At 61.0% G+C, this 56309-nt stretch carries 52 protein-coding genes (2 of these 52 cut by a window edge); 25 read left to right on the top strand and 27 right to left on the bottom strand.

The genetic code is table 11. From position 1 onward, the window contains the following. Positions 1 to 590: the 5' portion of a helix-turn-helix domain-containing protein gene (locus tag HU725_RS12155; protein ID WP_186477839.1), read on the bottom strand. It extends 193 nt beyond the left edge of the window; 590 of the gene's 783 nt are visible here — the first part of the coding sequence; its start codon is at positions 588 to 590; its stop codon lies off the left edge, out of view. Between the two features lie 77 nt (positions 591 to 667). Between HU725_RS12155 and HU725_RS12150 the strand changes: the two genes are divergently transcribed. Beyond that, complete coding sequence (locus HU725_RS12150) at positions 668 to 1381, top strand: aspartate/glutamate racemase family protein (RefSeq protein WP_186477838.1); 714 nt, start codon at positions 668 to 670, stop codon at positions 1379 to 1381. 196 nt (positions 1382 to 1577) lie between these two features. On the opposite strand, the gene HU725_RS12145 is transcribed toward HU725_RS12150, so the two are convergent. Continuing rightward, a complete protein-coding gene (locus tag HU725_RS12145) occupies positions 1578 to 2492 on the bottom strand; it encodes a LysR family transcriptional regulator (protein ID WP_060477094.1) in 915 nt (304 codons plus the stop codon). A gap of 206 nt (positions 2493 to 2698) precedes the next feature. Between HU725_RS12145 and HU725_RS12140 the strand changes: the two genes are divergently transcribed. The 6 genes from HU725_RS12140 to pgm all read left to right on the top strand — a co-directional run bounded on the left by HU725_RS12140 (position 2699) and on the right by pgm (position 12574). Continuing rightward, positions 2699 to 3721 (top strand): zinc-dependent alcohol dehydrogenase family protein, encoded by a 1023-nt coding sequence (locus HU725_RS12140; protein ID WP_060477095.1) that lies wholly within the window; start codon positions 2699 to 2701, stop codon positions 3719 to 3721. 459 nt (positions 3722 to 4180) lie between these two features. After that, complete coding sequence (locus tag HU725_RS12135; RefSeq protein WP_186477837.1) at positions 4181 to 5554, top strand: hypothetical protein; 1374 nt, start codon at positions 4181 to 4183, stop codon at positions 5552 to 5554. Next, complete coding sequence (locus HU725_RS12130; protein WP_186477836.1) at positions 5544 to 6857, top strand: aminotransferase class I/II-fold pyridoxal phosphate-dependent enzyme; 1314 nt, start codon at positions 5544 to 5546, stop codon at positions 6855 to 6857. The genes HU725_RS12135 and HU725_RS12130 overlap by 11 nt, the downstream gene beginning before the upstream one ends. Positions 6858 to 6943: 86 nt before the next feature. Further along, complete coding sequence (locus tag HU725_RS12125) at positions 6944 to 8593, top strand: VRR-NUC domain-containing protein (protein WP_186477835.1); 1650 nt, start codon at positions 6944 to 6946, stop codon at positions 8591 to 8593. Beyond that, entirely contained in the window at positions 8590 to 10851 is a 2262-nt protein-coding gene (locus HU725_RS12120; RefSeq protein WP_186477834.1) for an ATP-dependent DNA helicase, read from the top strand. The genes HU725_RS12125 and HU725_RS12120 overlap by 4 nt, the downstream gene beginning before the upstream one ends. Before the next feature lie 85 nt (positions 10852 to 10936). Further along, on the top strand, positions 10937 to 12574 hold the full coding sequence (gene pgm, locus HU725_RS12115; protein WP_186477833.1) for a phosphoglucomutase (alpha-D-glucose-1,6-bisphosphate-dependent): 1638 nt from the start codon (positions 10937 to 10939) through the stop codon (positions 12572 to 12574). Between the two features lie 36 nt (positions 12575 to 12610). Here pgm and HU725_RS12110 read toward each other — a convergent pair whose 3' ends face one another. Beyond that, the gene (locus HU725_RS12110) at positions 12611 to 13309 is read right to left on the bottom strand and encodes a pirin family protein (RefSeq protein WP_186477832.1); all 699 of its coding nucleotides are present in this window, start codon (positions 13307 to 13309) and stop codon (positions 12611 to 12613) included. A gap of 174 nt (positions 13310 to 13483) precedes the next feature. Between HU725_RS12110 and HU725_RS12105 the strand changes: the two genes are divergently transcribed. The 4 genes from HU725_RS12105 to HU725_RS12090 all read left to right on the top strand — a co-directional run bounded on the left by HU725_RS12105 (position 13484) and on the right by HU725_RS12090 (position 19353). After that, the gene (locus tag HU725_RS12105; protein WP_186477831.1) at positions 13484 to 15940 is read left to right on the top strand and encodes a UvrD-helicase domain-containing protein; all 2457 of its coding nucleotides are present in this window, start codon (positions 13484 to 13486) and stop codon (positions 15938 to 15940) included. 127 nt (positions 15941 to 16067) lie between these two features. Then, the gene (locus HU725_RS12100) at positions 16068 to 16994 is read left to right on the top strand and encodes an alpha/beta fold hydrolase (protein ID WP_186477830.1); all 927 of its coding nucleotides are present in this window, start codon (positions 16068 to 16070) and stop codon (positions 16992 to 16994) included. 75 nt (positions 16995 to 17069) lie between these two features. Next, positions 17070 to 17492 carry a VOC family protein gene (locus HU725_RS12095; protein WP_186477829.1) on the top strand — a complete coding sequence of 141 codons (423 nt, stop codon included), beginning with the start codon at positions 17070 to 17072 and terminating at the stop codon, positions 17490 to 17492. A gap of 187 nt (positions 17493 to 17679) precedes the next feature. After that, positions 17680 to 19353 (top strand): MFS transporter, encoded by a 1674-nt coding sequence (locus HU725_RS12090; protein WP_060477105.1) that lies wholly within the window; start codon positions 17680 to 17682, stop codon positions 19351 to 19353. A gap of 55 nt (positions 19354 to 19408) precedes the next feature. On the opposite strand, the gene HU725_RS12085 is transcribed toward HU725_RS12090, so the two are convergent. Next, the gene (locus HU725_RS12085) at positions 19409 to 19978 is read right to left on the bottom strand and encodes a hypothetical protein (RefSeq protein WP_186477828.1); all 570 of its coding nucleotides are present in this window, start codon (positions 19976 to 19978) and stop codon (positions 19409 to 19411) included. A 76-nt stretch (positions 19979 to 20054) separates the two neighbouring features. Next, positions 20055 to 20441: a VOC family protein gene (locus tag HU725_RS12080; RefSeq protein ID WP_186477827.1), complete on the bottom strand. Its 387-nt coding sequence runs from the start codon at positions 20439 to 20441 to the stop codon at positions 20055 to 20057. Between the two features lie 222 nt (positions 20442 to 20663). Between HU725_RS12080 and HU725_RS12075 the strand changes: the two genes are divergently transcribed. After that, positions 20664 to 21569, top strand: coding sequence for a LysR family transcriptional regulator (locus tag HU725_RS12075; RefSeq protein ID WP_186477826.1), 906 nt, complete (start codon positions 20664 to 20666; stop codon positions 21567 to 21569). 60 nt (positions 21570 to 21629) lie between these two features. On the opposite strand, the gene HU725_RS12070 is transcribed toward HU725_RS12075, so the two are convergent. Both HU725_RS12070 and HU725_RS12065 read right to left on the bottom strand, forming a co-directional pair. Continuing rightward, positions 21630 to 22046 (bottom strand): RidA family protein, encoded by a 417-nt coding sequence (locus HU725_RS12070; protein WP_060477109.1) that lies wholly within the window; start codon positions 22044 to 22046, stop codon positions 21630 to 21632. Then, entirely contained in the window at positions 22046 to 23362 is a 1317-nt protein-coding gene (locus tag HU725_RS12065) for a flavin-containing monooxygenase (RefSeq protein ID WP_186477825.1), read from the bottom strand. Before HU725_RS12065 ends, HU725_RS12070 begins: the two co-directional genes overlap by 1 nt. Before the next feature lie 290 nt (positions 23363 to 23652). Here HU725_RS12065 and HU725_RS12060 point away from each other — a divergent pair, with 290 nt between their 5' ends. Beyond that, positions 23653 to 24330, top strand: coding sequence for a DUF1028 domain-containing protein (locus HU725_RS12060; RefSeq protein WP_186477824.1), 678 nt, complete (start codon positions 23653 to 23655; stop codon positions 24328 to 24330). Further along, positions 24323 to 25483, top strand: a complete 1161-nt coding sequence (gene argE, locus HU725_RS12055) for an acetylornithine deacetylase (protein ID WP_186477823.1) — start codon at positions 24323 to 24325, stop codon at positions 25481 to 25483. Before HU725_RS12060 ends, argE begins: the two co-directional genes overlap by 8 nt. A 33-nt stretch (positions 25484 to 25516) precedes the next feature. Here the strand turns inward: argE and HU725_RS12050 are convergent, their stop codons facing one another. The 3 genes from HU725_RS12050 to HU725_RS12040 all read right to left on the bottom strand — a co-directional run bounded on the left by HU725_RS12050 (position 25517) and on the right by HU725_RS12040 (position 29899). Further along, positions 25517 to 26788 (bottom strand): carbohydrate porin, encoded by a 1272-nt coding sequence (locus HU725_RS12050; protein WP_186477822.1) that lies wholly within the window; start codon positions 26786 to 26788, stop codon positions 25517 to 25519. 127 nt (positions 26789 to 26915) lie between these two features. After that, a complete protein-coding gene (locus HU725_RS12045) occupies positions 26916 to 29333 on the bottom strand; it encodes a glucose/quinate/shikimate family membrane-bound PQQ-dependent dehydrogenase (RefSeq protein WP_186477821.1) in 2418 nt (805 codons plus the stop codon). A gap of 212 nt (positions 29334 to 29545) precedes the next feature. Next, on the bottom strand, positions 29546 to 29899 hold the full coding sequence (locus HU725_RS12040; RefSeq protein WP_186477820.1) for a cupin domain-containing protein: 354 nt from the start codon (positions 29897 to 29899) through the stop codon (positions 29546 to 29548). Between the two features lie 118 nt (positions 29900 to 30017). On the opposite strand from HU725_RS12040, the gene HU725_RS12035 reads away from it, so the two are divergent. Together HU725_RS12035 and HU725_RS12030 are read left to right on the top strand one after the other, a co-directional pair. After that, on the top strand, positions 30018 to 30917 hold the full coding sequence (locus HU725_RS12035; RefSeq protein WP_060477116.1) for a LysR family transcriptional regulator: 900 nt from the start codon (positions 30018 to 30020) through the stop codon (positions 30915 to 30917). 111 nt (positions 30918 to 31028) lie between these two features. Beyond that, positions 31029 to 32228 (top strand): MFS transporter, encoded by a 1200-nt coding sequence (locus HU725_RS12030; RefSeq protein ID WP_186477819.1) that lies wholly within the window; start codon positions 31029 to 31031, stop codon positions 32226 to 32228. 6 nt (positions 32229 to 32234) lie between these two features. Here the strand turns inward: HU725_RS12030 and HU725_RS12025 are convergent, their stop codons facing one another. Further along, positions 32235 to 32846: a LysE family translocator gene (locus tag HU725_RS12025; protein WP_186477818.1), complete on the bottom strand. Its 612-nt coding sequence runs from the start codon at positions 32844 to 32846 to the stop codon at positions 32235 to 32237. A 99-nt stretch (positions 32847 to 32945) separates the two neighbouring features. On the opposite strand from HU725_RS12025, the gene HU725_RS12020 reads away from it, so the two are divergent. Continuing rightward, positions 32946 to 33950 (top strand): GlxA family transcriptional regulator, encoded by a 1005-nt coding sequence (locus HU725_RS12020; RefSeq protein WP_186477817.1) that lies wholly within the window; start codon positions 32946 to 32948, stop codon positions 33948 to 33950. On the opposite strand, the gene HU725_RS12015 is transcribed toward HU725_RS12020, so the two are convergent. The 3 genes from HU725_RS12015 to HU725_RS12005 form a co-directional block, all read right to left on the bottom strand. After that, positions 33917 to 34768, bottom strand: a complete 852-nt coding sequence (locus HU725_RS12015; RefSeq protein WP_186477816.1) for a CAP domain-containing protein — start codon at positions 34766 to 34768, stop codon at positions 33917 to 33919. The two genes, HU725_RS12020 and HU725_RS12015, sit on opposite strands and share 34 nt — an antisense overlap. 165 nt (positions 34769 to 34933) lie before the next feature. Next, positions 34934 to 35545 carry a cell wall hydrolase gene (locus tag HU725_RS12010; protein WP_186477815.1) on the bottom strand — a complete coding sequence of 204 codons (612 nt, stop codon included), beginning with the start codon at positions 35543 to 35545 and terminating at the stop codon, positions 34934 to 34936. Between the two features lie 47 nt (positions 35546 to 35592). Further along, positions 35593 to 36510, bottom strand: coding sequence for an AEC family transporter (locus tag HU725_RS12005; RefSeq protein ID WP_060477122.1), 918 nt, complete (start codon positions 36508 to 36510; stop codon positions 35593 to 35595). 122 nt (positions 36511 to 36632) lie between these two features. Between HU725_RS12005 and sodC the strand changes: the two genes are divergently transcribed. Then, positions 36633 to 37148, top strand: coding sequence for a superoxide dismutase family protein (gene sodC / locus HU725_RS12000; RefSeq protein ID WP_186477814.1), 516 nt, complete (start codon positions 36633 to 36635; stop codon positions 37146 to 37148). Between the two features lie 245 nt (positions 37149 to 37393). On the opposite strand, the gene HU725_RS11995 is transcribed toward sodC, so the two are convergent. From HU725_RS11995 to HU725_RS11985, 3 genes are all read right to left on the bottom strand, one after another. Further along, positions 37394 to 38230 (bottom strand): bifunctional allantoicase/(S)-ureidoglycine aminohydrolase, encoded by an 837-nt coding sequence (locus HU725_RS11995; protein ID WP_060477124.1) that lies wholly within the window; start codon positions 38228 to 38230, stop codon positions 37394 to 37396. A gap of 132 nt (positions 38231 to 38362) precedes the next feature. Next, positions 38363 to 39727: an LLM class flavin-dependent oxidoreductase gene (locus HU725_RS11990; protein ID WP_186477813.1), complete on the bottom strand. Its 1365-nt coding sequence runs from the start codon at positions 39725 to 39727 to the stop codon at positions 38363 to 38365. 16 nt (positions 39728 to 39743) lie between these two features. Continuing rightward, complete coding sequence (locus HU725_RS11985; RefSeq protein ID WP_186477812.1) at positions 39744 to 40715, bottom strand: aliphatic sulfonate ABC transporter substrate-binding protein; 972 nt, start codon at positions 40713 to 40715, stop codon at positions 39744 to 39746. A gap of 189 nt (positions 40716 to 40904) precedes the next feature. On the opposite strand from HU725_RS11985, the gene HU725_RS11980 reads away from it, so the two are divergent. Beyond that, positions 40905 to 41783, top strand: a complete 879-nt coding sequence (locus tag HU725_RS11980) for an NHL repeat-containing protein (protein ID WP_186477811.1) — start codon at positions 40905 to 40907, stop codon at positions 41781 to 41783. Positions 41784 to 41854: 71 nt separating this feature from the next. Here HU725_RS11980 and HU725_RS11975 read toward each other — a convergent pair whose 3' ends face one another. Genes HU725_RS11975 through pmrG form a run of 3 tightly spaced genes read right to left on the bottom strand, consistent with a single transcriptional unit; the run spans position 41855 to position 44032 of the window. Beyond that, positions 41855 to 42517 (bottom strand): class I SAM-dependent methyltransferase, encoded by a 663-nt coding sequence (locus HU725_RS11975; RefSeq protein ID WP_186477810.1) that lies wholly within the window; start codon positions 42515 to 42517, stop codon positions 41855 to 41857. After that, positions 42498 to 43355, bottom strand: a complete 858-nt coding sequence (locus HU725_RS11970) for a phosphatase PAP2 family protein (RefSeq protein WP_186477809.1) — start codon at positions 43353 to 43355, stop codon at positions 42498 to 42500. The genes HU725_RS11975 and HU725_RS11970 overlap by 20 nt, the downstream gene beginning before the upstream one ends. Positions 43356 to 43357: 2 nt before the next feature. Next, the gene (gene pmrG / locus HU725_RS11965) at positions 43358 to 44032 is read right to left on the bottom strand and encodes a lipopolysaccharide core heptose(II)-phosphate phosphatase PmrG (RefSeq protein ID WP_186477808.1); all 675 of its coding nucleotides are present in this window, start codon (positions 44030 to 44032) and stop codon (positions 43358 to 43360) included. A gap of 220 nt (positions 44033 to 44252) precedes the next feature. On the opposite strand from pmrG, the gene HU725_RS11960 reads away from it, so the two are divergent. Next, positions 44253 to 46442: a methyl-accepting chemotaxis protein gene (locus HU725_RS11960; RefSeq protein ID WP_437180291.1), complete on the top strand. Its 2190-nt coding sequence runs from the start codon at positions 44253 to 44255 to the stop codon at positions 46440 to 46442. 64 nt (positions 46443 to 46506) lie between these two features. Next, positions 46507 to 46707, top strand: coding sequence for a DUF1289 domain-containing protein (locus tag HU725_RS11955; RefSeq protein WP_060477130.1), 201 nt, complete (start codon positions 46507 to 46509; stop codon positions 46705 to 46707). Between the two features lie 82 nt (positions 46708 to 46789). Here HU725_RS11955 and HU725_RS11950 read toward each other — a convergent pair whose 3' ends face one another. Continuing rightward, the gene (locus tag HU725_RS11950) at positions 46790 to 46963 is read right to left on the bottom strand and encodes a DUF2986 domain-containing protein (protein WP_186477806.1); all 174 of its coding nucleotides are present in this window, start codon (positions 46961 to 46963) and stop codon (positions 46790 to 46792) included. A 168-nt stretch (positions 46964 to 47131) separates the two neighbouring features. Between HU725_RS11950 and HU725_RS11945 the strand changes: the two genes are divergently transcribed. Then, a complete protein-coding gene (locus HU725_RS11945; RefSeq protein ID WP_186477805.1) occupies positions 47132 to 48025 on the top strand; it encodes a LysR substrate-binding domain-containing protein in 894 nt (297 codons plus the stop codon). Positions 48026 to 48043: 18 nt separating this feature from the next. Here the strand turns inward: HU725_RS11945 and mtlD are convergent, their stop codons facing one another. Continuing rightward, entirely contained in the window at positions 48044 to 50209 is a 2166-nt protein-coding gene (gene mtlD / locus HU725_RS11940) for a bifunctional mannitol-1-phosphate dehydrogenase/phosphatase (protein WP_186477804.1), read from the bottom strand. Positions 50210 to 50717: 508 nt separating this feature from the next. On the opposite strand from mtlD, the gene HU725_RS11935 reads away from it, so the two are divergent. Beyond that, on the top strand, positions 50718 to 52343 hold the full coding sequence (locus tag HU725_RS11935; protein WP_186477803.1) for a methyl-accepting chemotaxis protein: 1626 nt from the start codon (positions 50718 to 50720) through the stop codon (positions 52341 to 52343). Between the two features lie 3 nt (positions 52344 to 52346). Here the strand turns inward: HU725_RS11935 and HU725_RS11930 are convergent, their stop codons facing one another. After that, entirely contained in the window at positions 52347 to 52643 is a 297-nt protein-coding gene (locus tag HU725_RS11930; RefSeq protein ID WP_060477134.1) for a DUF3144 domain-containing protein, read from the bottom strand. An 84-nt stretch (positions 52644 to 52727) separates the two neighbouring features. Then, entirely contained in the window at positions 52728 to 53576 is an 849-nt protein-coding gene (locus tag HU725_RS11925) for a GGDEF domain-containing protein (RefSeq protein WP_186477997.1), read from the bottom strand. Between the two features lie 118 nt (positions 53577 to 53694). On the opposite strand from HU725_RS11925, the gene HU725_RS11920 reads away from it, so the two are divergent. After that, positions 53695 to 54183 (top strand): isochorismatase family protein, encoded by a 489-nt coding sequence (locus HU725_RS11920; protein WP_186477802.1) that lies wholly within the window; start codon positions 53695 to 53697, stop codon positions 54181 to 54183. Positions 54184 to 54262: 79 nt separating this feature from the next. Beyond that, on the top strand, positions 54263 to 55027 hold the full coding sequence (locus tag HU725_RS11915; protein WP_186477801.1) for a hypothetical protein: 765 nt from the start codon (positions 54263 to 54265) through the stop codon (positions 55025 to 55027). A gap of 191 nt (positions 55028 to 55218) precedes the next feature. On the opposite strand, the gene HU725_RS11910 is transcribed toward HU725_RS11915, so the two are convergent. The 3 genes from HU725_RS11910 to bamA all read right to left on the bottom strand — a co-directional run. Next, positions 55219 to 55629 (bottom strand): hypothetical protein, encoded by a 411-nt coding sequence (locus HU725_RS11910; protein WP_186477800.1) that lies wholly within the window; start codon positions 55627 to 55629, stop codon positions 55219 to 55221. Positions 55630 to 55702: 73 nt separating this feature from the next. Next, a complete protein-coding gene (locus HU725_RS11905) occupies positions 55703 to 56056 on the bottom strand; it encodes a hypothetical protein (protein WP_186477799.1) in 354 nt (117 codons plus the stop codon). A gap of 101 nt (positions 56057 to 56157) precedes the next feature. Further along, on the bottom strand, positions 56158 to 56309 hold the final stretch of the coding sequence (gene bamA, locus HU725_RS11900; protein WP_217872344.1) for an outer membrane protein assembly factor BamA. It continues 2212 nt past the right edge of the window; 152 of the gene's 2364 nt are visible here — the last part of the coding sequence; its start codon lies off the right edge, out of view — the gene reads right to left on this strand; its stop codon occupies positions 56158 to 56160.

Raw genomic sequence — 56309 nt, 5'->3', positions numbered from 1 at the left:
GTGGTGCCCACCGCGCGGGTGAAATCACGCAGCAAACGTAGCGCGTTGCAGCCATAGGTCCCGGCCATTTGCTCAAGTGTCAGAGGCTGCTGATATAGCTCGGTAATTTGATCCAGCACCGGTTTGAGGGCATTGGATTTGAGGCGTTGCGCACGATCTTGAGCAGGTTTGGCCAGCTCTACCAGTGACAGCACTCTCTGCTCCAGGGCCAGATGATCGACTTGCGGCGCAAGTAGCGCACGGCGTATCTGTTGCGCTACGCGAAGAGCCCCGGCATGGCCTGCCGACTCAATGCGCTGGTCCAGCGCCGGCAGGTGTTGATCGGCAAAGTAACGGTCCATACGCAGGACCAGGTATTCGCCCCCGCCCATGGACTCGGAAAACACGTCGACCCCGATGGGGGTTTGCGCCAGCACGCCGGGCAGGGTGTCGAAATCGACCCGGCGATCCGAATTGATGGCATGTATGCCTTTCTGCCGCTCCAGCGAGACACCCAAGGTATGCCACTGTGCAGGGTCATGGGCGCTGTAAGCTGCACGTGGCAAGAGCTGGACGCAGACCGCACCGCCTAATATGTCCCGGCTCAGCATATGAAATTTCCTGATAGATACGTCGCTTGTTCGATGGGAAGCTTTTTCGCACTCATTCATCATTTTTGGAGCATCGCATGCGCACTATTGGCCTTATCGGTGGCATGAGCTGGGAATCCAGTATCGAATACTACCGGCTTATCAACCAGCAAGTCAGAACCCAGTTAGGCCCGCTGCGCTCCGCGCAATTGCTGATGTACAGTGTCGATTTCGGCCCCATTGAGCAAGCGCAGCATCTGGGGCGTTGGTCGGATGCCGGCGCGATTTTAGCGGATGCGGCGCGAAGGCTCGAATCTGGCGGCGCGGATTGTGTGGTTCTGTGTACCAACACGATGCACAAGGTCGCCGAGCAGATTCAACACGCCATCAATATTCCCTTTCTGCACATCGCCGATCCCACAGCGGAGGCTGCGTTGGCGGCCGGCGTGACGACGGTAGGTTTGTTAGGTACGTCGTTCACAATGGAACAAGACTTTCTCAAAGACCGATTGAAAGCGATGGGCTTGAAGGTCCTGGTGCCAGATGCCGACGCCCGCGCAGTCGTTCACCGCATCATCTACGACGAATTGTGCATTGGCGTTATAAACGACACGTCGCGTTTGTTGTATCAGCAGGTCATCGATTCGCTGGCAGCCCGCGGTGCGCGAGCCATTATTCTGGGATGTACTGAAATAGGGCTGCTGATCAAACCTGAGCACAGCGCACTGCCCTTGTTAGATACCACTCAACTGCATGCCCAGGCAGCGGTGACCTTTGCCTTGGCCAGTGATTTGCAAGGCGACCAAAGTTGATATCGCTGAGGTGACCATGAGTTCAAATCTTTATCCTTGCGGCGTCTGGGCGGGGTATAAGGAACGAGGGGCGATTCAAACCTTCGAAATCATGCCCTCAGATGTGCCCCCAATGTAACAATTCACTGGAAGTGAGTGAGGTACATGGATTGTGGAAAGGCAGAAATGATCGACTAAACAGCCTGGCCGACGAAACCTAAAGACTGTCAGGGTCGCCGAAGAACATCTGTATCCGCGAGCGCAACCAGCGCTCGGCCGGGTCATTGTCCTGCGCGCCTCGCCAGGCCATGTGCAGCTCGAACGAGCGTACGTCGATCGGAAGATCCTCCGCGCGCAGCCCACCTGCCGCGGTCAGGGCATCGGCGGTGTAATCTGGCACCGTAGCGAGGATATCGGTGCCTGCTAGCAAACTGCCCAAGCCGTTGAATTGAGGTACTGCCAGGACCACATGGCGTTTGCGATCGATTTCATCCAATGCCTCGTCAATGAAGCCTGACAGGTCACCGGCAAACGACACCAATGCATGGGGGCGGGCGCAGAAGTCGTCCAGCGTAATGCTGCCTGGCACGCTGTCGGCACGCAGCAGCTTGGGCTTGCTGCGGCGCAAGACCTTGCGCTTGGCATTGGCGGGCAGTTCACTGGTGTAACTCACACCCACGGAGATTTCGCCCGAGGCCAGCAAGGTCGGCATCAGTAGGTAGTTGACCCGGCGCACCACCAGCACGATACCCGGGGCCTCGGCGCGCACGCGCTTTAGTAACTGGGGCAGCAATGCGAACTCGGCGTCGTCCGATAGGCCAATGCGAAACACCGCGTTGCTGGTGGCCGGGTCGAACTCGGCGGCGCGGCTGACGGCGGTGGAGATCGAGTCCAGTGCTGGCGACAGCAGGGCGAATATTTCATTGGCCCGTGCCGACGGTTCCATGCTGCGACCGGTACGCACGAACAGCGGGTCATCGAACAGGTTGCGCAGACGCGACAAGGCTGCGCTGATCGCCGGTTGGCCGAGAAACAACTTTTCGGCTGCACGGGTCACGCTACGCTCGTGCATCAGGGTTTCGAACACGATCAGCAGGTTGAGGTCTACGCGACGCAGGTCGTTTCGATTCATCGGTGCGCTTCGCTTGCAGTGGGGCAGGGGTGAATATTAAGGCCAAAGGCTGTTACTCTGCACCGATTTCCGGGGGCCAATGTGTAGGAAAGTCAGGTGCCCAATCGATGACAGGCATGTCGACTATTAATAGCCACTGATGGCCTAACGGCAAAAGCCCGGATAAAGTCCGTGGTAATACGAGATTCACACAGGCGAGGTATGCGATGTCCCGCATGGTCCGTTTCCACAAGTTCGGCGCTGCCGATGTGCTGCGCTGCGAAGAGCAGGCCGAACCTTCACCTGCTTTTGGCGAGGTGCAGATCCGTGTCGAGGCGATCGGGGTAAGCTGGTATGACGTGCTCTGGCGGCAGAACCTGGCGCCATCCCAAGCGCGCCTGCCGGCTGGCATCGGCCACGAGATGGCTGGTGTTGTCACAGCGGTGGGTGAGGGCGTCGACGATATCGCCTTGGGCGACCGGGTAGCCAGCTTCCCGGCCACCAGCGCCAACGAGCACCCGGTGTATGGGGACGTTATCGTTCTGCCCCGTACGGCCATCACTCGCTACCCGGATATCCTCACGCCGATCGAGGCCAGCGTGCATTACACGCCGCTGCTGATCGCTTATTTCGCCTACGTTGACCTGGCCCGAGCCAAGGCGGGCCAAACCGCCCTGGTCACTGACGCCAGCCACTGTGCTGGGCCGGCTTTCGTGCAACTGGGTAAGGCGCTGGGCCTGAAGGTGTTCGCCGCCACCAAGGACCCCGAGCAGCGTGAGTACTTGCTGGGTCTGGGTGCTGAGAAGGTGATCGTCACGGAAGAGCAGGACTTGTTGATGCAAATCGGCAAGTATACCGATGGTCGTGGCGTGGACATGGTGCTCGATGGTATGGGCGGGCCGCAGATGTCGCTGCTCGGTGATGTGTTGGCGCCGCGTGGCAGTCTGGTACTTTACGGCCTGCAGGGCGGCAACCAGACGCCGTTCCCGGCGTGCGCAGCCTTCCAGAAAAACATCCAGTTCTATGTGCACTGTATCGGTAACTTCACCGGCAAGCCGGAGTTGGGCATCAGCCAGGATCAAGTGGCGTTGCAACGGGCGCTGCGCGACATCAACCAGTTCACCGCTGACCAATTGCTGACGCCGCAGATCATCAAGGTCTATCCTTTTGCCGAGGTGGTGGAGGCTCACCGCTACATGGACCAGTGCCCTTGCGGCGGAAGAGTGGTGCTTGATTTAGCGCCTCACTGAAGGCTTTTCGCTATTGATACGAACCGGGTGAATGCCCGGTTTTTTTGCATCTGGCCTTGTTAAAACTAGCTGCGCGTCAGTCTTATATTTGTAAGGCAATGTTGCCGCACATTTTAGTTTAGCTGGGCAGCCCTGGCCTATTGTGCGTAATAAGGGTTAACGGATTTCTGAATGGTTTTTTCACTAAGATCTGTATCTTTTAATCCTTAAGCAACGTTCGATAATGGCGTATTGATAGTTGGCGCAAGGAGCGTGTTGTGATCAAGGGCAGGCGCCGAAATGCGCGGTTCGAAGCGGTGATCAGCCTCAGGGTGCACTCGTTTTTTTCGATGGTGTGGCGACAGCGAATTGCAACTTCCAAGTTTCTTATTCATTTGTAGGAAGTTTCGTAAGATTAGTTCGTCGCGCCGCTGCTCGGAAGGTGCGTTGTATCGTTGATCGAAGTTGTGGGGTAACGCTGTGAGCATCGTTCACGACCAAGCTATGCATTACATCTACCAACAAGTGCTTGAGCGCTTGTTGGCTCATATGTCCCAGGGGCAGCGAGCATCGCTGCAGTTGTTGATCCAGCGCTTGCTGGTCATTGCTGGCGGCCCTGAGTACATCGGTACGTTCCGGCTATTGGTGGTGCATGGGGCAGACCGTCAGAGCGCAAGGTTGTTGGCGGTACTGCGCGCCGCGCAGTTGAGCATCGCCCTGCGCGCACCGGTGACCTTCAAGTTACGGGTACTGGTCACCTGTTTGCCTCAGAACAGCAGCGCGCTGTTGCAGCAGCATGAGCGGACCTTCAACGCGTTGTTCATGCATGATGATCCGCGGGTGCAATTGCAGATGGTCGAGGGTGCGACCGTAGGGCCATTCTGTTGCCAAACTGAGCTGACGGTGCGGCATTTGCCCTTGTCCCGTGAAGCCTTGTTGCTGTTCGGCCACCTCGTCGATGCTCGGCCCGAAGCACTGCTGGGCAGCCGCACGCATCTGGAGTTGGCCGACGCAGTGCGCTTGGCACTGACTGCGTATCCGGGCGCCGATGCGCTGGTAACGGCCATGCCCGCCAGCCAGCGCCGACGGTTTGCCGCCTGGGCTCGGCGCAGCCTGCGCCGGGCAGGGCTGGACAGCCCCAATTCACTGCACCAGTGCCTGGACAGCCTGGCCAGGTGGTTAGGTCAGCTGCATGCAGTGGCTGGAACACCGGGCGGGGTAATCGACCCCCCGGCCAGTCCCCCTGATCGAAGCCTGCCGCTGCATGTGCTCATGATTGACGATCTGCTGGCGCAGTTGCTCGGTGACGGCGACCTCGACCGAGTGCTGGGCTGGCATTTCCAGGCAGAACGCGAAGGCCAGCCGCTGGCGGCCTATGTCGACCCATTGGCAATGGCGCAGCTGTTGGAGATGCAGGGGCGCTGCAACGCGCCTGGCGCAACTGGGCACCACTTGCGCCTGGTCGAGGCAGATACGACCAGCGAGCCTCAGGTGTCCCAGCCGGTGCGCTTGGCCAGCGCCTATGGGCTTGAACAGACCCAGCTCGCCTGCATGTTGTACCGGCCGTTTACCAATCAAGGCGTGGGGCTGGAGCGGTTTCTGCAATGTTGCCATGCCGACATGCTGGTGGCCTTGCCCTACCTGCACCGAGCCTTGCAAGGTAAACCTTGCCCTGATGCCGTGAAAGACTGGATCGTCAATACCAGCGGCCTACCCTTGGCGAAGTTGCGCATGGTTTACAAAGGCAGGCTGGGGCAGGGATTCCGCCAGTTGCTGACCAACCTCGCCCGCCGTGATGTGCAACTACGCTTTGTCGGCACCGCTCAGCGCAAGGCGCAGCCAGATGGAGCGTGAGTTCGCCTATCAGGCAGTGTATCGCTACCTGGTCGGTTTGATCGAAGAGGCCGAGCGCGGCGGGCAACAACGCTTGCCCTCGCTCAGGGCGTTGTCCCAGCGCATGCGGGTGTCGTTGGCCACCGTGCAGGCGGCCTATAGCCTGCTCGAGCATGAAGGGCGTGTGCAATCGAGGGCCAGGTCCGGCTACTTCGCCCAAGTGGGTTGGCTGAACGGCCGAGCCGATGTAAGCCAAACGCTGCCTGCGCAACCTTTGCTGGAGCGTGCGCTGTTCGCCCATGAGCGGCGTCTGGGGCGCCAGCGGGGGCGGCCGGTGCGCTTACTAGGGGCGCCACGCTTGCGTGAGGCTCTGGCCCAGCGTTACACCCAGTCCTCTCTTCAGTACTGGCGTGGCGAAGATGTGCACTTGGGCCCGGATGTACAAGGGGTCATGGAAATTCTTCTTCAGGCCTTGGCCTTGCGTGGCAGCACCGTGGTGGTGGCCTCACCGTGCTGCTGGCGCATCCTGCGCGCGTTACACAACTGCCAGGTGCGGGTGCTCGAGGTACCCCTGGACAGTAGTGGCAGTATCGATCTCCAAAGCCTGGCCAGGCTGCTCCGATGCGAGCCGGTGCGCATGGTGCTCATGCCTTCGTGCCTGAGTTTGCCGACGGGGCGCTTGATGCCCCTGCACGCTCAGCAGCAGATCGCAGATCTGCTGGCAGATCACCCCGTCTGGTTGCTGGAGAACGATGTGGACAGCGAGCTGTGCTTCAGCCAGCCACCGTGCTCACGGTTACGAGACTTGGTGGACCCGCAGTGGCTGTTGGTGCTGGGATCGCTAGAGGCCGCCGTTGGCGCTGAAGCACCTTACGCCTACCTGCTTGGGCGCCACGACGCTGTGGCAGAGGCATTCAGCCAGCGAGCGTTCCAGTTGGCTCCGATGCGCCAGCAAGCGGTGGCGCAGATGATTTACTCCGGCGAAATCGACGAACATCTGGCCAGAACGCGGGTAGCGCTGCAAGGGCAGATGGAGCAACTGTGCCAGCACCTTCGGGTGGTGATGGGCACCTCGGTGGATTTCGACATGCCCCAGGGCGGATACGCCCTCTGGGTACGTATCCCATCGGCCAAGATGTGCCCATCCAGCGCGGCGGCGAGCGCTGACTCGGCCCTGCAGGTGGTGGCTGGTGAGCAATTCAGCCTGCGGGGTGGCTATCGGCAGTTTCGAATGCTCAGGTGGCTGGGCGGCCAACCTGATGGGCTGGTGGCGGCCTTGCAGAGCCTGATCCGCGCCACGACGGACGACACCGTTCGTCGGTAGGCCGGCACAAAGCCCCCGGGTGCTTGCTTAGCGCAGTGATCTGTATGTATAAACAGTGCTCACTCTAGCTGCCCGACCCCCGTCTTGTGATTGCCCATTCTGTAGATGACCCGCTTTATTACCTGCATAACTTTCGCCAGGTGCTGCTGTGGGTCGAGTCACGCTATGCCGACCTGCTGGATGAGCAGGAGCTCGCGTTCATCCAGTCCTTTGCCACCTTGGCGCAGCCAGCCCAGGCCCTAATGGTGCGCATGGTCATGCGCAAGGGCGAGCTGTTTCGCTGCGACCGGTTGGACTATGCCGAAATCGGTGACACCGCCTGCGCCTTGCAGCCGCTTCTGGCGCTGGGCTGGTTGCGTGAGCCAGAAGCCTTGAGCCTCGAGCAGCTGTTCGCGTTGCTGCGCAAGGACGAGCTGGCCGTTGGTTTCGCCGGTCTGCTAGCTCGACCGCGGGCAGCCAAAAACGACCTGTTCGCACAGTTGCTGCCCATGGGGCTGACACCGCGACCGTTGCAGGAGTGGTTCAGCCAGGCGCCGGTTGGAATCGTGCAATGGTGCCTGCAGCCACTGTGCGACCGAATACGTTTGTTGTTTTTCGGCAATCTCTATCAAGACTGGTCGGAATTCGTGCTGGCCGACCTTGGGCTTGTGCGTTTCGAGCAAGTGGCTTTCACTCCCGATTCCCGGGCTTTGCATCGGCGCAGTGAAGTTGACCAGGCCATGGTGTTGCATCAGTGTGGCGAGCGCCTGGAACTGGGTGAGGCGCCCGCTTCGGTGCTGGCGGCCCTGGCTGATCAGGCCTTTGACAACCCGTGGCTGGCGCGGCGCTACAGCCGGCTGCTGTACGCCGTTGGCCAGCAGTGCGAGCGCCTGGGTGACTGGGATCAGGCATTGGCGGTGTATGCCCGCAGCAGCCATACGCAAGCGCGTATCCGCCAGGTTCGTGTATGCGAGCGCAGCGAACGCTGGGAGCAGGCTTACAGCCTGGCTCAGCAAATGGCCGCCGCGCCGGCCAACCCACTGGAGGTGCAGGCACTGCAGCGCATGCTGCCGCGGCTGGCTCGCAAACTTGGCGGCCCGCCGCAGCCACGCCGCCAGCGGCGCCGGCTCGAGCTGATCGAGCTTGAACTGCCTCGCGAGCAGGCAGCGCTGGGGGTGGAGGAGGCCGTGCGCCAGCACCTGGAACAAGCCGGGGGGCACGTGCACTATGTTGAAAACACCCTATTCAATAGCTTATTCGGGCTGTTGTGCTGGGAGGCTATATTCGCCCCAGTGCCTGGGGCCTTCTTCAATCCGTTTCAGGCGGCCCCCCAGGATCTACATGACAGTGATTTCCAGCAGCGGCGCGCAGCACAGTTGGCAGCCTGCCTGGGGCGCCTGGACGATAAATCCCACCGGCTTGCCATCCTCGATTGCTTTGCCTCCAAGCACGGCTTGCAGTCACCGTTCGTATTCTGGTCCATGCTCAGCAGCCAGTTGCTCGATCAGGCCTTGGCCTGTGTGCCGCCCTCGCACTTGAAACACTGTTTCCTGCGCCTGCTGCAGGATATTCGTAACAATCGCACCGGTATGCCGGACCTGATTCAGTTCTGGCCTGAGCAGCAGCGCTACCTGATGGTGGAGGTCAAGGGCCCCGGTGACCGCCTGCAGGACAACCAGCTGCGCTGGCTGGAGTTTTGCGCTGAACATGCTCTGCCGGTAGCGGTCTGCCATGTGCGCTGGAGCGAGTCCGCGTGAGTTATCGCGTGGCGGTGCGGGCGTTATGTGAGTTCAGCGCCAAGGTGGGCGATCTTGACCTGCGCTTCACCCCTTCACCCACTGCTCAAGAAGGTATGGAGGGGCATCGCCGGGTAGTGGCCACGCGAACTGCGGGGTATGAGTCTGAGATCACATTGGCAGGTGAGTATCAGGGTTTGCAGGTTCGCGGGCGTGCCGATGGCTACGACCCGGTCGCCAATCGCCTTGAGGAGATCAAGACCTACCGCGGTGATCTGGCACGCCAGCCGGCCAATCACCGCCAACTGCATTGGGCCCAGGCCAAGGTCTATGCCTGGCTGCTGTGTCAGGCGCGACAATTGGCAAGCGTCGAGGTGGCGTTGGTGTACCTGGATGTCGACAACGCCAGCCAGACGTTGATCAGCGAGCACTACCCTGCAGATGCGTTGCAGCGCTTCTTCGAAACCCAGTGCCAACGCTTTCTGGCATGGGCGCAGGCCCAGCAGCAACGCCTGGCCCAGCGCAACCTGGGCTTGCAGGCTTTGAGCTTTCCTTACCCGCAGTTTCGGCAAGGGCAGCGTCAACTGGCTGAAACGTTATACAAAGCAGTCAGCACCGGGCGTTGCCTGATGGCCCAGGCCAGTACCGGCATCGGCAAGACACTGGGCACCTTGTTTCCACTGCTCAAGGCCGTGGTTCCCCAGCAATTGGACAAAGTGTTTTTTCTAACCGCCAAGACCCCAGGCCGGGCGCTGGCGCTCGATGCACTGAGCCAGATCAGTGCGGCTAACCCGCAACCGGCTTTGCGTACCCTGGAGCTGGTAGCACGCGATAAGGCCTGCGAACACCCGGACAAGGCCTGCCATGGCGACTCCTGTCCGCTGGCTCAAGGCTTTTATGACCGTTTGCCCGCTGCGCGCCAGGCGGCGGCATCGCGGCCCATGCTTGACCGTGCCGGGCTGCGCGACGTGGCATTGGCGCACCAGGTTTGTCCATATTACCTGGGCCAGGAAATGGCCCGCTGGGTGGACGTGGTGGTCGCCGACTACAACTATTACTTCGATGCCCATGCCTTGTTGTTCGGCCTGACTCAGCTCAACCAGTGGCGTGTGGCCGTGTTGGTGGACGAAGCGCACAACCTAGTCGAGCGCGGGCGCGGCATGTACAGCGCCACCCTTGATCAAGGCCAGTTGCTTGCGTTGCGCCAAGCCAAACCTGCCGGCCTGGGGAGCGCCCTGGACCGGCTGAACCGTCAGTGGAACGCGCTGTTCAAAACCCAGCAGGCCCCCTATCAGGCCAGTGAGCAGTTGCCCGAGCAGTTTCTGCGTGCACTGCAGCAATGCATCGGGCTGATTCAGGAGCGCCTCAACGAAAAGCCCGCCGAAGTGGATGTGCAGGTGTTGCAGTTCTTTTACCAGGCGCTGCAGTTCAGCCGGGTGGCCGAGTTATTCGATGAGCATTTCCTGTTCGACGTCAGCCTGCGTGAAGGCCCACGCAGGCGTCGCTTGGCCAGTGTGTGCTTACGCAATGTAACGCCAGCGCGGCTGCTTGCCCCGCGCATGCAAGCAGCGCGCAGTGTCACGCTGTTTTCGGCGACTTTGAGCCCGCGGCGTTTCTACACCGACTTGCTCGGCATGCCGGTGGATACCGCCTGGCTGGAGGTTGCGGCACCGTTTCGCGCCGAACAACTTCAAGTGCACATTGCCAGCCACGTGTCGACCCGGTACCGCGAGCGCCAGGCCTCACTGGCGCCAATCACTCAACTGATTGCCGAGCAGTATCAACGTCAGCCAGGCAATTACCTGGCGTTCTTCAGCAGTTTCGAGTACCTGCAGCAGGTGGCAAGCCTACTTGCCCAGCAACATCCCGGCATCCCTTCCTGGGCTCAGGCCCCCGGCATGGGCGAAGCTGCGCGCCAGGCGTTCCTCGATCGCTTCGTGGCAGACGGGCAGGGGGTTGGCTTTGCGGTGCTGGGTGGGGCATTCGGCGAGGGCATCGACTTGCCCGGTACGCGACTGATTGGGGCATTCGTCGCGACCCTCGGCCTGCCCCAGGTAAACCCGATCAATGAGCAGTTCAAGCAGCGTCTGGGCCGGCAGTTCGGTGCTGGTTTCGACTACGCCTATTTGTATCCCGGAGTGCGCAAGGTGATCCAGGCCGCCGGGCGGGTCATTCGCGGGGATGACGACCGTGGCGTGCTGGTGTTGATCGACGAGCGCTTTGCCGAGCCTTTGGTACAACAGATGTTTCCTGGATGGTGGCAAGTGGCCGGAAACTAATGCTCAGCGCACCGTCGCATGGCAGTGCAACTCCCAGTACACTGCGTGTTCCAACACCAACATTCGTTGATCTCGAGGTTTTTGCATGACGCTCAGTCCTTTGGCAGGCAAGCCGGCTCCGGCCAGCGTGCTGGTCGATATCCCCCGCCTGCTCACCGCTTACTACACCGGGCGCCCGGACGCCAGCGTGGCGGCCCAGCGCGTGGCCTTCGGCACCTCGGGGCACCGGGGTAGCTCGTTCGACCTGAGCTTCAACGAGCACCATGTGCTGGCCATCACCCAGGCCATTTGCCTGTATCGCCAGGAAAAATCCATCGACGGGCCGCTGTTCATCGGTGCCGACACCCATGCGCTGTCGGCACCTGCCGCTGCCAGCGCGCTGGAAGTGCTGGCGGCCAATGGCGTGCAGGTAATGTTGTCCAAGGATGACGAATACACCCCGACGCCTGCGGTGTCTCACGCCATCCTGTGCTACAACCGTGGCCGCAGCCAAGGCCTGGCCGACGGTATCGTCATTACCCCGTCGCACAACCCACCGCAAAGCGGCGGCTTTAAATACAACCCGCCCAATGGTGGCCCGGCCGACAGCGATGTCACCAAGTGGATCGAGGCCAAGGCCAACGAACTGCTGGCCGCAGGGCTGGTTGGGGTCAAGCGCATGGCCCATGCCCAGGCGCTGCAAGCCGCTACCACCCAGCGCCATGACTACGTGGCCAATTATGTGGCTGATCTGGAAAATGTCATCGATTTCGACGTGATTCGTGGCGCCAACCTGCGCCTGGGCGTTGATCCGCTGGGCGGGGCAGGGGTGCGCTACTGGTCGGCGATCGCCGAGCGTTATCAGTTGAACCTTGAGGTGGTAAACACCGAGGTCGACCCGACTTTCCGCTTCATGTGTGTGGACTGGGACGGCCAAATCCGCATGGACCCATCCTCCCCGTACGCCATGCAGGGCCTGATCGGCCTGCGCGAGCGTTTCGACGTAGCCTTCGCCTGCGACCCGGACCACGATCGTCACGGTATCGTCACGGCTGACGGGCTGCTGCAACCGAATAACTATCTGGCGGTGGCCATCGATTACCTGTACCGCCACCGCCCCCAGTGGCGCAGTGATGCTGGTGTGGGTAAAACCGTGGTTTCCAGCGGCATGATCGACCGCGTTGCTGAACGTTTGGGCCGTGAGCTTTACGAAGTACCGGTTGGCTTCAAGTTCTTTGCCCAAGGCTTGTTCGAGGGCACGTTGGGCTTCGGCGGTGAAGAGAGCGCAGGCGCATCGTTCCTGCGCAAAGACGGCACTGTCTGGGCCACTGACAAGGATGGCCTGATTCCCGCATTACTGGCGGCCGAAATGACTGCCCGCACAGGGCGCACCCCAAGCCAGGCCTACGATGACCTTACCGCTACACTGGGTAAACCGTTCGCTACCCGCGTAGAAGCCAAGGCCGATGCACGGCAAAAGGCTGCTTTGAGCAAGTTGGCACCAGAGCAGGTGAAATCGACTGAGCTGGCGGGTGAACCTATCGTGCAGATTCTCAGCCACGCGCCAGGCAATGGCCAAGCCATCGGTGGCTTGAAGGTGATGACTGCCAATGGCTGGTTTGCCGCGCGGCCGTCTGGTACGGAAGAAATCTACAAGATCTACGCCGAAAGCTTCATCGACGAGGCCCACCTCAAGCGCCTGGTGCAAGAAGCGCAGGTGCTGGTGGACGCGGCCATCGCCTGATTGAGCGGAACGGGGCCGCAGGGCGGCCCCTATCCCTCAGGCAACATCGACCAGGACGATTTCGCTGTCCTCGATGGCCGTCACGCGCAGCACATCCTCATTTTCGATTGCCACGCCGTCGCGGCCATTGGCCCGCAGCCCATTGACATCGACCAGCCCCTTGGCCGGTACCAGGTAACCCCGGCGCCCCGCATCGAAGCGGTACTCGGCGGTTTCCCCTGCCTGCAAAGTGGCGGCCACCAGCCGTGCGTCCGTGCGGATCTGCAAGCTGTCCTCATCACCGGCACGGCCACTGGCCAGCGTCACGAAGCCTTCCCCACGTTCGCCTTTGGGGAACGGGCGGGTGCCCCAGGACGGCGCATCACCTACTTTTTCTGGCACGATCCAGATCTGGAAGATGCGCGTGTCGATGGCCTCCAGGTTGTATTCGCTGTGCACAATGCCGCTACCAGCACTCATCACCTGCACGTCACCGGCTTCGGTGCGCCCTTTATTGCCCAGGCTGTCCTGGTGGGTAATGGCACCTTCACGCACATAGGTGATGATTTCCATATCGCGGTGCGGGTGGGGCGGAAAGCCACTGCCGGCGGCGATCAGGTCGTCATTCCACACGCGCAGGTTGCCCCAGTGCATGCGTGCCGGGTCGTAGTATTCGGCGAACGAGAAATGGTGATGGGCGTCGAGCCAGCCGTGGTTGGCATGGCCAAGGCCTTCGAAGGGTCGCAGTTGCAGCATGGTCGAGCTCCTTGAATGGGTGAAATGAAGCCATGATGCGGTAAAAATAGATCGAAAATAAGCGTAATAATCGGTTAAATATGATCGTATAAATCGATATAAATATAAATGTAGTTTGTGCGATTCATCGCCTAATCCACTGATGCGCAAGCATTCGCTGGCGATTTCTAGCGGATGCGGCCAACATGGAGCGCTGATTGGATATACAACGGAGTGACCGTGGCCCACGAGCAACCCCAGCCGCTTGCCGAACTGACCCCAACCGCCCAGTTGCCCTGGTTTCGCCGCCTGGCGGCACGCGTGCTGGGCCGCGGCCTGACCCGCTTGAAGGCGCAGCATGGTGAGTCCTGGCACCTTGGCCATGCCCAAGGCTATGAAGCCGGCCGCCAGGTGCTGGTGATACGCGATTGGAGGCCTGATGAAGCAGGCGTGCCGGGCCAGGACGACAACCTGTTCGACGACTGGCGCCTGCCCCTGAGCGCAGAGCTCAAGAAACGTTTCAAAGCTGATGTGGCCCAACGCCTGCCTGCCGAGGCGCAACCTAGCCCGGCGCAGTGGAAGCTGATCTTCAGCGACACGCCCTCCACCTGCGTGGTGGCCGGCGCCGGGGCGGGCAAGTCGACCTCACTGGTGTTGCGTATCCTGCTACTGCGCCAGTATCTGGGCTACGAGTTGGATGCGATGACCGTGGTCACCTTCACCCGCGAGTCCCGCAAGGACTTCATCAAGCGCCTGGTGCAGGTTTTTGCGCTCTGGCAGCTCGAACTGCAACCGGCAGTGGCGCGCGACCTAGTGCGTACCTTTCATTCCCGAATTCTTCCGCTGGTACGCAGCCTGCCAGGCTTCAGCCAAGTATGTGCCTTCGAAGCCCTGGGCAACCAAATGCCAGCAGGACGGGAGGCAGAGACCGATAGCAATCCGTTCGATCTGCGCCTGAACGATGCCCAGCGGCTACAGCTCAACCAGTGCTACAGCCAACTACTGGCGCAAAGCCCGCGGTTCGCCGAGATCATCGCCAACTTGCGTCATGAAGCTTTGCAGCTCAAACCGCTGGACCCAGACCACCCGGATGTGCAGAAGCGGGTGCAGGTCACCCAACTGGCTGCCCAGCGCGACGAAGAATTATGCGACGTCATCGAAGACCTGTGGTTCGCCGCCGGCGCATGGCCGATCAAAGGCATCGAGCCGTGCCGGGAAACGATTCAGATCCGTGGTAGTCGGTTCCATGTCCACGGTCGCCTGGAAGGTACCGACACCTGGGTGGTGCTGGGCTTCGACCCGGCAGAGAGCGCCCAGTATCAACGCCCCGGCGCCAAACTGGCGGTGCGTGCCGAATGGGCGGTCAAGCGCACCTTGTTGCAGGCATTTTGTGACAAACCGCTGATCTGGCTCGACAACTACGCCATGGCCCAACGCCTGGCCGCATCGCTGGCTGGCGAAGCCGTGGCAGGCCCTGGTTTTGAGTACAAAGTAAAAGGCGAGCTGGCTGCGGCGCCGTTACTTGATGCATTCGTGGGTGCGGCCAGCTTCATCGAAAACCTAGGTTTGGAAGTCAACCCGGCCGTGGCCGCCATGAGTTTCCCCACTGGCGACCCCGATGCACTGTTCTTCGAGGCATTGGCACTGTACTGGAGGGCCTTGGAAGCGCATCTGCTTGACCAGTCGCCACCGGTCATGACCTACAACCGAATGTTCGCTTTGTTCGGCGAGAACAACCCGGAAAACCTGCAACTGCTGCCCGATGCGCTGCTGCGTCCACTGGCGCACTTGATGATCGACGAGTTCCAGGACGTGTCGCCGCAGATAGTCAGTTGGCTGCGCGCAAGCCTGCGCGAAATACGCCGCCGTGGCCCAATGATGCATACCGGGCGGCAGGCTCAGCATGCTTCGTTGATGTGCGTGGGTGATGACTGGCAGTCGATCTATGGTTGGCGCGGCAGTTCACCCAAATACTTCATGGAATTCACCAAGACGTTCCCGTCGCCGGCCAATACTCGAGTGATGCTGGTGGACAATTATCGCTGCCAGCAACAGGTGATCGATGCCGCCGAACACTTGGTCAAGGGTACGCCGGCTATCGCCGGCAAAAAGGCGCGCGCCAGCGGCCCCGCGGCCGACTTGCCTGGCGCCCCTGTGCGGGTTTTCGAACGCGATGAGCCGGCACTGGCCCAAACGCTGATCGAACACTACCAGCGCGGCGAATCGGTGATGATGCTTTACCGTAAGGGCAGTGACAAACGCCTGATGGACGCACACCTGCAACCTGTGCTGCAGGCCGAAACGCAGCTCCCCGCCGAACAGCGGCGCTTGCGCCAGCTGACCTACCACAGTGCCAAAGGTCTGCAGGCCGATGCGGTGTTCATGCTGGGCGATTGCCAGTACCTGACCAGCTCTCCCTTCAAAAACCAGGTCTATCGCCAGGCAGGCCTGGGCAAGGCGGGCGATACCCAGCCCTTCGACACAGCGCAGAAGGACGAAATACAGCGCCTGGCCTACGTCGCGGTGACCCGTGCCATACGGCATTGCTACTGGTACGTGGAGCCAGCGAACGGCGAGGCCGCGCCGACGTCACGGGCCTCGTGCCAGGTCGACGGCCGGCAGCCGTTCTTTGAAGATCTGCGCGGGCATTGAGGCCTTGGGTGGCCTGCGGCTGCGTCGGTCTCGTACATGTCAGGGTCGGAGAGGGGCCAGCGTGGACGAGGTATCTGCGAGAGGGTGAAGTACGCCGTGGCAAAGGCATCCGCCAAGGAGAACTTCGATGCGCTCGCTGTGCAGTCCCAAGGATCACCTGCTTGACCTCGACGGTATTGAAATAGCGGTACGCACCTGGGGGCCGGAAGAAGGCATTCCGGTGCTGGCGTTACATGGCTGGCTCGACAACGCTGCATCGTTCGAGCGGCTTGGCCCGCTACTCGATGGCTGCTTCATCGTGGCCCCCGACCTTATCGGCCATGGCCGTTCCGACCACCGCCGCCATGACAGCGGCTATTACCTCTGGGAACATGCCCAGGACATGCTGGCAGTCACTGACAGCCTGGGCCTGTCCCAGTTTCATGTGCTTGCCCATGGTATGGGCACCGGTATCGCCTCGTTGCTGGCGGCCATGACCAGTGGCATTGCCAGCATGATCTTCCTCGATGGTATCGGTGCACCGTTTACCGTAGCCGAACATGACCGCGTGCAGCATCTGGCGCGGGCCTATCGGCTCAAACGGATGGTTCAGCGCAGCCAGTTGCAGGGCTTTGCCGAGCCTGAAGCCAGCCGCTTCGACAACCTTGAATCGGCGTTGCTGCAAAGCCGCAAGCGCCTCGATGGGGAGCTAAGCGCAGAGGCCGCCCGGGTACTGGTGTTGCGCGACTTGCTGCAACTGCCCGACGGTTACTGTTGGCGTCACGACCCGCGTTTGGTGTTGCCTGAACCCATGCCGCTGACCGAGCGTGAAGCGTGCGACCTGCTGCGGGAGATCCGCTGCCCGTTGTACTTGATGCTTGCCAGGCAAGGCGCATTCAAAGGTACCGGCATCGAGCATCGCCAGGCGGCGCTGCCGGCACATGCCAAGGTGTCCTGGCACCCAGGCGGGCATCACTTTCATTTGGAGGCGCCTGATCGGGCATTGGTCGACCAGATCCTGCGTATCCTCGCCCGCCATGAAGGGGGCCTACTGCAGCGGCTGGTCAATGAATAGCGCCACGGTGGCCAACCCAGATAGTCCTGGGCTAAGGTGGCCAACGCCCGTGGGAACGTTAAAAGGAGGCATCGCATGCGACCGTTCACCATCAAGCACATCGATCACCTGGTGCTGCGGGTTGCCGACCTGCAGCGCAGCTTAGGCTTCTATCGAGATTTGCTGGGTTGCTCGGTCAGCCGTGAGCGCCCGGACCTGGGCATGGTTCATTTGGCCACCGGCACGGCGATGATCGACTTGGTCACCCTCGATGGCCCGCTGGGCCGGCCGGGCGGCCCGGCACCGGGCGAGCAAGGGCGCAACCTGCATCACTTCTGCCTGCGTATCGAACCTTTCGACGAACCGGCGCTGACGGCTTACCTGCAAGCGGCAGGCGTAAGGGTTGAACCGGCCGAAAACCGCTATGGCGCGGAAGGCGAAGGGCCATCGATGTACTGCTTCGATCCTGACGGCAACCAGGTCGAGCTCAAGGGGCCTGTATCAAGTAGTGCGGGGTAATGCTGCTGTCGATACTGGCAAGTGGACATAGCGGCAAAGCCGATTATGCTTTAGAAACCTGCTGCGATCCGAGGCGGCTGTCCTCGTCGTGCTTCGCGCAACCAATGCTAGCCCTAGGGCCTGGGTGCGACGGTGTAATGGGTGTGAGGTACTCCGGCCTTCGATAACCAAACGACGGAGGCAACCCATGGCGGTTCTCGACAGCGCATCTTCGGGCAGTAGCGCGCCCCAACGGGGTATCACCAGGGAGGAGCGTAAAGTTATCTTCGCGTCCTCGCTGGGTACTGTATTTGAATGGTACGACTTCTACCTATACGGCTCGCTGGCTGCGATCATCGCCAAGCACTTCTTCGCTGGCGTCAATGAAACCACATCGTTCATCTTCGCCTTGCTTGCATTTGCCGCAGGTTTCGCCGTGCGGCCGTTCGGCGCAATCGTGTTTGGCCGGCTGGGCGACATGATCGGGCGCAAATACACGTTTCTGATCACCATCGTCATCATGGGCCTTTCGACCGCAGTGGTGGGGCTGCTGCCCAGCTACGCGACGATTGGCGTAGCAGCGCCGGTCATTCTGATTACCCTGCGCCTCTTGCAGGGCCTGGCGTTGGGCGGCGAGTACGGCGGCGCCGCCACCTACGTGGCTGAGCACGCGCCCAAGGGCCGGCGGGGTTTCTTTACCGCGTGGATTCAGACTACCGCCACGCTGGGCTTGTTCCTGTCGCTGCTGGTAATCCTTGCTTGCCGCACCTTGATGGGTACCGAGGTGTTCGAAGCCTGGGGGTGGCGTGTACCGTTCCTGCTTTCGATCTTGCTGTTGGCAATTTCGGTGTACATCCGCATGCAGCTCAATGAGTCGCCGGTATTCATGAAGATGAAAGCCGAAGGCAAGGCGTCCAAAGCGCCGCTGACCGAGTCGTTCGCCCGTTGGGACAACCTCAAAGTGGTGATCATGTCGCTGCTCGGCGGTACGGCCGGGCAGGCTGTGGTGTGGTACACCGGGCAGTTCTATGCGCTGTTCTTCCTGTTGCAGATGCTCAAGATCGACCCACAGACCGCCAACCTGTTGATCGCTGGCTCCTTGCTGATCGGTACACCGTTCTTCATTTTCTTCGGCAGCCTGTCGGATCGCATCGGTCGCAAGAAAATCATCATGGCCGGTTGCATCATCGCAGCCCTGACCTACTTCCCGATTTTCAAGGCGCTGACCGAGTACGGTAACCCTGACGTGTTCGTGGCACAGGAGCAGAACCCAGTGGTGGTGGTCGCCGACCCTGGCCAGTGCGCATTCCAATTCGACCCGGTAGGCAAGGCCAAATTCGCAAGTTCCTGCGACATCGCCAAGAGCCTGCTGGCCAAACGAGCGATTCCTTACACCAACCAGGCTGCCGAGCCTGGTAGCGTGGCGCAGGTGCGTATCGGTGAGCGGGTGATCCCAAGTTTCGATGGCAGCAGCCTGGCTGCAGCCGACTTGAAGACCCAGAGTGATGCCTTTACCGCAACAATGAGTGCTGCGCTGAAAGAGGCAGGTTACCCGGAGAAAGCTGACCCAGCGAAAATCCACTATCCGATGGTGCTGTTGTTGCTCACCCTGTTGGTGATCTACGTGACCATGGTCTATGGCCCCATCGCCGCGTGGCTGGTGGAGTTGTTCCCTGCACGCATTCGCTACACCTCGATGTCCCTGCCTTACCATATTGGCAATGGCTGGTTCGGCGGTTTTCTGCCGACAGTGGCATTCGCTATGGTGGCAGCGACGGGTGATATCTACTACGGGTTGTGGTACCCCATCGTGATTGCGGTGATGACCGCCGTGCTGGGGATCTTCTTCTTGCCAGAAACCAAGGACCGGGATATCAGCTGAGCGCGGCAGGCCTCATCGTCATTGACCGGCGATGAGGCCTGCTGGGCAAGCCTGTTCAATCGAAGTAGCCTCGCAAACCGAATGCGTATCCAGTATCCACGTCCTTGGCTTGAGCCCGCCCTGGGCGTTTGTTCATGACGAACTCGAAAGCCGGTTCGTACAAGCCGTCGCGCACGATCGCGCCCGCCAGCACCTCTACGTCATACCAGCCATTGTCCAGCTCGATGATCGGCCGCCCCGGCACCTGGTAGCGGGCCATCAGGTCACCCAGGGTCTTGGGCGTGAAGTGCTGCAGAATGCGCCACGTGTAGAGCATGACGGCGCGGTGCTGCACCTGGAGCACATAACCGTTGCGCCGGTGCTTGAGGCGGCTGCCGGATGCGAGCAGGGCAGGTGTCGCATTATCGAGGGTGAACAGAATGTGGTAAGGCAGGTTGTCGACGCCCGCCAGTGGTATCACTACGCCCTCGGCAACTGCCTTGTCGCCGCTGTCGTTGTGGGTGAATTCGTGGGCCAGGTCATCGCGAAGCTGATGTTCGCGCTTGAAACGTTCGAGCAGTTGGATATCGCCGAGCAAGAAGTAATCCACAAGGTCGTTGAGCACTTCGCTGAATTCGTGGCGCATCTGTTTTCCTTATTGTGGCGCACGGGACACAGCTGCAATGTAGCCAATGGCAGCGTCGGCTGCCATTGGCTGGCACTCAATGTTTCTGGGCGATCTGAATCAGGTTGCCACAGGTGTCGTCGAACACTGCGACGATCACCGGGCCAAGGTCGGTGGGCGGCTGAGTAAAGGCCACGCCGGCCTTGCACAGCCGTGTGTATTCGGCCTGGATATCGCGCACGCTGAAGGAGGTGGCAGCGATGCCGTCCTGCTTCAGTGCCTGCTTGTAGGTCTTCGCAGCGGGGTGAGCATCGGGCTCCAGTAGCAGCTCGACGCCGTTGGGGTCGTTGGGTGAGGTCAGCGTCAGCCAGCGATGCTGGCCCATGGGTACGTCTTGCTTGGGTTCGAAACCGAGAACGTAATGGTAGAAAGCCAGAGCTTTGGCCTGGTCGTCAACGAGAATGCTGGTGACAACGATCTTCATAGGCACATACCTTACTGCGGGTCGTTAATCGTCAGTAAAGACGGTCCTGCTCAATTCACCAGTAGGGCGTGTTGTTGCTGGTAGGCGAGTGGGCCCATGCAGCACCAAATTATGCTCAAGCCATAGGCAAATCCTTGGTGCTTGGCGGCCCACTGATTCAAACCGCAAGGTAAAGTGACAATAAATTCCTAGGCGCCTGTCGATGGCGTCAACGAGGTGCCTGTGGCTTCCTACACCCTGCGACAACTCAAATACTTCGTCACCACCGTGGAGGCCGGCAGCGTCGCCGAGGCCTCGCGCCAGCTTTACATCGCCCAGCCGTCGATCTCGACGGCAATCAAGGGCCTGGAAGAAAGCTTCGGTGTGCAGTTGTTCATTCGCCACCATGCCCAGGGCGTTTCGCTGACCCCCAGCGGCAAGCGTTTTTACGCCAAGACCAAGTCGTTGTTGCAAATGGCTCACGAGTTCGAGCAGAACGCCCTTGCCGACAACGACACCGTAGCCGGGCAGATCGACATCGGCTGCTTCGAAACCGTGGCGCCACTGTATCTGCCGCGGCTGATCGCAGGATTCCGCGAGCGCTATCCTGGCGTGGACATACGCCTGCGCGACGGTGAACAGCAAGACCTGATCCAGGGCCTGACCGCAGGGACGTTCGATCTGGCGTTTCTTTATGATCATGATCTGGACGGCACCATCGAAGCCGAACCTTTGATGCCGCCGCAAAAGCCGTACGTGTTGCTGCCTGAGAAGCACCGTTTCGCTGGCCAGACGCAAGTGTCGCTGCGCGATCTGTGCCCGGAGCCGATGATCTTGCTGGATGTGGCGCCAAGCCGGACCTACTTCGTCAGCTTGTTCAACGAGATGGGGCTGACGCCAAACATCGTTTTCAGTTCGCCGTCGATCGAAATGGTGCGCGGGATGGTGGGGCAGGGCTTTGGATTCTCGTTGCTGGTCACACGACCACACTCCGAGTGCACCTATGACGGGCAGAAACTGGCGATGATCGACATCGCCGAGCCTGTGGCCTTGTCAGGGTTGGCTGCTGCGCACTTGAAGCGGGTGCAATTGACCAAGCCGGCGCAGCTGTTCGTCGAATTCTGCCGCGAAGAACTGGCCAGGTTCTGACCAAGCTTCGCGGCTAAAGCCGCGAGTGGGGCGCTATGCGCCCCTACGGCTGGTGCCGGATCACTGTTGATCCGGGAGCACCGCGATCACATCGATTTCCATCAGCCATTCGGCCTGGGCCAGGCCGGCTACCACCAGCCCGGTGGAGATGGGGAACACGCCCTTCAGCCATTTGCCGACTTCCTTGTACACCGGCTCGCGAAAGCGCGGGTCGGTGATGTAGGTAGTGGTTTTGACGATGTGGGAAAGGTCCGAGCCAGCTTCTTCCAGCAACTGTTTGACGTTCTTCATCGCCTGTTCGGCCTGTGCCCGAGGGTCGCCCAGGCCCACCAGTTTACCTTCGAAGTCGGTCCCGACCTGGCCGCGCACATAAATGGTATTACCAGCCCGTACGGCCTGGCACAGGTCGTTGTCCAGGGTCTGGTTGGGATAGGTTTGTTTGGTGTTGAACATGCGGATGCGAGTATGGGTAGGCATCAGTGGGCTCCGATGGTGCTGACGTTGCTGATGGAGTTGTCTTGCTCATCCGCTTGGCGCTGGTCGCGGTCACGGTAAGCCAGGTAGGTGCGTTGGGTGGCGATGTGGCCGGCGACATGCTTGGCGTCGTGCCACACCCCCCAAATGAACGAAGAGCCACGCCGCGACAGCCAAGGCAGGCCCAGGAAGTACACGCCAGGCTCGCGGGCTACGCCGCGCTGGTGCTGGGGTTTGCCATTGGCGTCGAAGGTGTCGACCTGCAACCAGCTGAAGTCCACGCCATAGCCGGTCGCCCAGATGATGCTGGTGACGCCAGCCTGGGCCAGGTCCAGTTGCTGCAGCGGGTCGACCATGCATGCCGGGTCGGCGAGGCGCTTGCGTGCCTCAGGCTCCTCTGGCAGGTCCAGGCCGTTACGCTCTACATAGGCGTCGGCCGCATCCAGCAGGGCCAGGTAATTTTCATCACCGCGGTTGATGTTCTCGACAAGGTTGTCCTGAAAGCGTGCCACGCCGTTTTCGAATGACTGGGTCAGGCCAACCAAGGTCATGCCCTGGTGAGCGAGAGCGCGAAAGTCCACGGTGTGTCCGCCGCGTGCGCCGCTGACGGCGATGGTCACGTGCTCGCGGCCTGGCTTGGCGATTTCAGCGTCCCACTCGCCCAACACCCCCAGCCACCAGCAGAAGTCGCGGTTGCGGTAGGCACGGGGTGGGCGGTCGTGGGCGCCTACCGACAAGTACACCTTGCGCCCTGCACGCATCAGCTCTTCTGCGATCTGCACACCGGAGGACCCGGCGCCGACGACCAGCACGCCGCCCTCGGGCAACTGCTCAGGGTTGTAATAGGCAGCCGAGTGGATCTGGTGCAGGTTGGCGTCTTTCGGCGCGATGGCCGGAATAACGGGTTTCTGGAATGGGCCGGTCGCGGCAACCACCCGGTTGGCGCGGATCACGCCTTCGCTGGTTTCGATGGTGAAACCGGGGCGGTCAGCGTTGCGAACCACCTTCTTCACTTCGATGCCGGTACGAACCGGAAGGTTGTACTTACGTACGTACTGTTCGAAGTAGTCGGCAACCTGGTCCTTGCCGGCGAAGGCGTCAGCATCAAGGTTGAATTCCAGCCCTGGGAAGCGGTCGTGCCAGACTGGGCCGTTGGCCACCAGTGAATCCCAACGGCCTGTGCGCCACGCTTGAGCGATACGGTTGCGTTCCAGCACCAAGTGCGGCACACCGAGCTTGCTCAGGTGTTCGCTCATTGCTACGCCGGCCTGGCCGGCGCCTACCACGAGCGTGTCGATTTCGATGTTGTTCAGTGTCATGTCCGAGCCCTTTGTCAGGCGGTTTTTGTCAGGTCGGTTTGGAGGACCGCCGTTGCCTGGGGCCAGACTAGGGATGCCGGAAAAATCGCGAAAATAGTATTTAGCTGGGACTTGCCGATAAAACGGCGAAGGCCCTGACTTGCATGGCGTTGGCGTTGATTTCAAGTGGTTCGCAGCCGCTTTGTGGCCCTTAGTTTTTTCCTGTTCAAGGCGCAGGAAAATGTTGGTTTCGTATGCCTTAAGGTTCTGCCCAGAATGCTGGCATTGCACAGAACAACAGGAGCTTAACCATGACCTTTTCCATCATCGGTCGTTGCCAGGAGACCGGCCAGGTCGGTATCGCCATCAGCTCGTCGAGTATCGCTGTGGGTGCCCGTTGCCCGTGGGTGCGCGCAGGTGTAGGTGCGGTGTCCACCCAGAACATCACATTGCCTGCGTTGGGCCCGCAGATCCTCGACGCCATGGAGCAAGGGCAGTTGGCGCCTGCGGCCGCGCTTGACCGGGTACTAAGTGCCAATGGCTGGGGCGAGTATCGTCAGGTCACGGTCATCGACAGCCATGGGCAAGTGGCCTTGTTCACGGGTAAGCAAGCGTTGGGGGTGCACAACGCCGTTGCGGGCGAGCAATGCGCAGCGGCGGGTAATCTGCTGTCTTCGCCCGAAGTGATTGAGGCCATGGTTCAGGCCTTCGAGCAGGCCGGCGGGCACTTGGCAGACCGACTGCTGGCGGCCATGCATGCAGCGATGGCAGCCGGTGGCGAGGCGGGCCCCGTACACTCGGCGGCGTTGAAGATTGCAGGCGAGTTGACCTGGCCGCTGGTAGACCTGCGTGTGGACTGGGCCGAGCAGGACCCGATAGGCGCGCTCGATGGCCTGTGGCAGGCGTATCGGCCGCAAATGCAGGATTACGTTACCCGCGCGCTGAACCCGACGACAGCCCCAAGTTACGGGGTGCCAGGCGATGAATGAGCTCAGCAGCCGTGCCTTGCTGGAGCGGTTGGTGGGCTTTGCCACTGTCAGCCGCGACTCCAACCTTGAGCTGATTGAGTTCATCCGCGACTACCTGGCTGGGTATGGAGTGGTGTGCGAGTTGTTCCATAACCCTGAGCGCACCAAGGCGAACCTCTTTGCCACCATCGGCCCTCAGGACCAGGGTGGCGTTGTGCTGTCCGGTCACACCGATGTCGTGCCGGTGGACGGGCAGGCTTGGACGCTGCCGCCATTTGCGCTGACCGAGCGCGACGGGCGCCTGTATGGCCGTGGTACGGCTGATATGAAGGGGTTCATCGCTTCGGTACTGGCTGCGGTGCCGGCTTTTGTTGCGCAACCACTGCGCATGCCTGTTCACCTGGCGTTCTCCTATGACGAAGAGGTCGGCTGCCTGGGCGTGCGTTCGATGCTCGACGCGCTGCAAAAGCGCCCGCACAAGCCACGCCTGTGCCTGATCGGTGAGCCTACCGAACTCAAGCCTGTGCTGGGCCATAAGGGCAAGCTGGCAATGCGTTGTGAGGTCCAGGGCGCAGCGTGCCACTCGGCTTACGCACCTTTAGGGGTCAATGCCATCGAGTATGCCGCCAAACTGATCGGCAAATTGGGCGAAATCGGCGATGCCTTGGCGTTGCCTGCGCACCACGACACACGTTTCGACCCGCCTTTTTCTACTGTGCAGACTGGAGTGATCAAAGGGGGCACGGCGTTGAACATCGTGCCGCAAGCCTGTGCATTCGACTTCGAGGTACGCGCCTTGCCTGGATACGAGGCACAGGCGGTGGCCGACCAGTTGCAGACCTATGCCGAGGCCGAGCTGCTGCCGCGCATGCGCAGCATCAGCGCTGCCAGCGCCATCCGCTTGCAACCGCTGAGCGCCTACCCTGGCTTGGCCACGCCCCCTGACAGTGAAGCCGCGCGTTTGCTGGCGTTGCTCAGTGGCTCGCAGGACTTTGGCACCGTTGCCTTCGGCACCGAGGGCGGCTTGTTCGACCAGGCCGGTGTTGCGACCGTGGTATGTGGGCCGGGCAGCATGGACCAAGGGCACAAACCCGACGAATTCATCAGTGTCGAGCAGTTGCAGGGCTGTGACGCCATGCTGCTGAGACTGGCGGAATACCTGCGCCAGCGCTAAGGCGCAACGGGGCTGCCCGGCAGCCCCTGCGGTTCAGAATGACGCCTTTACCTGAAGCCCGAACACCAGCGCGTTGTCGATGTCCTTCCCGGAAAACGCGCCGGGCTCAATGATGTATTGCACATCAGGGCGCAGATTCAGCCAGGGCGTTGCCTGGTAGCCGTAGCTCAGCTCGATCAGTTGCTCGGCATTGTCGATGTTGGGGAACGGTTGCCCGGCATTGAATGCGGCATCTTCGAGCACTTGGCGGCTGCGCGGGTTCGGCACGGCGCGGCCATAGCCCAATGCCACGGTATCGCGGGGGCGGCCTTCGAACGGCTTGTACAACACAACGCCTGCGCCATACCACTTGGTGAACGGCGAAGCAGCTTCGCTTGCTGCTGAGTATTGACCAAAGGCGTGCAGGCTACGGCCAGGGGAGCCTGCGTCATTCCAGACCGCCTGGTCGATCAGCAGGTAATGCCCGCCACGACCCGCCACTTCCTTGTCACTGTCGATGCGTTTGACGTTGGAGCTGTCGTAGTAGTAACCGAGCTTGTACTCGCCCGGCAGTTGACCTTGCAGCTTGTACACCAGCTCTACCGGCACTACTGTGCCAGTGGTGTGCTTGGGCCCCAGGTGCCAGGCGCGGCTGGAGTTGCCGTTGCTTTGCGGGTCGACGTTGAACGCCGCCACGCGAAGTTGCCAGGACGGCGAAAAGTCGTATTTCACTCGCGCACCCAAGTGGGCGTTGGGGTAGTTGGCCCAACCGCTGCCGCCGGACATGTTCAGCGGGTGGCCGCAGAAGCCAGCGTTCATGAAATTGCACAGGATGCCGCTGTCCAGGCCGCCGAGGTCATTGCCCATGGCCATGTAGCCGAGTTTGATATTGAGGGCCGGCGTGAACAGGGTGCGTTCGTAGCTCAGCTCGGTCAGGCGGGTGTAAAGCCCACCGTAGTTTTCCTGAATGGGCAGGCGGTTACCGACCAGATCCTCGGAGGCGCTGTTGCCGCGACGGTCGTTGATGGTCAGCTGGATTTTGCCGCCGTTGTCCAGGCCGTACAGTTTCGACAGGTCGAACTGAGCACCCAGTTTGATGTTTTGCGAATACCGCGCCGAACGGTGCAGGCCACCGTGGGCGTTGTAGGCGGTTTCGCCACTGTAATCGCCAGTGATCTTGACGCCATCTTCTTCGAGCTGATGGCGCAGGCCGCCCCAGTCTCCGGTCAGGGTGCTACGCTGGAGCAGGTCGCCTTCAGCCAGGGCAGGCGTGCTGGCCAAGGCCAGCAGCAGGGCAGGAGTGGTGATACGAATTGCGGATGGCATTGCTGTGTCTCTTGCTGTTCTTGAAAGCCATTCGCAGATGAACCCGCCCCCTCAGGACTGCCTCATCAATTTGGGGCAGTGACGTTCCTGTGGGAGCGGGCTCACCCGCGAACATTGCGACTGGGTCTTACGGCAGCGCGTAAGAAATCACATAGTCGCCACGATCAGTCGATTGGCGCGCACCGCCAGCGGTGACTACCACGTACTGCTTGCCGGTTTTCGGCGAAACGTAGGTCATCGGGCCGCCCTGGCTGCCAACAGGCAGGCGGGCTTTCCAGATTTCCTTACCGTTGCTGCTGTCGTAGGCACGCAGGTAGAAGTCCTGAGTGCCGGCGATGAACACCAGGCCACCTTGGGTCGACAGGGTGCCGCCAAGGGTCGGCAGGCCGATCTTTATCGGCAGGTGCATGCGGATGCCCAGCGGACCTGTGTCTTCCACGGTACCGACCGGTACCTGCCAGGCGATCTGACGCGACTTCATGTCGATAGCGGTGAGGGTGCCGAATGGCGGCGCCTGGCAAGGAATGCCAGCAATCGACAGGAAGCGGTTTTTGTTGACCGCGTAAGGGGTGCCCTTGAGCGGTACGGCGCCCATGCCGGTGTTCAGCGCTTCACCACCGGATGCTGCGCCGCCCTTGTTTTGCGATGGGATCATCTGGATCCACAGGCCAAGGCGCATGTCATTGACGAAGATGAAGCCATGCACCGGGTCAGTGGAGATGCTGCCCCAGTTCATGCCACCTAGCGAACCTGGGAAGCTCAGCGACAGGTCAGTCCCCGGCGCGGTGTACAGGCCGTCGTAGCGCATCTTCTTGAAGTCGATGCGGCACAGCAGTTGGTCGTACGGCGTAGCGCCCCACATATCCGATTCGGTGAGCGTCTGCGCGCCGATTTGCGGCATGCCTACCGACTTGGGCTGGGTTGGGGAGTAGGGTTCGTTAGGAATGTTGCTTGGCTTGACCGGTACTTCGTCGACTTGGGTCAGCGGTTTGCCGGTGGCACGATCCAATACGTAGATCTGCCCAGCCTTGGTGCCGATCACCACTGCAGGCACGGACTGGCCGTCGTCCTTGGTGAAGTCGATCAGGCTCGGTTGCATCGGCAGGTCGAAGTCCCACAGGTCGTTGTGAACGGTCTGGAATACCCACTTCTGGTTGCCCGTGGTCGCGTCCAGGGCCAGTACGGATGCGCCATAGGTGTGGTCCAGCTTGCTGCGCTCAACGCCATAAATGTCGGTGGACGAGGAGCCCATGGGCAGGAACACAGTGTTCATGGCCGGGTCGTAGGACATCGGGGCCCAGCTGTTCGGCGTGCTGCGCACATAAGTGCTGTCGCCTTCTGGCGCCTTGCGATCTTGTGGGTTGCCCGGGTCGAAGGCCCAACGCATTTGCCCGGTGATCACGTCGAAGCCACGAATTACGCCGCCTGGCATATCGGTCTGGACGTTATCGGCAACCCGGCCGCCAACCACCACAGTGGTGCCGGCCATCAGCGGTGCGGAAGATAGCTGATAGTACGAGTCCGGTACATCACCCAGGCCGGCCTTGAGGTCAACCTGGCCATTGTTGCCGAAGCCCTGGCAGAACTGGCCGTTGTCGGCGTCCACGGCAATCAGGCGGCCATCGATAGTATTGGTCAGCAGGCGACGTTGGCAGTTGGCACCGGCCGGGACACTGCCCCCTTCGATCGGCGAACTATTGGGCTGCGTCGGCTGGGCGATCGCGGCGGTGGCATCGAAATAAGCCATGCCACGGCAACGCTGCCACACCTTGGACTGGGCGTTGATCGCGTTCTTCCAGAGCTCTTTGCCAGTGTCGGCATCGAGGGCGATCAGGTTGTTGTGCGGCGTGCAGATGAACACTTTATTGCCGATCTGCAGCGGGGTCAGCTGGTCTTCGGCGCCGTTGCCGTCACTGATGGCGACATCACCGGTATGGTAGGTCCAGGCCACCTTGAGCTTATTGACGTTGTCGCGGTTGATCTGGTCAAGCGCGGCGAAGCGGCTGCCGCCTTCGGTATTGCCGTAGTGAGCCCAGTCCTTCTGCTCTTTGCCGGCTTCAACTGGCGTCACGCCAGGGCCTTTACCGGTTGGAGCCACGCTTGGGTGGGCGACGAACATATTGCCCACCGCAATTGCCAGCACGACTGCCAGCACCCCAGCGATGCCATAGGCTCCACGGCCCGCGCCGACGCCGTTGGCGCGGGCCAGCATCGGGTACACCAACGCCACAACCAGGCCGATCACGGCGAACATGAACAGGCGCGAGAACAGCGGCCAGAAAACCAGGCCCGCGTCGATCAGTGCCCAGATTGCAGTACCTAGCACAAATGCCGCATACAGCCAGGCGCCGGCAACTTTGCGGCGTGCGATCAGAATACCGGCAATGGCCATGGCCAAGCCGCCAATCAGGAAGTACCAGGAGCCGCCCAAGCCTGCGAGCTTGACGCCGCCCGCAGCCAGGAGCAGGCCAAGCAGGGCGACGATCACGCCCAAGCCGGCCAGGATGATTTTCGAGGCGCCAGAGGCGCGCGATGTTTCGTTCATGCCAGGGATCTCAGCAGGTGGAATGCGCGCAGTTTAAGCCCTTAGCTTGCTAATTAACAAGTTGGTACATAATTTTATGAGGCTGATTGTCGCAGGGCCTAACGGGCTCAGATGTATCTAAAAGGCTAGATCAGTCGCGAAAATCTGCCGAATGGCGCGTTTGATCCCAATTAAAAATAACCGAGTGGCATGAAGTACTCTCACTCGCTTGTTCAGAGGCTAGGCCATGGGCGGTCGATCCCGTGAAACACCGCAAGCCACACAGTGTGTTGCCCTGGCGCTGTCCATTCCACGCGATGCCGGCAGTGGGCTGGGATGTCCAGGCAGTCGCCGGGTACCAGCAAGCGGGTATAGTCCTCATGCTCTAGACGCAATCCGGCACTGCCGGTCAGCAGTAGAATCCATTCGCCCTCGGCCTGGTCATACCAGAAGCCTGCAGGGCTGGCCTGGCCGCAGGAAACGATGCGCTCGATGCGCATGCCGGGGCGCTTGAGCAGCTCGTCGACGCGCTCGGCGGCGGTGGCATCGCAGTGGGGGAGGTTATTGAGCAGGTTGCTGAGGGTCATGTGGCGTTCTCGTGGCGGAGGAAGTGCTACCACTATGGACCTGGATGCTCTGGTGCGCGCTTCTTGACCGCCCCTGTGGTTTGTAGGAGTGTTCCCAGACCTGAAAATTGGAGTGTCCATGGACAAGCTCATGGCGATGAGGATGTTCATCGCGACCGTCGACGCCCGTGGCTTTTCGGCCGCGGCGCGCAGGCTTGGCGTGGCGACTTCGTCGGTCACTCGTCTGGTCGATGCACTGGAGGCGCAGCTCGGTGCCACCTTGCTCAACCGCTCCACGCGACAGGTCAGTCTGACCGAGGCGGGCGCGCGTTACTTGGCAAGGGCCAGGGAAATCTTCGACGCCGTGCAAGAGGCGGACGCCAGTGTCGCCGACCGAGGCGACGAGCCGGTCGGCGTGCTACGCCTGTGCTTGCCCGTGGAGTTCGGCCGACGTGTGATTGCACCGCACCTGGGGCCTTTCTTGGCAAAACACCCGGCGCTCGAGCTGGACATCGATATGAGCGACCGGCTGGATGACCTGCTCGATGGCCGCTACGATCTCTCTATTCGCCTAGGCGATCCCGCCGCGAACGATGAGCTGGTGTGCCGACAGCTGGGGCGGTTTCAGCGTTGGCTGGTGGCAAGCCCCGAATACCTTGCCGCGCATGACACCCTGCTGCACCCCGAGCAACTGCTGCAGCATGCCTGCCTGCGTTTTCGCTATGGGCAAAAGGCTCGCCCCTGGCGCCTGCAACGTGCGGATCAGTTGCTGGAACTGGATGTAAGCGGGCCGCTGCGTAGCGCCAATGCTGACCTGTTGCGCGAAGCGGCACTGGCTGGTAGCGGAATCGCCTTATTGGCCGACTGGCTCGTGCACGAGGACGTTGCAGCCGGGCGTCTGCGACGCTTGCTCGGGGATTGGCAGGCCAGCCCAGGCAGCGCAAACGACAGCATCAACGCCCTGTACTTGCCCAACCACCGAGGGTCGCGTCGGGTAAGCGCGTTCATTGGTTTCTGCCAGGGGCTGCTCAGGCCCTGATGGACACCGTTGCGCCAGCCGCAAAGCCCCGTTGCGTAGCGGCTGGATTCTCTGATCATCAGGTGCCCGGTAAGGTGCCGGTACATCGAATCTGTTACCGAGGTATCTTGCATGAATGGCTCACTTGCCGCTGCCCAGCCAGCCCATGCCGGTCTAAGCCGTGCTCTGGTCGCGCTGCTGGCATTTTGTTGTGGCGCGATCGTCGCAAACATTTACTACGCCCAGCCCATTATCGGGCTGATCGCGCCAGACCTTGGCTTGTCGACCGAGCGCGCCAGCCTGATCGTATCGCTCACCCAGCTGGGCTATGCGCTGGGCTTGTTGCTGCTAGTGCCGCTGGCCGACCTGGTGGAAAATCGCCGGTTGATGATCATCACCGCTGTTCTGGCGTGCGTTAGCCTGTTGCTGGCAGGCACCAGCAGCAACGGGCAGGGGCAGATATTTCTGGCCTACGCCTTGTTGATCGGGTTCAGCTCGGTAGCCGTTCAGATGCTCATCCCTTTGGCTGCACACCTTGCGCCCGAGCAACAGCGCGGGCGGGTGGTGGGTAATATCATGGGTGGCCTGTTGTTGGGCATATTGCTGGCGCGGCCTTTGTCGAGCCTGATCGCCGACCATTTTGGCTGGCGGACGGTGTTCATCGGGGCCGCTGCCCTGATGCTGGCGATCATCGTGCTGCTGGCCCTGAGCTTGCCGCGTCGGGTGCCCGAGCACAGGGCCAGTTACGCCGGGCTGATGCTGTCGCTGATTGCCCTGCTGCGCCAGTACCCTGTGCTGCGTCAGCGCTCGTTGTACCAGGCGTTGATGTTCGCGGCATTCAGCCTCTACTGGACCGCCGCGCCACTGGCCTTGGCCAGTGAGCATGGGCTGTCGCAAAGCCAGATTGCCTTGTTTGCCCTGGTCGGTGCGGTGGGCGCCATTGCCGCCCCCATCGCCGGCCGCCTGGCCGATGCGGGCCATGCCCGTGCCGGTTCCCTGGTGGCGCTGCTGCTGGCGCCGGTGTCGTTGCTGCTAGGGTTGACCTCGCCTGGGTACACCGTCATCGGACTGGGGCTGACAGGGGTGCTGCTGGATTTTGCAGTGCAGATGAACATGGTCATTGGCCAGCGTGAAGTGTACGCACTGGACCCAGCCAGTCGTGGCCGGCTCAACGCGCTGTACATGACCAGCATCTTCCTGGGCGGGGCCGTGGGCTCGGCGTTGGCCAGTGGCCTGTATGCCCAGCACGGTTGGCAGGGGGTGGCTCTGGTGGGGGCAGCGTTGCCGGGGGCTGCGCTGGTCGTCTTCCTGCTGATTTCCAGGCGCACTTGAGTGGCCTCAGCGGCTCAGCGGCAAGGCTATACCAATCAACGCGAACAGGCTTGCACAGCAGCGATTGAAACCCTTGCCGCCCCTGGCCAGCCACGGTCGAATACGAAACGCCAGGCGCGCCAGTAGGTATTCGACGCAACATTCCACGCTAGCGAACGTCGCTGCCATGATCGCGAATTGTGCGAGCAGCCCGCGCTGCGGGTCGATGAACTGCGGCACAAACGCACCGTAGAACAACAGCACCTTGGGGTTTGCCATCGCAGACATCAGGCCCTGGCGCCACAGCGTCCAGTTGCTTCGGCCTGCATCATCCGCTGGCAGTTGCAGATGCAATGCGGGGCTGCGCCAGAGCCCTATGCCTAGCCATACCAGGTAAGCCCCGCCTACCCATTTGAGTACGGTCAGGACCGAGGCAGAGGCTTGCAGCAGTGCCGTCAGCCCGAACATCGCCAGCGCGATCAGCGCGCTGAAACCCAACACCCCGCCAGCAATGGTGAACAGCGTCCGACGTGCACCGTACAGGGCGCCATGGGTCAGCGCCAGCAGGCTGTTTGGGCCTGGAGTCAGCGACAGTCCGATGCTCGCCAACAGATAAATCAACCACGTATCCAGAGCCATCGTCGGGAGCCTTTGCCGGTTTGGGAAAAGTAAGTCTATGGAACGGCTCGCCAAGCGCAGGGTATTATCTGGACATCTAACGGTGTTCGGTGGACACACATGGCTCCAGACCTTCGCTTGGTGATCCTGCCGCTACCTGAGTTCGCGCTGTTGCCGTTCGGTGCGTTCATCGACAAGTTACGCTTCAGCGCCGATGACGAGGACTACAGCCAGCAGCGCTACTGCAGCTGGACCCTTGCGAGCCTTACCGGTCAGCCGGTGCCATCGAGCAGTGGCGCAGTGTTGCAGGTTCAGGCAGTGGCTGAACGGCTGCCTTGGTGCGACTATGACTATCTCGTGATATTTGGCTGCCGAAATGCCCAGGCCGCTGCGGCGTGGGCGCCTGATTACCAGCATCTGCTCAAGCGTGCTGCCAGGGCTGGGGTCAAATTGGTCGCCATCGATAACGCCGCTTTTCTGTTGGCTGCCTGCGGACTGCTGGACGGGCATGACGTCGTGGTGCACTGGCGCCACGAGGCGGAGTTTCGTACAGCCTTCCCGCATCTACGGGTGCTGCGCGAGCAGTTGTACTGTATCGATGGGGCGCGGATCACCTGCGCTGGCGGCACCGCAGCGATCGATCTTGCGGTGCAGTTGCTAACGGCGGGCTGCGGGCGTACCCGGGCGCTCAAGGGCCTGGCCGACATGCTCGTCGACGAGTCCCGCGACGGCCGCCACGCCTTGCGTTCGCTGGAAACCGATGCGGGGCAGGGGCGCCACGTGCAGCGCGCGACGGCACTGATGCGTCACCATTTGGGTACAGGGTGGTCGGTCGAGCACATGGCTGGGCAGTTGGGCATCAGCCGCCGGCAGTTGGACCGCCAGTTCAAGGCCAGTCATGGCATGAGCGCCAAGGCCTGGTGGTTGGAGACGCGCCTGCAGCAGGCACGTTGGCGACTGCTCAACACCCATCACAGCCTGGCGCAGATCGCTGATGAAGTCGGTTTGGGCGATGCCAGTTACTTGGGCAAATGTATCCGTCGGCGCTTTGGCTGCACCGCGCTGGCACTGCGCAACAGTGCGTCTCACATTCACTGCGGGGTGCCGAACAGGCCTGTCCAGTAGATACCCGCATCGCTTTTGGGGTCTACGGCATAGGCCCCGCCCATTTCCTGGAAGTCCGGGTTCATCAAGGTGGCGCAGTGGCCAGGGCTGTCGAGCCAGCCATCGACCACTTTCTGTGCGGTGTCGCGGCCAGCAGCGATATTTTCGCCAATCAACCGATACAGATAACCGGCAAGCTCAGCCCGGTCGCCCGGTGTGCGCCCGTCTTTGTCGATGTGGTCGAAAAAGTTCTGATTGGCCATCGCCCGCGTATGGTTGGCGGCCACGTCTGCCAGTACGGGGCTCCAGCTCAACGCCGATGCCGCAGGAAAAGGTTGCCCACCACACTGGCGCGGCGCTCTACGGGCGTTGTTGATTGCCTGCAAGAGCTTTTGCCCTTCGGCCTGCCAGTCGCCCAGCCGCCCGCTGAGCAAGGGGCGGGCGAGCACGATGCGCCAATCACGGCCTTCCTGACTGACGCCGATATCGACGAATTGGGGGTCAAGCACCACCTGGCAAAAGCTTTCCTTAATGGCATTCATGGCTGCGGCCGCATCGCGCGGGCCCGACAGGCTGATGGCCTGCACATTGACCATCGGATAGGCCGCGCGGCTCATGGCCTGTTGCAGATCGCGCGTGCCCTCCGGCGACAGGGCAAGGCGGGTATCGCTATTGAGCGCAGGCAGTTCCACCGACACGTCTTCACCACAGCGTTGAGCCTGGCTGCGGTAGGTGTTGATCGAATCGATCAGTTGCGCCTCTTCGCCGGTAACGGCCAGGGCGCTGGTCGACATGACCAGGCCCAGGGACAAGGCGGCAACGGATGACAGGACGCGCATGTGGATCTCCCTGTGGCTGGCAGCGTCTGGGTATGCGCTGCTCATCCTACACAAGCGCAGGGCTTTTGGCCCAGCCTCATGCGAAGCGAAAAAAACGCCAGCACTGACTTGCTGGCGGCGAAAGAGGGGGTAGACCGACGAACGCCGGAAAAGTGCCTTAGCGCGTCAACGCGCTAAGGCTTGATTGGGTTTGTAGAACAGAAAGTGCCGGGTTTCGGCAGTTTTGCGATAGGCCTTCGCCCAGGCGGGGTGGACCTTGCGGTCATGGAAGTACAGTGCGCCACCGGTGGGGTCTTTCAGCTGCTGATTCAACGCCTTGCGCGCGATTTCCTTGGCAACCTCGTAGCGCGAAGCTTCCTCGACCTGATCGGAGCGCCCATCGCACCACCATGAAAACTGGCAGGCCTTGGTTTCAACGCCCTGCTTGACCACGCCGCAGATGGTGTCTGGGAAGCCGTCGTGGCCTAACCGGTTGATCACCACGCTGGCCACGGCGCTCATGTCTCGCGCGTCGGCGCCTTTGGCTTCCCAGTAGATGCTGCGGGCCAGGCAGGTAACGCTGTCGTCCAGCGGTGCCTGGCCGGCCGGGTCGACTGCCTGCACCTCTGCTGGGGTGATGGTTTCCGGTTTCTTGGGTGGCGCGGCGTCCTCCACGACTTTTTTCTCAAGTTGCTCTGCTTTGTCTTCTGCAACCGCGGCTTTTGGGTTGTCCGCGGCATGCGAGGCGCATGTGAGCGCGGCTGCCGTCAAACCGATCACCATCCACGTCAGGCGCATGGTCATTATTCCAGAGATTGGCTGTTTGACAGTTTAGCCAAGCGGCGTCATTTAAGCGTTAGCATTAATACCAACGGTAGAGTCACGGCAGCCAGCATGGTTTGCACCGCAATAATCGTTGCCATCAACGGGGCGTTGCCGCCCATTTGGCGCGCCATCACATAGGATGATGAAGCGGTAGGCAAGGCCTGGAATAGCACAGCCACTACCGCTGCCTGCCCGTGTAGCCCAAGCAGCCGACACAGACCCCAAGTGGCCAAAGGCATGATCAAGAATTTGAATGCCGAGGCTGCCACCAGTGGCCGCACCTGCTGACCCAGGCTGGCGCCGCCCAAGGCCGCTCCCACGCACAATAGCCCTAAGGGCAAGGCCGCCTGGCCCAGTGCTTTGATGGTTGGCTCAATGCCGGCGGGCAGCCCTAAGCCGGTTACCCGCAGCAGCAGACCTGCGGCGCAGCCAACGATCAAAGGGTTGGCGAAGATGGCGCGCAACACGGTTGTCAGTGAGCTGTGGCGTGCGCTGAAACGCGCGAACACCAGCACGCAAAGCAGATTCACCAACGGCACGATGGAAGCGTTGGCCACTGCTGCCAGCGCAATACCGGCGCTGCCGTAAAGCCCGGCGGCGAGGGTGGCGCCGATGTAGTTGTTAAAGCGTACCCCACCCTGAAATACCGACGTGAAGTCGGCGCCCTCGTGGTTCACTGCACCTTGGTAAAGCACCAACAGCACTGCCCCGAGCAATGTCGAAAGCATCAATACCCCGACCATGCCCAGCACCGGTACGCCATTGAGGTCCGCGGTGGCCAGGCCATGCAGAAACAGTGACGGTAGCAGCACGTAATAGCTCAGGCGTTCGGCACCCGGCCAGAACGACTCGGCGAGCAAGCCGCGCGTGCGCAGCACCGTGCCCAGCCCGATCAGCAGAATGATTGGCACCAACGTAGTCAACAGCAGGTGAGGCATCTGTGCAGTTCCATGCAGGGAAGTGTTTCAGTCTGTGGCTGGATGGAATGCCTGGCAAGCTGCGCAGTCCCATTCGTTATGTGGGTATGAAGCCCGCCCAACCCAAGCCATGGAGAAATGACATGAAAGCATTCGTCGCCACCGCATTGCTGGCCTGCGCCGGTCTCGCTCAAGCCGCTCAGACGGTCGAGCTGAAGCTGGCCGGGGAGGATGGCCCAGGCAAGTCGATCGGTACCATCAGCATCGAACAGAATAAATATGGCACCCTGCTCACGCCCGATCTCAAGGACCTGCCGCCAGGTGTGCATGGCTTCCACCTGCACCAGAAAGGCTCTTGCGCAGCAGCTGCCGAAAACGGCAAAGCAGTGCCGGCGGGCGCGGCAGGCGGCCACTGGGACCCAGACGCGACCAACGCGCACAAAGGCCCATACGATGACAGTGGCCACCGGGGCGACCTGCCAGCGTTGTATGTGGGTGCCGATGGCAAAGCTACTTACCCGGTACTAGCACCACGGCTCAAGGCAGAGGACTTCAAAGGCCATGCGCTGATGGTGCACGCCGGCGGGGACAACCATAGCGACCACCCGGAGAAATTGGGCGGTGGTGGGGCGCGCGTGGCCTGTGGTGTGGTGCAGTGATGCTAGTGACCCGAAGCCGACTTTTCTGAATGCGCACATGGGGGCCTAAGCCCTGACCTAATGGGCTTTGAGCGCAACTGCAATCGATAGGCGGCTAGCCAAGACGGTCGCTCCCACACCTTTCGCACAAGCCTGTACGATCCGATTGGGAGCGCCTTTGCATCGCCAAGGGCCGCAAAGCGGCCCCGGCTTTATCAAGAAAACAGCGTTGAGCTGGTTGGTGAGCTTTAGGCAGCAGGCCTGACTCAGCGCTGCGGGTTGAGGGTCAGGTGCACGTGGCGGTTGACGTCTTTGTACAGCAGGTAGCTGAACTTGCCTGGGCCACCGGCATAGCAGGCTTGCGGGCAGAAGGCACGCAGCCACATGAAGTCGCCGGCTTCCACTTCGACCCAGTCCTGGTTCAAGCGGTACACTGCCTTGCCTTCCAGCACGTAGAGGCCGTGTTCCATGACGTGGGTTTCAGCAAATGGAATAACACCGCCAGGCTGGAAGGTGACGATGTTTACGTGCATGTCGTGACGCATGTCGGCCATGTCGACGAAGCGGGTGGTTACCCAGCGGCCTTCGGTACCTGGCATTTCGATGACGGTTGCGTTGTCACGGTGGGTGACGAACGACTCAGGCACGGCCAGGCCTTCGACTTTCTGGTAGTGCTTGCGCAGCCAGTGGAAAGTGACGTTGGCCTGGCTGTTGTTGCGCAGGCTCCACTCGGCACCTGGAGCCAGGAAGGCATAGCCACCCGGTGTGAGAGTGTGGTGCTTGCCTTCGACGGTAATGTCCAGTTGGCCTTCTACGATGAACACCACAGCTTCGGCGTTAGGGTCCAACTCGGGACGCTCACTGCCACCTTCCGGGGCTACTTCGACGATGTATTGCGAGAACGTTTCGGCGAAACCCGTCAGTGGTCGGGCGATGACCCACATGCGCATCTTGTCCCAGAACGGCAGGTGGCTGGTGACGATGTCACGCATCACGCCTTTGGGGATGACGGCGTAGGCTTCGGTGAACATGGCACGGTCAGTCAACAGCTCGGTTTGAGCTGGGTGCCCACCGTGGGGGGCGAAGTAAGAATGGTTCGACATGTGCGGTCTCGACTTGTTGTTCTCTCCCCGTGCCTTGAACCACACCGTCCGGTGCGTGCAGGGGATGTGCGGACAGCATAGAGGGCAGCCCGCATCATCCACAAATTAAATGTTGAAATACACGACATTCGATTACTGAATGCAGACGTTGCGTCCAGCATGGCCCTCCGGTAGCCGGTCGCCGTGACCAAAAAGCTTGTGCCGCAAGGTGCCGTGAGCATAGCTCAGCGGGTAACGGCCACGGCGCTGCAGCTCTGGCACCAAAAGTTCGACGACGTTGGCCAAGTCATCCGGCTGAACGGCGTAGGTCAGGTTGAACCCGTCAATGCCCGTCTGATCGAGCCAGTCCTCGAGTTGGTCGGCCACCTCGCTGGGATCGCCGACCAGCACCGGCCCGCGGCCGCCCAAACCGATGAATTCGGCCGCTTCACGCACCGTCCAACGGCGTTTGGGGTCGGCGGCCGTGAAAGCCGTCAAGGCGGCGCGCCCGGCGTCGTTTTCCACGTATTCGATGGGCGCTTGCGGGTCCAGGCCGGCCAAGTCAATGCCAGTCCAACCCGACAGCAGGGCCAGAGCTGCGTCCAAGTCGACGTAGCGGCGGTACTCGGCAAAGCGCGCTTGGGCTTGCGCAGTGGTTGGCGCGACGATCAGCAACGCCTGGGCGTAGATCAGAACCTGCGCTTGAGCACGCCCAGCCACTGCGCTTGCCTTGCGGATGCCGTCGGCGTAGCGACGCAGCACGGTCTGTGTCGGGCCGCTGATGAATACACACTCGGCATGCCGGGCGGCGAACTGCTGACCGCGTGCTGAGGCACCGGCCTGGAACAGCACCGGCGTGCGTTGGGGCGAAGGCTGGCACAGATGCATGCCAGGCACCTGGAAGTGCTCGCCCACATGACCGATCGGATGGACTTTCGACGGATCGATGTAACGGCCGCTTTCGCGATCCAGTTGTACTGCATCGTCTTCCCAGCTTTTCTCCCACAGTTTGTACAGCACATCGAGGTATTCCTCGGCCAGGTCGTAGCGCTGGTCGTGACCCAACTGACGCGCTGAGCCCAGGTTACGCGCGGCGCTGTCGAGGTAGCCGGTGACGATGTTCCAGCCAACTCTGCCATTGCTCAGGTGATCGAGCGTCGACATGCGTCGGGCGAATGGGTAAGGGTGCTCGTAAGTGAGCGAGAAAGTCACTCCGAACCCCAGATGCTCAGTGACTCCCGCCATTGCTGGCACCAGCAATAATGGATCGTTGACTGGTACTTGCACGCCCCCACGCAGGGCCGCGTGCGGGCCACCTTGGTAAACGTCGTATATTCCCAGCACATCGGCGATGAACAGCGCGTCGAACAGCCCGCGCTCCAGCAACTGCGCGAGGTCAGTCCAATAGCCCAAGCGGTTGAACGCCACGCTGGTGTTGCGTGGGTGTCGCCAAAGCCCTGGGGACTGATGGCTGGCGGCGTTCATGCTGAAGGCATTAAAGCGAATAGGGCGGGCCATTGCCTTCACTCCCTGGTCATGGCAATAGAGAAACTGGGTAGACCGCATCGGCCACCTGCAGCTTGTGCGCGATCAGGCCAAGCCCTTCAAAGGTGTCGGCCAGTCTTTGTTGCTCAGCGATGATCTGGGGGGTGATGGCAACCGCATTGTAGTTGCGCCGTTCGCTGGCCACCTGCAATACATCGGCGTTGATACCCAACTGAGGTGCCAGTAGCGCTGCGACCTCATCAGGCTTGGCATTGGCCCACTGGCTGACCTTGCTCAATTCACTGAAGAAGGTCTTGAGCAGGTCGCGGTGCTTGTCCGCGAAGGACGTAGTGGAAAGGTAGAATGTACGGTTGTTGGAAAGGCCGCTGCCATCGCGCAGGTTTTTCAAGCCCGGCTGGCTTTGGGCGGCAGCGAGGAACGGGTCCCATAAGGTAGCCGCCTGCACGCTACCTGATTGCAGGGCGGCGACTGCGTCGGCGGCGTTGTTGACATAGGCCGGGGTGATGTCTTTGTAGCTCAGGCCGGCCTGTTGCAGCGCCACCGCTAGCAGGTACTGGGCGTTCCAGCCTCGGCCCGTCGCCACGCGTTTGCCTTTAAGGTCCTGCACCGACGTGAGGTGGTCTTGCTCGCGCACCACCAGCCCGATACCGCGCGGATAGGGCTGTTCGGCGGCCAGATAGATTACCGGCTTGTTCGCCGCCTGGGCGAATACCGAGGGCGCATCTGCCGCATGTCCCAGATCGATGGCACCCGTGCTGAGTGCTTCGAGCAGTTGCGGGCCTGCGGCGAACTCATGCCAGCTAACCTTCACACCCAGCGGCGCTAACGCTTTCTCCAGTGCTCCGGTGCCCTTGAGGATGTTGATGCTGTTGAATTTCTGATAACCGATGCGCAGTGTCTTGGCGTCTTCGGCCAGGGCACTGGACCAGGGCAGCAAACTACTGACTAACGTAGCCATGATACCGCCGACCAAAAGGCGACGTAGAACAGAGAAGGGCATAAAGATAGCTCCTGATAGGTGGGTCATGATGTCCTCAGCCTAAGGAGCTGGGATGCGGCCTTCAATTTTTTTATTCCATTCTGTTAGACCGTTTAGCTATTTTTATATCGTTTTGTGTTTTTGGCGGTTCGTGACGAAATTTTCACATCCTCTTGATAGGATTCGGGCCCAAAACAAGGGAGCCCTTCAATGCCCATCCTGCGTCGGCGCAGCGTTCGTATCGCGCTCACTGCTACCACCTGCCTAATTGTCGCCACCTTGGGCTTTTTCGCCTGGCAGTCTTTCTACCCCGTGCAGGCTGCCGATGGCTGGCAGGTCCAGGTGCTGCACCGCGATGTGGCTAAGGCCGCCTCATTACTGCCTCAGGCCGATGGCAGCCTGCTGGTGAGCCGCGAACTGGATGACAGCAAAGGCAGCATTCTGAAAATCACTGCCAGCGGTGACCGCGTCGTACTGATCGATAACCTTTCCAAGCCCGACGGCATGGCCGCGGTGAAAGGTGGCTGGGTGTTCAGCCAGGAGGGCGGGCGCGCGCCGGTGAGCCTGTCGCGCGATGGGCAGCTCACCGAGCTGTTCGATGGTGAAAGTGTGCAGGGCTTGTGGAACGATGGTGACCATCTTTACGCAGTCGAAGATCGCAAGGGCAACGGCCGGCTGATGCGCTACGACTGGGCAAGCGGCAAGCTTGACGTGTTACGAGCGGGGTTGACCGAAGCCGAAGGGCTGACTCGCTGTGCCGATGGCCGCTTGTTGTATACAGAAAAAGGCAGTGGCAACGTGCGCGCCTTGGCCGACGACGGTAGGGACCCAGTAGTGGTGCAGGGGCTGAGTCACCCTACGTTTCTGATGTGTGACGAGCGGGGCTTGTGGATCAGTGAAGACAACACTCACCGCGCACGCCTCTTACGTGTGGATGCGAAGGGTATTCAGCACGTGGTATTGACCTTCCTCAAGGCGCCGCAGTCGATCGTCGCAGATGGCAAAGGGGGTTACCTGCTGGCCGAAGGCGGCCGCGACCGCGTGTTGCAACTGACGCCACCCGCGGCCCAGAGCACCGCCCAACGTTGATGGGTTGCTGCACCTGCGGCTTTCGCGGGCACCGGGCGCCCAACCCAGTTGCTCCGAGCCATGCAGGGCTGTTAGTCCGCTATCATCAGCAACGACTGTGGCACTGCGCTTTGCGGGTGCTGTGGCTCTTGTAGGCTCAACAGCCTGAAGCCCGCCATGTGCAACGCATTGAGCCAGCTGGCCAACGTCCGGTAGTACCACGGCATGGGCTGCCAGTTGCCAGCAAAGCCTGCAAAAGTTTCCACGCGCCAGCCGTCCTGATAGTTATCGCTCGCCACGCACCAGGGGTGCGTAGTCTGGATGACCAAGGCCCCACCAGGCACCAGCAGTTCTTTGGTCGCCGCCAACAGCGGGATAACGTCTTGTTGCAGCAGCGCGAAGTTGGCACAAATCAGATCGTATTCGGCTCCGATATCCACCTCTGCGGCAGCTATCTGCCCATAGCTGGCGTGGTACACCTGCGCAGACCCAGCGGCCCGCGAAGCTTCCACCAGCCCTGCATCACCCTCTACCCCGACCGCCTCGATACCGCGGTCAGCCAATGCCCTGAGTAACCAGCCTTCACCGCAGCCAAGGTCCAGTACTCGCTCAGGCTGACGCCCAAGAATCGCCAGCAGCACTGCCTGGTCGGTGACTTGCAGCCGGCTCTGGATGACGCCGCCGCGCACTGCGTCTATCCAGGCACTGGCGTTCAGTTGCCAGCTGCTCAACACGTCATCGTCGGATGTCGTCATGCCGCTGCTCCTGGGAAAGGTGAGTGCTCAAGCATAGGCATCTAGCGTCGCCTTGTCTGCGCGGGGCTTGCAGCGCCTCACGCCCATAGAAAGCCAGGGCAGTGGCCCAGGTGGTCAACCATACGAATATCCCGGCCCAGAACGTGTGCGACATATAGTGCCAGCCCTGTAGCACGCGGGTGGTGCCGTAGACGAAGCCGATCAGCAAAATGCCCACCAGCAGCTTGCGTGCGTGTTGCCACCGGTGGCGCAGGGCCACGAAGTACAGTGCCAGCAAAGTGAAACCGCTGGACGCGTGGCCGCCAGGCCAACAGCGACCTTCGCCAGCCTTACTGAACCAGCGCAAGTTCTCGTACCATTCAACGCGCGCTTCGGCGCCGCCGTAGAGCGTAGTTTCCACCGGGCAGTACACGCCGGTATGGCTCTTGAGGTAATGAATCACGGTTGTGCTCAAAGCGAACGCGGCCACCACGAACAGAAAATCACGACGGTGCGCGCTGGTGAAGCGCAGAGCCGGGGTGACTCTGCTGGCATCCAGGCCGCGGGTGATCAATGCATCGGGATGCTTTGCCAGGCATGGCCCGATGAACGACAGCAGTGATCCGACGATTGCCGCTTCGCCAGTCCAGTTCGGCAGGATGCGTGGCCATTTATGCGTCAGTTTCTCGAACGCCGGGTCATGCAGCAGTGAAAACTGGCCGGTGGCGGGGTCGAGGAGCAGATTGCTGATCCAGCGATCCAGTTCGGTAAGATCGAACATCAAGAACACAACCGCTGCCAGCAGAAGTGGTACGACCAGGTTGTGGAAGTAAAACTTGGTTATCGATGATGCAGGCATGCCTAGCTCCCTGCGTGGCTGGTGAATGCTGGCCACTGATTGGCATTGAGCTGCCCGAGCAAGTGAGCTTTGCCATGGGTTGAACTGCTGACGAATAGGGTACTGGCATAGCCAGCAGAGCGTTCGCCACCGGCTACGCCAAACTTACGCTCCAGGTGGTCGATACAGCCGCTGTGGGTGACCAGCACCAGGTTATGCCCCTCTCTTTTATGAGCCAACACGGCATCGGCAAAGCTGCTGTCGCAGCGCGCCAGCCACTGTTGAGTTTCGACAGCTTTGCCGAAGGCGAACGAGGCGGTCTGCTGGGTGCGCGCTTCGGGGCTGGTGAAGATGTCGGCACCGACCAGGCCCAAATGGCGTATACCGTCACCGACCGTAGCAGAGGCCCGGCTGCCGTCCACGGTAATGCCGGCAGAGTCGCTCAGGCAGGCATGATTGGAGCGGTCGCAGCGTTCGGCATGGCGAACCAGAAGGATCATATCGCCGCTGTTCCAAGCGCTACGGATACCCTCGGGCAGGGCTTGCGAGCTACCCAGGTTGGTGACGCGGGAGGGCAAGCCATGCATGAGGCCCAGTGCGGACGCTGCCACCAGCATGGCAAGCAGCCAGATGATCGGCAGCTTGCGACTTTTAAGGTGCAGCCTGCGTAGGGGTAACGCGATTACATGTTCCAGCATGCTGTCACTCCAAGGATAAGGCTGGCAGCACCTTATCTTCGGTGTTGTGGCCCCTCAGTGAAGTGGGTGTGAAAATTATCTTGCCGGCAGGGGGCCCACTGACGGTGCATATCGAGCAATGCGCACCGAGTTGGTGCTCGAGCGTGGGGTCCAAGGACCGTTAATGCCAGATCGTTAGCTTGCATACGAGTTGGCGTACAAATTGCTATCACTTGGCCATATGATGTCGCATGTGGTGAATAAAATGTCGCTTTCAAGCCGTTCCATGCAGTTGTCTTCTAAAGAAAAACGTTGGTTGCCGTGGTTCGGTAGTGCGGGCAAGCTCAAGATGGCCTGGGCTTGCCGGCTCAACCGCACGCATTACCCAGTAATCGAACAGACCTTCGAGGCAATTGCACAGACCCGCGTAAAGTTGCTGCACAACTGGGCCAGTGAGCAGTGGGAGCACCTGGCAGAGCTGGCGCAGCAATTAGCGCAGAGCTCCACGCAGGCCGACCGCGCGCTACTAGTGGACAAGCTGGCCCAGGCTGAAGATTTTTCCGAGCTGTGTGTGGTGGACCTGACGGGTGATGTGATGGTGTCTACCTGGGATGGGCGCGGCAACTCGAAAAGCGCACAGCTTGATGCCTTGGCCGAAGGCTTGAAGGCGCCTTTCCTGCACGGGCCGTACAGCGACCCGTTGACGTTGCAAATCGGGCCGTCTTCCTCACGCTTTCACGATGAAGTCACGTTAATGTTCTATCAACCGATCCAACGCGGTGGTACCACCGTAGGCTGCCTTTGCGGCCGTGTGCCCAACGATGTGCTCGGCGATCTCATCCAGCGTGAAGCCGGGCATATATACGCCGAATCTGGCGACAACTATTTGTTCATGGCCCAAGCACGTTTTGACCCAACCATCGAGCCAGGCACTGCGTTGTCGCGCTCGCGTTTCGAGGATGGCACCTTCACCCATGGCGAGAACCTCAAGGGCGGCGTGCGTACTCCATGGAGTACGGTGCAGGTCCGCCGTCATACCGAGCTTGAGCTGCGCTTTACCGACCCATCGACTGGCCAATTGCACCCCGGCGTGCGGGAAACCATTCGCCATGGCGCCAACCTGTTCGTGACTTACCCAGGCTACTCGGACTATCGGCATGTGCCGGTGGTAGGCAAAGGCGTTACCTTCCAGCTGCCTGGCTCACCCGACCGCTGGGGCATGATGTGTGAAGCCGACCTTGAGGAGGTGTACCGCAGACGCTCGCTCAGTTACGGGCTGATGAAGCCCTATGTGGCGATTATGGCTGGCCTATTTGGCTGCAACTTTCTGGTTCAGCATTACGCCGGGCTGCCCCAGGGGTGGAACGATGCCATTGCGGCCCTGGGCATGCTCATCGCCACGCTGACATTCAGTGCTCTGGGGCCCAAACGCTTGGCTGCGCGGCTCAATGGCATGAGCGGTGTACTACGTACCATTGCCGAAGGTGAAGGTAATCTACGCCAGCGTCTGGATCCACAAGCCCTGGCCAATGATGAAACCGGCGATATGGCGCGTTGGATCAACAGTTTCATCGACCGCCTGGATGCGGTGGTCGGGCAAGTGGTGAAGGCTAGCCGCACAGTGGGGTCCACTAACCGGATGATGCTGGGCCGCAGCCATGAGGCGAGCATGACCTGCGCTGATGTCTGCGAGTCGCTGCACCAGATGATGATCATCATGGAAGAACAACTGGGCGAGTTACAGCAGGCTTCGGTCAGCGCCGAACAGATGAAACAAGCCATGGATGAGGTGGTCACCCGGGCCCGTGAGGACTTCCAGGCGGTGCAGGCCGGTACGCAGTCGATTCGCGATGTGGTCGCACAATCCTCAGCGAGCGTGCAGTCGCTGGACAACCGTATGGGCCAAATTGGGACTATCACCGGGTTGATCAGTGATATCACCCATCAGACCAACCTGCTGGCGCTCAACGCGGCCATAGAGGCCGCACGCGCTGGCGAGCACGGCCGGGGCTTCGCGGTGGTGGCCGACGAGGTGCGCAGCCTGGCGGCGCGGACATCGCGTGCGGCCGACGACATAAGGCACATGGTCGGTGGGCTGCAGGAAGAAACGCAGCAGGCTGTGAGCTACATGGAGCACGGGGTAAGCGATGTCGATCACAGCCTGCGCCTGGCTGAAGATGCGTCATCGGAGAACGTGCAATTGCACCAGGCGGTCGAGGCGATGTTCGCAATCATTCAGCAGTTGAATCGGCGCAGTGTGCAATACGGCAAGACCATCGAGCAGGTGAACCAGTCCTCCGACCAGATGCGCCAGACAACCGTGGTACTACAGAGCAGTGCAGAGACGGTGAGGGTCAATGCCGGTAAGTTGCAGAAGCTAGTGGGGCAGTTCGAGGTCAGCAGCGACAGTAGGCGCGCTGCTCTAGCATGAATGGCAAAGGGTATGGGTGCGGTCTCATTCAAGGTATGATCCGCGCCCGCAATCGGAGCCTGCCATGGCTAAAGACATCGAAAACCCCTGCGTTTCGCTTTGCCAGCTCAACAGCGAGCTGTGTGTGAGCTGTGGTCGCACCCGCGAAGAAATCCGTAAGTGGCGCGGCATGAAACGCCCGGAGAAAATGGCTACCGTGCAGCGAGCTGCCGCGCGAATGAAGGCCATTGCCAAAAAGACCGCCAAGCGTCAGGGCAGCGAGTGAATCTGCCGCGTTCGCTCAGGCCGTAAGCAATCGCTACAGGCGCAGGTTCACCTAGCAAGGGCAATCCAGGCATCCTTAGTAGCTAGCCTTGCTCGGCCAGGCTATCGGTGCCAGCCCCGTCAATGGTGTCGGCCTGCAGTTTCAGCCGGTCGGCCTTGCTGATGTATTTGGGTTTGTTGCTTTTGGGGGCCAGCTTGGCATTGGCCTTTTTCTGGTGAGCCTTGAGCAATTGTTTGAGTTTCTTCTGGCGGTTCATCGTCCATCTCTGACGTGCAGCAAAGGTCGCTGCATTGTACATCGTGGCTAGCCCCATTGGCCTTTGACCCGCATCCATAGGGCACCTCCGCAGGGGCAACAAGGCTGCTTCCAAACAGCCAGTGATAGCGGTAGCCTCGGCAGACCTTGGCCGATTGAAATCCTTACCATGCCTGCAGGCTTCCCTGGGTTGCCTTCACTCAATGCGCTGCGCGTGTTCGAAGTGGTGGCGCGTCAACTGAACTTTCGCCTCGCCGCAGAGGAACTGGGCGTTACGCAGGCAGCTGTGGCCCAGCAGGTGCGCGGCTTGGAGGCGAGCTTGCAAGTTCGCCTGTTCGAGCGCCTGCCACGGGGCGTAGGCTTGACCGATGCCGGGCGTAGCTATGCTGCGAGCATTCGTAGCGCGCTGGGGATGATCGACGACGCCACCCGTCTGCTGCGTCCGACGCCATCTCAGGTTACGGTCAGCGTGACGCCATCGTTTGCCTCCAAGTGGCTGATTCCACGGCTCGGTCACTTCGCCGAGGCCCATCCCGACATTGACTTGCGCTTACTGGCCACCGACCGACTCTCACATTTTCACACCGATGGCGTTGATATCGCCGTGCGGTACGGCCAACCGCCATTTGGTGGCGGGTTGAACGTCGAACGGTTGATGGACCAGAGCATCGTTGCAGTGGCCAGCCCAGGGTTGCTGGCTGAGCGGGGTAAGCCCGACACCTTCACCGCATTGCAGGGGTATGTGGCCCTGCATGACGGGCACGATTTCTGGCCAGCGTTCAGCGCGGCCTTATTCCCAGGCCACCCGCCAGCGACTGCGAAAACCGTGCGTTTCAACCAGACATCTTTGGCCATCGATGCCGCGCTCGGCGGGCAGGGCATCACCCTGGCCAGCTTGGCTTTCGTCAAGGCCGACATCGCGGCCGGCCGCTTGGTGCAGGTGTTTGCCCAGTGTCTGAGGCTGGACCAAGCCTTTTACCTCGTGTGGCCCCGCCGCATGCACGAGCCTCAAGCGCTGAGCACGGTCAGGGCGTGGCTCAGAGCCCAAGTAGCGGAAAACTGAGCCCGCCTCTGCAAGGCATCAAGGTTGCTGGTGATTGGGCGCACTGCGTTGTGCCACCGGCGCTGAAGGTGCTGCAGCCCACTGAGCGCTGTCGCGCTGCTGCAAACGATGGAAACTGTCGGCGATAATGTCGATGATCGACGCGTCCTCAACCGGATGCAGGCCAGGGTAGGGCTTGCCGTGGTAATCGCCATCATGGGTCAGCACCGCGTCGACCCGTTCGCCGCTGGCGTTGTACAACTGCTTCATGCGCTGGGCCTCGCGGTCCTTGGCCGAGTTGCAGCGCAACGCATAATGAATGGCCAGTGCCGCCCCCTGAGCCAGGGCGGGTGTGGCAATGCCGTGCTTTTTGGCCAAGTCGATGCTGCTGAAGATTCGCTCGTTACGCTGCAGTTTGCGCATCGGGTCACGCCCTACACGGGCGCACGGGTCTTTGAATGAGCGCTTGCAGCGCTCCAGAAAGACATCGGCAAACTGCGCAACGACTTCGGCCAAGTCTGGGTACTCGGCCACCAGCGTGGGCGCCACTTCATCGTGGATAAGGCGTTGCGCCAGGGCACTGACACGGTCATCACCCATACCCTGGCCGACCCAGGTGTACCCCAACAGGCTGGCGTACCAAGCGATGATTGCATGGGGGCCGTTCCACAATCGGTTCTTGATGATCTGAATCGGGGTGATGTCCTTGACGGTCTTCACCTGCCGCAGCCGCTCCAGCAGGTCGCCGCCGCGTTCGACATACAGTGGCATGTCCGGCTCGCTGTTGAACAGCACCAAATGCAGCTGGCTCATGGCATTGCTGGATTGGGCAAAGGGCCTGAAGCGGCTGATCAGGCGCTGATATTCAGCAGTTGGGCGCGCCGGCTCTTGCTCGTCCTCCAGGCTGTTCTGCAACATCTGCGACTTGATTCGCAATTGCCGAACCAGCGCATCATTGCTGATCTTGGACACGATGCGGCTGACCACTGTTTCGGCAAAATGCGTCTTGAGCAGCACCTGCCTGGCGATGTCTGGAGCGCAGAGCGCTGCCAACTGCGTTTGCACATGCCGCCGTACGAATGCTGCGCCGCCGATCTTGTTCAGCACGATCAGCAAGGTCAGTTCGCGGCCCCGCCGCTCGAAGCGTTGCAGCAAGCCCTTGGCAATTACCGCGGCCTGTTGCTGGATAGCTTGCTCAGGCAGGCTCAAGCCTATGATTTCCGAATCGTTGTACATCTGGATGACCGCCTGCTCATCATCCATGTCGATCATGCGCACATTTTCGATGGTCTGGTCGAACGCGCTGGCCCCATAGCGCACGCTGTAACTGCCGAATGCGGTAATGGTCTCCCGGAGCATGGGCGAGCGGGTCGCTGCGATGATCTCGCAAGGCCGCGTGTAGCCGTCCCAGTGGGCAAATACCTGAGTGAGATAGCCGCCGCCAATAGCACCGAAACCATGAATCCCCACCCGGAACTGATTGAACGAGGTGGGGAAAGGCTCGGCCAGTTCTGGCATACCCAGGTCGGGCACGCACTCGCTCAGGTCGGCAAGAAACGCGTGCATGCTGCGGTAGGCCTTGAGTGCGCCTGCCTTGACCTCAGGTGCGGGTGGTTTGATGTCTTCGATCAGAATTGCCTGGCCTTCGGCGCGGATAGCCGAGAGCAGCCCGTTTTCCGAGTCCTCGACCATGAAACATTGCTCTGGCGCGCAATTGAGTGCCCGCGCCGCTTGCAGGAATATCTCTGGGTGAGGTTTACCTTGGCTGACTTCATCGCCACAGACGGTGATGTCGAAGTACTTGAGCACGTTGGCATTGATCAAGTATTCCTCGGCGATCGCGCGGCGGCTGGAGGTGGCCACGGCCATGGTCAGGCCGGATTTGCGCAGCCGCTCGAGCACTTCCAGCAAACCTGCCTTGATCGGTACGCCATGATTGCGCACATGCTCAAGTTCCAGCTCATCGGCGCGCTGACGAATCTGTGCGTACGGGAAATCTTCGCCGTTGTGGGCCTTGGCGAGGGCTTCGGCTTTCTTCGCACTCAAACCCAGCGAACCGATGAGCGTCTGCTCACTTAGCGCCCGGCCAAAGATTTCCAGTGAGGCCTGTTTGAGCGTCTTGAACCGCAGGCGCTCGGTGTCGAACATCGTGCCATCCATATCGAAGATGGCGCTGAGAATTTTTTTACCCTGAAACAAGATCATTGGCTGTCGCCCCTTTTAGGTTGGCAGGAAACCGTACGTCTTCGGTGAATGAATGACGTGTGAATGCACGCACTGCAGCGTGGCCAGTCAGGTAGGGGGTAGGCGGTCGACAGGGGGGCGCTGGGGCGCTACCCAGAGGTAGGGCGCAACGGCGCGGGGAGTGCAGAGGAGGATGGCGATCTTTGAAGCAAGGCGGGTGATGGCGTTGGCTTTGAATTCACGCCCACTGGCTGCCGAAGGGGTGGCGGACAATGGGCGCACATAGCGATGGATACGTGTGATTCCGAGCATAAGGTAAGGGTTTTCCTTCTCTGGTGACTGACGTTCCTTTTTTACCCTTGCACGTATGGGCACGCTGATGCAAGGCGTAAGCAAGATTCGTTCGTTTATCGAACACAAGCACCTGCCATGCCCTCAAGCATGCGTCAGCCTCTCCGATAGCTGCTCACCCACCGTCGAAATTTCGACCCAACGTGGTGACAACCAGCACTGAAGGAGTACTGCTTGCATGTTTGCCAACCTGAAAATTCGTACCGGAATGGCCTGGGTGCTGTTGCTGTTCAGCATGACCTTGTTGTTTTCAACCGTCAGTGCTTGGCGTGCGGCGCTGGGCAGCGACGCGCAGATAAACGAGCTGGACCAGACCGCTCATCAATCTGACCGGTTGAACAACGCCCTGTTGATGGCGATTCGTTCCAGTGCCAACGTCTCTTCAGGATTCATCGAGCAACTAGGTGACCATGACGAAAGTGCGAACAAGCGGATGGCACTTTCGGTCGAGTTGCTAGGCAAGAGCCAGGGCCTGGTGGATGAATTTGTAGAAAACATGCGTGATCCGGCCCTGCGCAAGCTGGCAATGGAGCTGCAGGCGACGTTCGGCGAGTACGCTAAGGCCGTGGCTGGCCAACGCGAAGCCACCCGTCAACGCTCGCTGGACGCGTACTTTAAGGTCAACATCGATGCCGGAAACGCCATGGGTCGGCTGCAGGCACTGCGCCAGCAGTTGGTGGCTGCGCTGGGCGATCGCGGCCAGCAGATCATGCAGGAGTCCGACCGCCGCCTGGCGCGCGCGCAACTGCTGAGCCTGGGGTTGCTGGCGGTGACCTTAATGCTCGCGGCGCTGTGCTGGGCGTTCATCGCCAAACGGGTATTGCACCCGCTGCGTGAGGCTGGGTTGCATTTCCAACGAATTGCCGGCGGCGACCTCAGCGTGCCGGTCCAGGTGCATCAACGCAACGAGATCGGGCAATTGTTCCATGAGCTGCAGCGCATGCAGCAGAGTCAGCGTGAAACGCTGGGCAGTATCAGCGACTGCACCCGGCAACTGTCCGACGCAGCGCATGCCTTGAACAGCGTTACCGAGCAAAGCGCAGAAAACCTTCGGCAACAGGGTCAGGAGCTGGAACAGGCTGCCACCGCCGTCACTGAAATGACCACAGCCGTAGAGGAGGTGGCGCGTAACGCTGTCACCACTTCCCAAGCTACCCAGCAATCCAATCAGTTGGCGCAAAGAAGTCGCCAGCAAGTCAGCGAGAACATCGATGGTACCCAGGCCATGACCGACGAGATCCAGACCAGCAGTGCCCATCTGGAGCAGTTGGTCGGGCAGGTGCGGGATATTGGCAAGGTCCTGGAAGTGATCCGTTCTGTATCCGAACAGACGAATCTGCTGGCGCTGAACGCGGCCATCGAGGCGGCCCGTGCCGGAGACGCCGGGCGCGGCTTTGCCGTGGTGGCCGACGAAGTGCGCACCCTCGCTTACCGTACCCAAGCCTCGACCCAGGAAATCGAACAGATGATCGGCCGCGTGCAGCAGGGCACCGAAGCGGCAGTGGCCTCGATGCAGACCAGTACCCGCCGCGCCCAGTCAACGCTTGAAGTGAGCCTGGCCTCGGGCCAAGCGCTGGAAGGCATCTACAGTGCTATCAGTGAAATCAACGAGCGCAACCTGGTGATTGCCAGTGCAGCGGAAGAACAGGCGCAAGTGGCCCGTGAAGTTGACCGCAACCTGTTGAATATCCGCGAGTTGTCCGGGCATTCGGCGCAAGGCGCGCAGCAGACACGCCAGGCCAGCCAGGCGTTGTCCGGGCTGGTCGGGGAAATGACGGCGTTGGTGGGGCGGTTCCGGGTTTGACGTTCAGCGCTGTTTGCCAAGGACGTAGTGGTCGAACTGATCGATGTACTCGTCGACGTTGTCCTCAAGCATCATGCGGTACTGGTCGCTGAAGTACTTGACGATTTCCTCGCGTGCAGCAGCCATTTCAGCGCCGGACTTGAAGTTACGGGCGCTGATCCAGGCGCTGAAACGGCTGGCGGCAAACGTCATCGAGGCGCTGACCTTGCCGACGTCGGCAAGGGTATCGATCTGCTGATTGGCCAGGTCGATATGCGCATCGGCGCGGTCGTAGAATGCCTGGTCGGTGGCTTGGGTCATGACGATTTACCTGTGTGGGCGTGTGTTGCGGGCGCAAAGCATGCCACAGCAGATCGCCCGTGCGCAGCCGTTGCCGGCAAAGCCCTACCTTGGGAAAGACCTGCGCCGCTTGTTGCGGTACATGTCGCTATCGGCGCAGTTGAGCAACGCGTCGATGCTGTCGCCGTCGGCCGGGTAGCAGGCCACCCCAATGCTGCAGGACGGCATGGGCAGTGAATCGGGCTCGCTGGCCAGCGGGGCTGCCATGGCAGCGAGGATCTGCGCCGTCTTCTCGGGCACCGTGCCGGCATGCACACCGCACAGTAATACGGTGAATTCGTCGCCCCCCATACGCGCCACCGTGTCCTGAGGCCCGACACACCCCTCCAGCCGCCGGGCGACCTCGCACAGCACCCGGTCGCCGATGGCATGCCCGTGCACGTCGTTGATGCCTTTGAAGTCGTTGATGTCCAGAAACAACAAGGCAAAAGGAACTGCCTGACGCACCGCACCGGCCAGCCGTTCGCTGAACAGGGAGCGATTGCAAAGCCGGGTCAGCGAGTCGTGGTGGGCGAGAAAGCGCAACGCCTGTTCGGCCTGAGTCAGTGCTGTGACATTGCGTGCCACGCCGATCCGGGCGCCAACCTCATCGGACCAGAATGCTGACCAGAGGATATGCACCACCTCACCGTCCTTGCGCAGGTAACGGTTGCGAAAGTCGCTGTGGGCCTGGCCGTTCATCACCCGCACGATCGATGCGCGCGTGGCGTCGAGGTCATCAGGATGCATGTAACGGGTGATCGGCGTACCCACCAACTCGTCGGCTCGGTAGCCGAGTAACGCATGGCAGGCATTGCTGACGAAAACGATGATGTTGTCCCTGTCGACCACGAAGACGGTGTCCAGCATCAGCTGAATCAGCTTGGGGTAAAGCGCTTGAAGGTCAACTGGCATAGGCGCGTACGACGGGTCGGGCTGGGCGAAGCCAGCATACACAGTGCCGGGCCGATTCCACCAGTAGCCATTGATGCAGATATACTCCGCGACCGTTTCGAGCATTCAGGAGTCGTTCATGCAGCAGGTTCTGCTCATCGTTGATGTCCAGTCGACCTTCAGCCCCCCGGAGTGGCTGGTCGATGGGATCAGGCTGCTGTCGGCGAGCATACCCGCGGTGGCATCGGTTGAACTGCACGATGAACAGGTGACGCCGTTTCAGCGTCAGTTGGGTTGGCACCCGGCCAGTGAAGATGAGTGCCTGGTCGAAGTCGACCACGTGTTCGTCAAGCATGGCTATGGTCAGACCAGCGAGGCGATCGCTCACCTCAAACAGATGGGCGTCGAGCGCGTGCTTGTCTGCGGCATGCAGACCGAAACCTGCGTGCTGGCCGCAGGCTTCGCTTTGTTCGATGCCGGGTTGTGCCCGACCCTGGTGACCGACCTCACCGTTGGCTCATCCCTTGACCGCTCTGGCAAGCTGGGCATAGACCTGTGGAAGCACCACTTCGGCAACGTGACCTCGCGCGCCGAGGTGATGGCCCAACTCATGTTGGCAGGGCAATGAATAAACCGCGAAAAGCCTTTGCGCATCGTTTAGCATTGGGGCGCCGCCCACCAGGCCCCACTCACACGCACCAGCGCCAATGACCGCCCTCTACCTCAAGTTCCTCATCACCCCCACACTCATGCTGGCCATCTCGCTGGCAGCCAGGCGCTGGGGCACGCAAATTGGTGGCCTATTGTCCGGGCTGCCGGTGACATCAGCCTTGGTGGTGCTGTTTCTCAGCCTTGAGCAGGGCCCTGGCTTTGCCCTGCAGGCCGTACCTGGCGCCTTGGCCGGTCTGGCGGCGGTACAGGCAACCTATTTGTTCTACTTCTGGGTCACACGGCGTATTGGGGCATTGCCTGGCTGCATAACCGCCCTGGCGGTTTATGCCGCAGCGGCGCTGCTGATGAGCCATCTGGGATCGGTCGTACTTTCAGTGGGGGTGACCCTGGCGCTGTTGAGTGCGATCATCCTTGCGACGTCGCAACCGGCGCCCGGCAGTGCTGCCAAGGTCGTGCAAATGCCACGCTGGGTGATCCCGATGCGCATGCTGACGGCCACTGCACTTTTGCTGGCGATCACCGCAAGCGCCCAATGGCTCGGTCCTGTGGCCAGTGGGCTATTGGCGCCGATTCCCGTCATCGCCTGGCCACTGGCGGTATTTGCCCATGTGCAGGGAGGGCACCGTGAACTGGGTGCAATCGTTCGCGGCAACGCCATAGGTGCCGTGGGTGTGCTGGGCTTCTATCTGATGGTCAAGGGGACTCTCGAGCAGTGGGGCAGCGTGCCGTCGATTGCCGCCGCCGTGGTGCTTGCGGTAATGGCCACATTCCTTTTGGCCAAGCTGCTGTCGCGCCGCTGAGGGTACTCGATGCTCCGCAACCTTGTCCGCGAGCCCAGGCTTGATAGCGGCGCCATGCCAGTGAGCAGCAAGCGCACCGTCCCTTGGTAGCCCCCCTGGCAGGGGGCAGCGAAGCCTAGGTGGGATTGGGCTATTGCCCATTCCGACGGCGTAGTGCGGCCAGGGCCCAATGGCGCCCGTTGGTTGGATGCTCAGCGGCGGTAGTGGTGGCGATCGTACTGGTAGTGGCGGCGATCGTACTGGTAGTGATGTGCGCGTTCGTGGCGGCGTTCCCAGTCACGGCGGCGCTCGGCCTCGCGCCGTGCCTGCTCGCGCCGCCACTGTGCCCGGCGCCATTCTTCGCGGCGGCGGTCTTGGCTGTGATAGTGCCAGCGTCCGTCCCGCCAATAGCGGTCATCGTGAGCCAGCAGCGGCCCCGGACGACCCTCGGCAACGCTGGCAACGCTCGGCCATGGGCTCTCGGCCCGTACGGTTGGCGCTTGAACTACGGTTTGATCGGGCAGGGCCAATGCTGCAGTGTTAGCTGGCCTGGCAGACGCCGGGGCAATCGACGCCAAGGCCAGCAGGCCAGCGAAGAGCACGCGCGGGAGAATGAATTTCATGACTCAGGCAACCCCCAAGGTTGTCGTTGAATATGCGCAGATAGACAAGTTATGGGGGAAAAGTTCTGGTTATTCAGTGTATTGGTGGCTCAATACCCTTCAACCAGACCAGTGGCCGTGTCGGGTCATTGCTGCTCATGCGCGCGAATGTGTCTGACTCGAGCATGGCTTTGACCTGAGCGCCCATGGCAACCAGCCGTTCGGCCAAACCTGAGTCGATCTTGCCGCTGTCTTCCAGCGATACGCCGCTTTGGCTGTGTTGAATGGCCAAGTGGTACTGTTCAGGTACATCACCACTGACGGCCAGGGTGATCGTATAGCGCGAGCCGAGCAGGGAAGCAAGGTGGCGTTGCACCAGATCGAGCAGCGATGTGTGGCTGTCGTCGTGCAGTGCCGTGGCCAGCGCAGTGGGGGCGAAGGGGGGCATGTGGTTACCTGAAAGGCTTGTCATATGGGTTTGAGCTTAGCCGAAGCTACTGTGAACTTGGGTTAAGCGAGGGTAAAAGCCGGTAATTTGCAGGCCTTGCATCAGAAGGTCTGCCCCAGCGAGAACTGGAAGATTTGCGTCTCGGCGTTGTCCGGCTTTTTCAGCGGTGCTGCCAGGCTGAAGCTCAGCGGCCCCAGGGGGCTGTACCAAGTGACCCCCACGCCCAGGGATACAGCCAATTGGTTCAAGTCGA

Origin of the sequence: Pseudomonas promysalinigenes, from assembly GCF_014269025.2 — a bacterium.
In the GTDB taxonomy this organism is placed as follows: domain Bacteria; phylum Pseudomonadota; class Gammaproteobacteria; order Pseudomonadales; family Pseudomonadaceae; genus Aquipseudomonas; species Aquipseudomonas promysalinigenes.
The sequence above is the reverse complement of the archived record's forward strand: the minus strand, read 5'-3'. Positions and strand labels throughout refer to the sequence as shown.

Coding starts and splice junctions, on each gene's coding strand:
- HU725_RS12010 (WP_186477815.1), bottom strand. CDS start 35,545: ATGCGCCTGACGTGGATGGTGATCGGTTTGACGGCAGCCGCGCTCACA.
- HU725_RS12020 (WP_186477817.1), top strand. CDS start 32,946: ATGGCTCCAGACCTTCGCTTGGTGATCCTGCCGCTACCTGAGTTCGCG.
- HU725_RS12080 (WP_186477827.1), bottom strand. CDS start 20,441: ATGAAGATCGTTGTCACCAGCATTCTCGTTGACGACCAGGCCAAAGCT.
- HU725_RS12090 (WP_060477105.1), top strand. CDS start 17,680: ATGGCGGTTCTCGACAGCGCATCTTCGGGCAGTAGCGCGCCCCAACGG.
- HU725_RS11945 (WP_186477805.1), top strand. CDS start 47,132: ATGCCTGCAGGCTTCCCTGGGTTGCCTTCACTCAATGCGCTGCGCGTG.
- HU725_RS11935 (WP_186477803.1), top strand. CDS start 50,718: ATGTTTGCCAACCTGAAAATTCGTACCGGAATGGCCTGGGTGCTGTTG.
- HU725_RS12050 (WP_186477822.1), bottom strand. CDS start 26,788: ATGCCATCCGCAATTCGTATCACCACTCCTGCCCTGCTGCTGGCCTTG.
- HU725_RS11950 (WP_186477806.1), bottom strand. CDS start 46,963: ATGAACCGCCAGAAGAAACTCAAACAATTGCTCAAGGCTCACCAGAAA.
- HU725_RS11905 (WP_186477799.1), bottom strand. CDS start 56,056: ATGCCCCCCTTCGCCCCCACTGCGCTGGCCACGGCACTGCACGACGAC.
- HU725_RS11975 (WP_186477810.1), bottom strand. CDS start 42,517: ATGACGACATCCGACGATGACGTGTTGAGCAGCTGGCAACTGAACGCC.
- HU725_RS12005 (WP_060477122.1), bottom strand. CDS start 36,510: ATGCCTCACCTGCTGTTGACTACGTTGGTGCCAATCATTCTGCTGATC.
- HU725_RS11920 (WP_186477802.1), top strand. CDS start 53,695: ATGCAGCAGGTTCTGCTCATCGTTGATGTCCAGTCGACCTTCAGCCCC.
- pgm (WP_186477833.1), top strand. CDS start 10,937: ATGACGCTCAGTCCTTTGGCAGGCAAGCCGGCTCCGGCCAGCGTGCTG.
- HU725_RS11970 (WP_186477809.1), bottom strand. CDS start 43,355: ATGCCTGCATCATCGATAACCAAGTTTTACTTCCACAACCTGGTCGTA.
- sodC (WP_186477814.1), top strand. CDS start 36,633: ATGAAAGCATTCGTCGCCACCGCATTGCTGGCCTGCGCCGGTCTCGCT.
- HU725_RS12145 (WP_060477094.1), bottom strand. CDS start 2,492: ATGAATCGAAACGACCTGCGTCGCGTAGACCTCAACCTGCTGATCGTG.
- HU725_RS12140 (WP_060477095.1), top strand. CDS start 2,699: ATGTCCCGCATGGTCCGTTTCCACAAGTTCGGCGCTGCCGATGTGCTG.
- argE (WP_186477823.1), top strand. CDS start 24,323: ATGAATGAGCTCAGCAGCCGTGCCTTGCTGGAGCGGTTGGTGGGCTTT.
- HU725_RS12015 (WP_186477816.1), bottom strand. CDS start 34,768: ATGCGCGTCCTGTCATCCGTTGCCGCCTTGTCCCTGGGCCTGGTCATG.
- HU725_RS11955 (WP_060477130.1), top strand. CDS start 46,507: ATGGCTAAAGACATCGAAAACCCCTGCGTTTCGCTTTGCCAGCTCAAC.
- HU725_RS11925 (WP_186477997.1), bottom strand. CDS start 53,576: ATGCCAGTTGACCTTCAAGCGCTTTACCCCAAGCTGATTCAGCTGATG.
- HU725_RS12130 (WP_186477836.1), top strand. CDS start 5,544: ATGGAGCGTGAGTTCGCCTATCAGGCAGTGTATCGCTACCTGGTCGGT.
- HU725_RS12100 (WP_186477830.1), top strand. CDS start 16,068: ATGCGCTCGCTGTGCAGTCCCAAGGATCACCTGCTTGACCTCGACGGT.
- HU725_RS12110 (WP_186477832.1), bottom strand. CDS start 13,309: ATGCTGCAACTGCGACCCTTCGAAGGCCTTGGCCATGCCAACCACGGC.
- mtlD (WP_186477804.1), bottom strand. CDS start 50,209: ATGATCTTGTTTCAGGGTAAAAAAATTCTCAGCGCCATCTTCGATATG.
- HU725_RS12040 (WP_186477820.1), bottom strand. CDS start 29,899: ATGACCCTCAGCAACCTGCTCAATAACCTCCCCCACTGCGATGCCACC.
- HU725_RS12105 (WP_186477831.1), top strand. CDS start 13,484: ATGCGGCCAACATGGAGCGCTGATTGGATATACAACGGAGTGACCGTG.
- HU725_RS12035 (WP_060477116.1), top strand. CDS start 30,018: ATGGACAAGCTCATGGCGATGAGGATGTTCATCGCGACCGTCGACGCC.
- HU725_RS12045 (WP_186477821.1), bottom strand. CDS start 29,333: ATGAACGAAACATCGCGCGCCTCTGGCGCCTCGAAAATCATCCTGGCC.
- HU725_RS12030 (WP_186477819.1), top strand. CDS start 31,029: ATGAATGGCTCACTTGCCGCTGCCCAGCCAGCCCATGCCGGTCTAAGC.
- HU725_RS12060 (WP_186477824.1), top strand. CDS start 23,653: ATGACCTTTTCCATCATCGGTCGTTGCCAGGAGACCGGCCAGGTCGGT.
- HU725_RS11960 (WP_437180291.1), top strand. CDS start 44,253: ATGATGTCGCATGTGGTGAATAAAATGTCGCTTTCAAGCCGTTCCATG.
- pmrG (WP_186477808.1), bottom strand. CDS start 44,032: ATGCTGGAACATGTAATCGCGTTACCCCTACGCAGGCTGCACCTTAAA.
- HU725_RS12065 (WP_186477825.1), bottom strand. CDS start 23,362: ATGACACTGAACAACATCGAAATCGACACGCTCGTGGTAGGCGCCGGC.
- HU725_RS11990 (WP_186477813.1), bottom strand. CDS start 39,727: ATGGCCCGCCCTATTCGCTTTAATGCCTTCAGCATGAACGCCGCCAGC.
- HU725_RS12085 (WP_186477828.1), bottom strand. CDS start 19,978: ATGCGCCACGAATTCAGCGAAGTGCTCAACGACCTTGTGGATTACTTC.
- HU725_RS11915 (WP_186477801.1), top strand. CDS start 54,263: ATGACCGCCCTCTACCTCAAGTTCCTCATCACCCCCACACTCATGCTG.
- HU725_RS11980 (WP_186477811.1), top strand. CDS start 40,905: ATGCCCATCCTGCGTCGGCGCAGCGTTCGTATCGCGCTCACTGCTACC.
- HU725_RS11910 (WP_186477800.1), bottom strand. CDS start 55,629: ATGAAATTCATTCTCCCGCGCGTGCTCTTCGCTGGCCTGCTGGCCTTG.
- HU725_RS11985 (WP_186477812.1), bottom strand. CDS start 40,715: ATGCCCTTCTCTGTTCTACGTCGCCTTTTGGTCGGCGGTATCATGGCT.
- HU725_RS11995 (WP_060477124.1), bottom strand. CDS start 38,230: ATGTCGAACCATTCTTACTTCGCCCCCCACGGTGGGCACCCAGCTCAA.
- HU725_RS12025 (WP_186477818.1), bottom strand. CDS start 32,846: ATGGCTCTGGATACGTGGTTGATTTATCTGTTGGCGAGCATCGGACTG.
- HU725_RS12150 (WP_186477838.1), top strand. CDS start 668: ATGCGCACTATTGGCCTTATCGGTGGCATGAGCTGGGAATCCAGTATC.
- HU725_RS12070 (WP_060477109.1), bottom strand. CDS start 22,046: ATGCCTACCCATACTCGCATCCGCATGTTCAACACCAAACAAACCTAT.
- HU725_RS11930 (WP_060477134.1), bottom strand. CDS start 52,643: ATGACCCAAGCCACCGACCAGGCATTCTACGACCGCGCCGATGCGCAT.
- HU725_RS12095 (WP_186477829.1), top strand. CDS start 17,070: ATGCGACCGTTCACCATCAAGCACATCGATCACCTGGTGCTGCGGGTT.